A 57,671-nucleotide genomic window follows, 5' to 3' on the forward strand; every position below is an offset into this window, starting at 1 on the left:
GAAATCGGCGAGACGATCGTCGTCGAGAGCACGCCGAACGATTTTGGACGCATCGCAGCGCAGACGGCCAAGCAGGTCATTCTGCAGGGCATAAAAGAAGTCGAGCGCGAGCATATCTACGGCGAATATATGGATCGCGAGGGCGAGCTGGTCACCGCGACGGTGCAGCGCGTCTCGAAAGGCAACGTCATCCTCGAGATGGGCAAGGCCGAGGCGATTCTGCCGCCTAAAGAGCAGGTCGACAGCGACCGCTACTACCACGGCCAGCGCCTGAAGGTCTACCTGATGGAGATCCGCCGCGAAGATCGCGGGCCACGCCTGATCGCGTCACGCACGCACAAGCAGCTGATCATGCGCTTGTTCGAGATGGAGGTGCCCGAGATCTACAACGGTACGGTCGAGATCAAGTCGATCGCCCGCGAGCCGGGGCTGCGCACCAAGGTCGGCGTCACCGCGCGCCAGGAGGGCATCGACCCGGTTGGCTCGTGCGTGGGCATGCGCGGCGTGCGTATTCAGAATATCGTGAACGAGCTGAATGGCGAGAAGATCGACGTGGTGCAGTGGTCGGCCGATCCAAAGGAGTTCATCGCCAACGCGCTCTCGCCGGCCCAGGTTGTCGAGGTGCAGCTGCGCGAAGATGAGCACGCCGCTACGGTGATCGTGCCCGACAAGCAGCTGTCGCTGGCGATCGGCAAAGAGGGCCAGAATGTGCGCCTGGCGGCTAAGCTGAGCGGCTGGCGCATCGACATCAAGAGCGCCAGCGCGCTGCTGGACGAAGAGCGCGCGGCAGCCGAGGCGCGCGATGCCGCCGACGCCGAGCTGCTGGCCACCGAGGCCGCGCTGGCGACTGCGAAGGTCGAGTCGCGCAAGGTGCGCTCGGATGGCACGGTGGTGTACCTGAATAACCGCTATGGCCCGCTTGGCGACGACCTGATCGGCGAGACGGTGCAGCTGCGCGCCACGCTGCAGAAGCTGAATATCTACAACAACGATCGGCTGATCGCCTCGTATATGCTCTCGGAGAACGAGGAGCCATCCGGCGACGCCGAGGACGAAGAGTAAGGCGGGCTTCACTAACAGGAGTTACGCGGTGCGCGTTTTTGCCTTCGGCAGAGCGGTACTTTTTCATGGATGGTGCTCAGATTGTGGCGCAAAGCGCCACAATCTGAGCACAAAAGAAAGTACAGTACCATGCTGCCGCAGGCAGAACAAGCTCATATCGCAGGCGACTGCGTAAGTCCTGTCACTAAGACTCTGGGCGCGATACATCGCGCCTGTGGCAAAATGTATGGCACAGTCAAAGAAAAAATCAGCAGGGCCGCGCCCCAAACCTGTGCCAATGCGCATGTGCGTTGCTTGCCGGCGCTCGGAGACCAAGCGCGGCCTGCTGCGGCTGGTGCGCGATGCCAATGGCCGGGTCGCGCTCGACCCGACCGGCAAGCGCGCTGGACGTGGCGCATACCTGTGCCACCAGCCAGCCTGCTGGGAGCAGGCGCTCAAACGCCAGGGGCTCGCGCGGGCGCTGCGTGTCGAAGCATTACATCAGGAGGATCTCGAAACACTCGAACGCTTCGCGCAGAGCCTTGCGCACGACCAGACGCCCACAGCAGCCGCGCAGTAGAACGATGCGGCACGCGTGGCTCAACTGCGTACGCCTAGGGCGTACGTTATACCTAGCAGCAACCGCCGAAACAGGTTCCGGCCCATAGCTTCTCGAGGACGCTTGTGGTATGGTGAGTGATCCGGCGGTAAGGAGTGATACTTGATGAATCAACTACAGATTATACTGCCGGGCACGCATAGCCTTCCGCCACAAGCGGCAATCTATTCCATGAGCGGCATGGGCGGTGGTCGCCCTGGCGGCGGCGGTGGCGGCGGTGGTCGCCCTGGCGGCGGTGGTGGCGGCGGTGGTCGCCCTGGCGGCGGTGGTGGCGGCGGTGGTCGCCCTGGCGGCGGCGGTGGCGGCGGTGGTGGCGGCGGTGGTCGCCCTGGCGGCGGCGGTGGCGGCGGTGGTCGCCCTGGCGGCGGCGGTGGCGGCGGTGGTCGCCCTGGCGGCGGCGGTGGCGGCTTTGGCGGTGGCGGCGGTGGCGGCGGTGGCGGTGGCGGTGGTGGGAACCGCAGCCGCGGCGGGCGCGGGCGTAGCGGCGCATCGCGCAACGACAACGCACGCAGCGAGATCGACGGCCCACCCACCGCAACGCGTAGTGGCGGCCGGCCGGGCGGCGGTAGCAATGGCATACGCGGTGGCGCAGGCGGGCGTAGTGGCCCTCCAGGCCGCGGCGGCCTGCCCGCGCGCGGGCCGGCGGTTCAGCCGCGCCCACCAGTGCGCCCCAAAGGCCCGGTCGAGCTGCCTAGCCTTATGACGGTACGCGAGTTCTCTGAGGCGACTGGCGTCGGCGCGTCGGATATTCTGAAAGCGCTGCTGAAGCTCGGCGTGCTGGCGAATATCAACCAGCAGATCGACTATGACACCGCCGCGCTGATCGCGACCGACTTCAATATTGAAACCAGCGAGTATGTCCCACCCCAGCTGGCCGGCGTCGTCGAGAGCATCAAAGATGTGCTTTCGGCCGAGCGCAGCGGCGACTTGCGCGCACGGCCGCCGGTAGTGACGATCATGGGCCACGTCGACCACGGCAAGACCAAGCTGCTCGACGCGATACGCTCGTCGCGCGTGGCCGAGGGCGAGGCCGGCGGTATCACCCAGCACATCGGCGCCTACCAGGTCGAAGTGCACGGCCGCAAGATCACCTTCCTCGACACGCCAGGCCACGAGGCATTTACCGCCATGCGCGCGCGCGGCGCCCAGGTCACCGATATCGTGATCCTGGTGGTGGCCGCCGACGACGGCGTGATGCCGCAGACGCAGGAAGCAATTGCGCACGTGCAGGCCGCCGGCGTGCCGATGATCGTGGCGATCAACAAGATCGACTCGCTCAACGCCAACCCCGACCGGGTGCGCCAGCAGCTGGCCAACGCCAACGTGATTGTCGAACAATTCGGCGGCGACGTGCCCTCGGTTGAGGTATCGGCCAAGCAAAAGCTCAATATCGACGGTCTGCTGGAAATGATCCTGCTGGTGGCCGACCTGCAGGAGTTCAAGGCCAACCCGAACGCGCCGGCTGTCGGCACGATCATCGAGGCCGAGATGGACAAGAGCCGTGGGCCGATCGCCACAGCGCTGATCCAGAACGGCACGCTGCGCCCCGAAGACAATGTGCTCGTGGGCGGGGTAACCGGCACCATCCGCGCGATGTTCAACGACGCAGGCAAGAAGCTGCGCTTCGCCGAGCCATCGACGCCGGTGGTGATCCTGGGCCTGAACGAGGTGCCGCAGGCCGGCGATATCATCCAGGTGATGACCGACCTGACGATCGCGCGCGAGGTGGCGACACAGCGCCAGCGCCAGCAGCGGATCGAAGCGATGGCCACCACGCGCGGCGTGAGCCTCGACGACCTGTTCAGCAACATCCAGCAGGGCAAGATCAAAGAGCTGAACATTATTCTGAAAGCCGACGTCAGCGGCTCGATCGGCGCGATCGAGCACGCGCTGGGCCAGCTCAACACGAGCGAGGTGCAGATCAAAATCATCCATCGTGGCACCGGCACGATTACCGAGAGCGATGTGAACCTGGCTGTGGCCTCGCGCGCGATCATCATCGGCTTCAACGCGCGGCCCGACCCGGCCGCGCGGCGCAGCGCTGAGCAGCAGGGCATCGACATCCGCTTCTACAACATCATCTACCAGCTGACCGACGACCTCAAGAAGGCCATGATCGGTATGCTCGACCCGGAGTGGAAGGAAGTGACCGAAGGCTTCGCCGACGTGCGCAACAGCTTCCGCCTGCCGTCGCGCGAGATCGTCGCTGGGCTGTACGTGACCGACGGCAAGATCATGCGCAGCTACAGCGTGCGCGTGCTGCGCAGCGGCGTGGTGATCCACGATGGCAAGATCGGCAGCCTGAAGCGCTTCAAGGACGACGTGCGCGAGGTGCAATCGGGCTACGAGTGCGGCTTGGTGGTCGAGGGCTTCACCGATGTGCAGGTGGGCGACAACATGGAATTCTACCGCAAAGAGAAGGTCGAGCGTACCGCCTAGCCGGCTCTCAGGTTTGCGTTTTGAGCTTTGCGCTGAAACTAGTCAAAGCTCAAAACGCAAAATTTAATAGTTATGTCAAAACGGACTGAACAAGTTGCCGACGAGATCCAGCGCATCCTGAGCGAGGTGATCCAGTACGAGCTGAAAGATCCGCGTGTAGGCTTCGCCACTGTGGTTGGCGTGGACGTAAGCGCCGACCTGCAGCACGCCAAGGCGCGCGTCTCGGTGATGGACGAAACCCAGCGCGCCGATACCATGGAGGGCCTCGAGCGCGCGCGCGGCTTTATGCGCCGGCGCGTGGCCCAGGAGCTGCGGCACCTGCGCATGGTGCCCGAGCTACACTTCGTGCTCGATACTTCGCTTGACTATAGCATGCGCATCGACGAAGTATTACGTCAAGTTGAGCTTGAGCGCCGCAGCAACCCGCCAGGCGACGCTACAAGCGACGCCACAAAAGACTGAGCGTTTGAGCCGGGCAGAGCGCGGGCGATTGAACGGGCGCGGGCATGGGCCGCGACGCAGCTGAATGGACGATGTGTATTTCAAAAAGCGGATCGACTACTACTGCCGTAGCCAGTCGTTCGCATTCGATGTCGCCCACACGCTATTCTCATCGCACCAGATCGACGATGGCACCGATCTGTTTCTACGCACGATCGAGCTGGCGACACCGCGCACCATCCTCGACATGGGCTGCGGCTGCGGTGTGATCGGGATCGTGCTGGCGCGCCTGCTGCCGGCGGCACGCGTCTACGCGATCGACCGCGACCTGCTGGCGATCCGCTACACCCGGCACAACGCCGAGCTGAACCATATCGCCAACCTGGAGGCGATTGGCAGCGTAGGCCTCGAGCATGCGCCGCGCGAGCCCTACGACCTGATCGTCGCAAACATCCCCGCGAAGATTGGCGACGAAGCGATCGAGCGCGAGTTCGTGCGCGATCCGTACGACCGGCTGCGGCCTGGTGGCGATTACTGGTTCGTGGTGGTGAGTGGGCTGAACCACCTCATCCCCGGCATTGGTGTGCGCAGCCAGATCAGGCTCAGGCAGGTCAAGAAACGCGCGGGCCACGCGGTGTATCATGTGCGCAAACCAGCCACTGGAACGGATAGCTGACACGTTATGACAATCTATACTGACCCAACCCAGGCCGCCCCCGCGCTGCTGGCCCAGATCGAGCAAGCCTCACGCATCCTCATTCTGACGCATATCAACCCCGACGGCGACGCAATCGGCTCGTTGCTGGGCGTATGGCATATGCTCAACCAGCTCGGCAGAACCTCGTTGCCGCTGGCCTCGTCGCCGCTGCCGGGCTACGCCACGTGGCTGCCCGGCGCCGGGCACATCCAGGTGTACCGCCAGGGCATGGCGCTGCCGGAAGCCGACCTGATCATCATGGTCGACACCGCCGCGCTGAGCCGGATCGGGCGGATCTACGACGAGCACACCCAGGCGCTGGCGAACCTGCCGATCGCGATTGTCGACCACCACGTCACGAATGATGGCGCGGGGCTGGTGAACCTGATCGACCCGCACGCCGCCTCGACCTGCGAGCTGCTGTACCGGCTGTTCCAGGCCATGGGCATCCGCGTCGACGCCGACATGGCGACGTGCCTGCTGATGGGCATCACCACCGACACGCAAAGCTTCCAGACCAGCGCGACGACCGCAAGCTCGCTGCGCGTAGCCGCCGACCTGCTCGACCTTGGTGCGGAGCAGCGCCGGATTGTGCGCGAAGTGTACTACGCGCTGCCGGCCAGCAGCGCCGAGCTGATCGGGCTGGCGCTGGCCGATATGCACAACGAAGGCCCGATCGCCTGGACGCGCGTGACGCTGGCGATGATGCGCGAGACTGGCGCCGAAGACGAGGCGGTGGACGAGGTGGTGCGCATGATGCAGCGCGTGGTTGCGGTGCATGCGCTGGTGGTGTTCAAAGAGCGGCAGGACGGCACCACCAAGATCAGCCTGCGCTCGATCCCGAGCATCAACGTGGCGCAGCTGGCGACACGCTGGGGCGGCGGTGGGCACGCCCAGGCCGCCGGAGCGACGCTGGCGATGCCGCCCGAGCAGGCCGAGCGCGAAGTACTGCCGCACCTGCTCGCGCTCGTCGAGGCGCGCGATTAGCGCCGCCTTGCTCGGCACCTCAACGCTAATGCATGGGTTTTTGAACATCGACAAGCCAGCCGGCATAACATCGCACGACGTGGTGGCGCGAGTACGGCGCCTGGCGCGGCAGAAGCGTGTGGGCCACGCCGGCACGCTCGACCCGGCCGCCACCGGGGTGCTAGTGCTGGCGCTGGGAAATGCCACGCGGCTGATCGAGTATGTGCAGGACGCCACCAGCAAGCGCTACCTGGCTACGGTGCAGCTCGGCGCGGCAACCACCACCGACGACGCCGAAGGCGAGGTTGTCGCGCGCGCTCCCGTCCCAGCGCTCGACGGCCAGGCGATCGAGGCGCTGCTTGAGCGCTTCCGTGGCGAGATCTTGCAGGTGCCGCCGATGTACGCGGCGCTGCACCACCAGGGCCGGCGCCTACACGAGCTGGCACGCGCCGGGATCGTCGTCGACCGGGAGGCGCGCCCGGTCTCGATCCAGCGGCTGTCACTGCTCGATCATACGCCCGACACGCTGACGCTCGACGTGCTGTGTGGCAAAGGCACCTACATCCGCTCGCTGGCGCGCGACATTGGCGCGGCGCTCGGCTGCGGGGCACACCTGGCGGCCCTGCGGCGCACCGCCGTGGGCCAGTTTGGCATCGCGAGCGCGGCGCAGCTCGCCGACCTGGAAGCGCATCCGGATGCGCTTACGCAGGCGCTGCGGCCGCCCGAAGACGCGGTGAGCGACTGGCCGGCGGCGACGGTGGAGGGCGAGGCAGCACGGCGTGTGCGCAACGGCATGCCGATCGAGCTGGTAGGCATCGCTGGCGACCGCGCCCGGCTGCACACACCCGACGGCGTATTGCTGGCGCTGGCGCGCCGGGCGGGCGAGCGCTGGCAGCCCGAGAAGGTCTTCGACTGGAGCTGATTAGCCAGCTTTGCCTGTGGGCGTGGGCGCAGGCCCGCGCAGCGCACGCGAAGCTTCATATGCACCATGGATATTGTTCAGGGCCTGCTCAGATCGATCAACAGCCGCCCGACGATCTTGACGATCGGCGCGTTTGACGGCGTGCATGTCGGCCATCAGCACCTGATCGGCACGACAGTGCGCCGCGCCCGCGAGCTCGGCTGCCAGAGCGCCGTGATTACGTTCGACCCGCATCCCGACACCGTGATCCACCCTGAGCGCGACCGGCTATACCTCACGAGTCTCGACGAGCGCATGGAGCTGATCGAGGCGCTGGGCGCCGATCTGCTGATCGTGCTGCCATTTACCCGCGAGCTCATGGGCCTGCCGGCGCACGAGTTCATGCAGCAGATCTGTGACGCAGTAGCGCTGCGCGAGCTGTGGGTCGGCTGGGATTTCGCGCTCGGCCGCAAGCGCGAGGGCACGCTGCCGCGGCTGCGCGAGATCGGCCACGAGCTTGGCTACAGCGTGCACCCGGTCGACGCGCTGGCCCGCGCCGATGGCTCGCCGATCAGCTCGACGCGCATCCGCGATGCGCTGCGCAGCGGCGACGTGGCCACTGCCGCGCGGCTGCTGGGGCGGCCGTTCGGCGTGCGCGGGCCGGTGGCGCGCGGCGATCAGCGCGGGCGCACGATCGGCTTCCCCACCGCCAATATTCAGGTGGGCGAGCTGCACATGCTGCCGGCCGACGGCGTGTATGTGTGCCAGGCGCTGATCGATGGGCAGCGCTACGGCGCGGTGACGAATGTGGGCCTGCGCCCGACCTTCGACGGCACGCGCCGCACCGTCGAGGCGTATATCCTCGATTTCGTCGACGATATCTACGACGAGGTCGTGCGGATCGACCTGCTCCACCGGCTGCGCGGCGAGCAGAAGTTTGCCGGTATCGCTGCCCTGGTTGCGCAGATCAATGCCGATGTGGCGGCGGCGCGCCACTGGCTCAAGCACGACGAGCGCGCCAAGGCGCTGTGAGCGGTAACGTGCGCATTCTCTTCACATTCGCGGGCGGCAGCGGGCACCTCGAGCCGCTGGTGCCGATCGCGCGCGCAGCCCAGGCTGCCGGCCATACCGTCGCGTTTGCCGGGCGGCCGTGGATGCGCCCAAAGGTCGAAGCGCTGGGCTTTGTGGGTTTTGATGCCGGCTCGGATGTGGGCCTGACGCCGAAACGCCTGCCGCTGGCACCGGTGAATACCGCTCAGGACATGCGCGATGTCGGCCGGGGCTTTGGCCGCCGCCTGGCGCGCGAGCGCGCCGCAGACCTGCTGCCGCTCTGCGCGGAGTGGCGGCCCGACCTGCTGGTGTGCGAGGAGATCGACTTCGGCGCGATGGTGGTGGCCGAGCGCCTGGGCCTGCCGTATGCCACCGTGCTGGTGATCGCCGCCGGCTCGTTTGTTCGGCCCGAGTATGTTGCCGTGCCGCTCGACGAAGTACGCGCCGAGCACGGCCTGCCGCCCGACCCCGGCCTGGCCATGCTTGCGCGCTACCTGGTGCTTGCGCCGTTCCCGCCCAGCTACCGCGACCCGGCCTTCCCGCTGCCAGCCACCGCGCGCTCGTTTCGGCTACACTCGCCTGGCGCCGGGCACGCCGCCCCGCCCGCCATTGCGCGGCGCAGCACAGCCCCGACCGTATACGCGACGCTCGGCACGATCTACAACATGGAGTCGGGCGACCTGTTTCAGCGCGTGCTGGCCGGACTGCGCGATCTGCCGATCAACCTGGTCATGACGGTGGGGCGCGATATCGACCCGGCCGAGTTTGGGCCGCAGCCGGCACATGTTCAGATTGAGCGCTACATTCCCCAGGATACCCTGCTGCCCTTCTGCGACGCGGTGCTGGTACACGGCGGCTCGGGCAGCGTCGCCGGAGCGCTCGCGCATGGCCTGCCTATGGTGGTGCTGCCGCTCGGCGCCGACCAGCCGCTCAACGCGGCGCGCTGCGCCGAACTCGGGGTGGCGCGCGTGCTCGACGCGCTCACGGCTACGCCCGAGCAGGTGCGCCTGGCTATGGCGGCGGTGCTGGCCGAGCCGGGCTACCGGCGTGCCGCCGAGCGCCTGCGCGACGAGATCGCCGGGCTGCCAGGGCCGGAATATGCTGTTCAGCTGCTCGAACGCCTCGCCGGCGAGCGCCGGCCGCTCGGGTAATACCAGCCCCGTTTGATCGCTTTTGCGATGCTCTGTCTGGGCATCGCAAACGAAATTTCGGGGGCGGCAATGCCGCCCCCGAGCCCCCACAGAGCGCGTGATCAGCTAAGGCAAGATCAGGTGCAGATCGCCGAACTCGTGCCACAGGTAGCGCTCGCGCAGCGCGGCCCGGTAGGTGACGCGCAGGTGCCGCCGCCCGGCCAGCGCCTCGAGCATCGCCAGGTGGCTGGCGCGCGGCTCGTGCAGACCGGTCAGCAGCGCGTCGACGGCGCGCAGCCGGCGCGGCGGCGCGATCACCAGGCGCGTCCAGCCCTCGCCGGGGTGAGCCGCGCCGTGCGCGTCGCACACGCTCTCGATCGCGCGCACCGCAGTTGTCCCCACGGCGATCACCCGGCGGCCCGAAGCACGCGCGGCGTTCACCAGCTGGGCAGTTTCGAGCGGCACGCGGAAGAATTCTTCGTAGGGCGGCTCGTGATCCTCGAGGCTGGCCACGCCGGTGTGCAGCAGCAGCGGCGCGATCTGCACGCCACGCGCCACCAGGCGTGCCAGCAGCTCGGGCGTAAACGCGCGGCCGGCCGAGGGCATCTCGGCGCTGCCCGCCTCGGTGGCGTACACCGTCTGGTAGTAGCTACCTGGCCACTGCTCGCGCACGTAGCCATAGCGGATCGGAAAGCCGTAGCGCTCGAGGTAGCCGTGCAGCGGCTCGGGCAGCTGGAGCGAAGCGACCCACAGGCGCGGCGCCGGCGTGGCCGGCTGGCTACGGTCGGCGCTGTAGGGCGCGTGCAGCGTGGCACTGCCTCCGGCCGGCAGCCGCAGCACCTCGCCGGCGCGCGCCTCGCGAAATGGCGCGCTGGCGGCGGCGGTCGGCCGGCGCAGCTCGACGATCCACAGATCGGCGGGCAGGTGCGTCGAGAGGTGCAGCTCAAGCGGCGTACCATCGGCGCGGCTGGCCGCCAGCGCCGCGTTGAGCGTGCCGCTGGTATTGATCAGCAGCACGTCGCCGGGCTGGAGAAAGCACGGCAGATCGCGGAAGCGCGCGTGCGACACCTGGTCGTTGGCGCGGTACGACACCATCAGGCGCACTTCGTCGCGGGCGAGGCCGCGCGCCTCGGGCGGCTCGGCGGCTTGGAGCTCGGGCGGCAGCTCGAAATCCAGGGCGGCAGGCGGCTGCGGCGCGGGCGCTCGTAGGGCCGGCGGCTCAAGCGACATGGCGGCGGGCGAAACGTTATGCATGGCCCACCACTGTATCGATGCCGGCCGGCAGCGCGCGCGCCTGGTAGCGGCCGCTCGGCAGATCGCCGGCGATCAGCGCAAGCAGGCCGGGAACGCTGGCCTCGGGCGGCGGCCGGTCGCTGATATCCTCGCCGGGGAAGGCTTCCTGGTGCATCTGCGTGCGCATATCGCCAGGGTCGACCCAGTAGACCCGCCAGGCTGGCTGCTCGGCGGCCAGCACCGCCGAGAGCTGCTCGAGCGCGGCTTTGCTTGCGCCATAGCCACCCCAGCCAGGGTAGGCCTCGGCGGCGGCATCGCTGGAAATATTGATGATTCGTGCATCCAATCGGAGCGCCGCGCGTAGACTCTGCAGAACACCCAGGGGCGCGACGAGATTGACACGGAACACCTGCTCGAGCACGCCGAGCGGGTAATCGAGCAACGCGGGCTGCGGGCTCGGGCCGAGCATGCTCGCGTTATTCACCAGCAGGTCGAGGCCGCCCAGGCGCGCGGCGGCGGCGGCTAGCGCCTGGCGGTGCGCAGGGTCGGCGACATCGCCAGGAACGGCGAGCACGCTGGTGCGAGCGGCCAGATCGGCGCGCGCGGCTTCAAGGGCGGCGGCGCCACGCGCGCTGACGATCAGCGCCCAGCCGCGCGCGGCTAGCTCGCGCGCCAGCGCCAGGCCAAGCCCGCGCGACGCGCCAGTAATAAGTGCGGTTGGCATATGCGATTCCTCCGATTGCCCTGAGGGCAAAACGGCGCCGTATATGGCGCCGGTACAGTGTCAAGCCGAAACTCAGGGAGTTTCACCTTGCAGGCTCACTATACCAGCGCGTAGGCGGCGGCGCATAGCCCTGGCGGCCAGTTGTGGCCTGTACTGAAGGACAGGCTGAAACCGATTTCGTGATTGTGCTTTTTATCACGATGGATGAAACTGGCTTGTAACCCAGTTACCCTACACTTGATTTGCCGCATTGTTCCCAGTAGCAGCGATGCTACCGGCTTGCTAGAGGCAGGAGGTCTGTGTGTACGAGCGTTTCGTGAAGGAGATAATGAGTCGCGACCTGATCAGCTGCGCAGTCGAAACATCGCTGATCCAGGTGATGCAGCGGATGACTGAGTACGCGATTCATGCTCTGGTGGTGCTGGACGAGGATGGCTACGCGGTTGGTATCGTGACACAGCTCGACGTGCTTGTAGCGCAGCGCCGCACGGTGCTGCCAGGCATGGGGCCGATAACTGCCGGCGAGATAATGTCGCCGATTGTACTTGTCTGCAACCCCGACATGACGCTACTCGAGGCCGCGACGCTGATGACGCGGAATCATATCAGCCGGCTGATCGTGGCGAAGCCGAACTGCGAACGGATCTACCCACTGGGCCTGGTTTCCATGACCGACCTGATCCGGCACGCGATCAAAGAAACCAGCGCGCCGCCGTCGCTGCGCCTGCAGCGAGTCTAGCGCGCCGGCCGCCGCTTCACGACGATCGCTTTTCTCGCCTGCCGCGCCGGGTGATCCTGCCACCCGGCGCGGCAGGCGAGCGCGGTTGGGCCGCCGCGCGAATTGCCGAACTCCCCGGTTCTGTGGTAGCATGCCTCGCATTATTCCCCACAGCAAGCGAGGCAGCCATGCCCCCCTTTTCAATCGACCCGGCCACTGTGGTTGGCCCGGTAGCACTACTTGTCGCGAACTTGCAGCGCGCCGAGCAGTTTTATGGCCACGTGCTGGGGCTGCGCGCCCTGCACCGCAGCGGGCCAACGCTCACGCTCACCGCCGATGGCGCCACGCCGCTGGTGCTGCTGATGGAGCAGGCCGGCGCGACGCCACGCCCGCCGCGCACGACCGGCCTCTACCACTTCGCGCTGCTGGTGCCGAGCCGGCTGGAGCTGGCGCGGTCGCTGCGCCAGCTGGCGGCCGTGCGCTACCCGCTCACCGGCGCCTCGGACCACCTGGTGAGCGAGGCCCTATATCTCAACGACCCCGACGGCAATGGGATCGAGATCTATCGCGACCGGCCGCGCGCCGAATGGCCGTGGCGCAACGGCCATATTCAGATGGCGGTCGACCCGCTGGACATCGACGGGGTGCTGGGCGAGCTGGAGCGCGATAGCAGCGACTGGCAAGGCATCGCGGCCGAGACCACACTCGGGCATATGCACCTGCACGTCGCCGATCTAGCCTCCGCCGAAGAGTTCTACTGCGGTGTGCTGGGCTTCGAGGTGATGGTGCGCTACGGCCCAGGCGCGCTTTTTGTTTCTGCCGGCGGCTACCACCATCACCTCGGCCTGAACACCTGGGCCGGCGTGGGCGCGCCGCCGCCGCCGCCAGGCTCGGCCGGGCTGCGCTATTTTGTGGTGCGGCTGCCCAACGCCGCCGCGCTCGAGCAGGTGCTGGCGCGCGTGCGCATGGCCGCGCTGCCGGCCGAAACCACCGACGCGGGCACGATCCTGCGCGACCCTTCGGGGAATGGCGTGGTGCTGGCGGTTATGCCACCGCGCGGCTGATATTCCGCGGATTTGCAAATGAACCAGGAGCCTGTATGCCTCGCCAGCGCGTGATTCTGATCACAATTGGTATTATGTTAAGTCTATTTATGGCCTCGATGGAATCAACCGTCGTGGCCACGGCAATGCCCACGATCGTCAGCCAGCTCGGCGGCCTTAGCAGCTACAGCTGGGTTTTCTCGGTATACATGCTTACGTCAACTACCACTGTGCCGCTGTATGGCAAGCTTTCGGATATCTACGGGCGCCGGCCGATCTACGCCGTGGCGATGGGCCTGTTCCTGCTTGGCTCGCTGCTGTGCGGCCTCTCGCAGAGCATGAGCCAGCTGATTGCGGCCCGCGCGGTGCAGGGTTTGGGCGCGGGCGGGCTGCTGCCGCTGGCGTTCATCATCATCGGCGACCTGTTCACCTTCGAGCAGCGCGCGCGGCTGCAGGGCGTGTTTTCGGGCGTGTGGGGCGTTTCGTCGATCGTTGGGCCGCTGCTGGGCGGCTTTCTGGTCGACCAGATTTCATGGCATTGGGTGTTTTATGTCAATGTAATCCCCGGCATGCTGGCGTTTGCGCTGGTGTGGCGCGCCTGGCAGGATCGGCCGCGCGCGGTTGGCGCGGCGCGGCCGGCGATCGACTACGCCGGCGCGGGGATGCTGACGTTCGGCGTGGTTGCGCTGCTGCTGGGGCTGGCCGAGCTCGGCACGCCATTGGGTTGGGCCGGGCTGGGCCTGGCGGCGCTGCTGTTTGGTGGGCTGGCGCTGGCCGAGCGCCGCGCCGCCGACCCGGTGCTGCCGCTGGGCCTGTTCCGCGACCGGATGTTCGCCGTGGCGTGCGCGCACGGCGTGCTGGCCGGCTGGGCGATGTTCGGCAGCACCGCGTATGTGCCACTGTATGTGCAGGCGGTGCTAGGCACCAGCGCCACCGCCGCCGGCGCAACGCTGACGCCAATGCTGCTGGCGTGGGTCACTGCCAGCATTATTGGCAGCCGGCTGCTGCTGAAGATCGGCTACCGCACCCTGTCGCTGGCCGGCATGGTGCTGCTGGTGATCGGCGCGCTGGCGCTGACGCAGGTGGGCGTGGGCGGCTCGGCCCTGCTGATCGCTAGCCTCGCGCTGATGGGCGTAGGCATGGGCCTCTCGATCCCAGCGTTTCTGATTGCGGTGCAGAGCAGCGTGCCGAAGCAGGTGCTCGGCACTGCCACCTCGACGCTGCAGTTCAGCCGCAGCATCGGCGGCACGCTGGGCGTGAGCGTGATGGGTGCGCTGCTGAGCGCGCGGCTCGCGAGCGGGCTGCTGGCCGCTGGGCTCGACCCCGCCGCCGTGTCGCTGAACACGCTGCTCGACCCGCTGGCGCAGGCTTCCGGCTCAGCCGCGCTCGACGGCGCGCTGCGCACAGTGCTGGCTGGCGCGATGCAGGGTGTCTTCTGGCTGGCCTGCGGCGCGGCGGCGCTGGGGCTGCTGGCCACGGCGCTGGCGCCTGCCGGCCAGATCGGCCAGCTCGCCGCGCGGCCGGCACCTGCCGCGCCCGAGGGCGAGCACGAGCCGCAGGTGATCGGCATGCTCGAATAGGCGCAGGAATCCCACGGAGCGACGCATACCAGATTCGGCTACGTGCTTTCTGGCGGGGGTTCGGGGGCGGCAATGCCGCCCCTGACTTTTTTGGTATGCCCTGCCCTGTTTTGCCGGGCGGGGCATACCAAACGCAGTTGGCATCAGGGGCTGTAGCTCAGGCAGCCTGCTCAAGCGCCGCCGCGGCGCGATCGACCAGGCGGCCGACGCGCGTGGCCCAATCGGCGTCGAACAGCTTCACGCGCCGCACCGTCGACTTGGTGAGCACAAGCGCTTCGTACAGCCGCGCGCGTGCCATCTGCTCGGCGTTCAGCTCGCCATAGCCGGCTAGAAACTGCTCTTGCGCGGCGGCGGCGCCCGGCTGGCCGTAGCCGTCGTACCAGAACTGGATATCGGCGAGAAACTTGCCCAGGTCGATCGTCGGGTCGGAGAGATAGCAAGTATCGAAGTCGATCAGCGTCATGCCGGCATCGGTGATCCACAAATGGTCGGCCTTGAAGTCGCCGTAGGCGAACGAGGGCGTGACCGGCGGCAGCGCGTCGTGCAGCGCCTGGGCGCGCGCCAGCAGCGCCTTGACGGTGGCGCCGGCGGCGGGCAGCAGCGGGTGAATGTACTCGGCGGCGCTGGCGATGCTCTTCAGCTCTTTGGCGAACGGGTGCGGCTGCAGCTCGACCAGCGACTCGGGCGTGGCGTGCAGCGCCCGGATGGCCGCGCCGGCCGCGCGCAGGTGCGCATCGGTGGCCGGGCCTGGCTCGCGCAGCAGATCGGAGAGCGGCGTGCCGACCACGCGCGGGTAGAGCACCAGGTTTTCGTCCGGCAGGTACGCCAGCGGCCGCGCCGCGCCAATGCCAATATCGCGCGATGCCAGCCACCCCGACACAGTTGTGGCGGTTTTGAACGTGCGCGCGCCTTTGTCGCTGTTATACACTTTCGCGAACAGCGTGCGGGCGTGGTCGATCTGGCCGCCGGCATCGGCCGGGTCGTAGCGCAGCACGTGGCGCTGGCCGGGGCGGTAGCGGATCGGCGTGATCTGGTAAGCGCCGGCGCGCGACTGCACCACCGGGTCGGCGGCGAGCAGCTCGCGCACATACGCCGGGTCGGAGAGGCGCGCGAGCTGCGGGTACTCGGCGTCGAGCGGGGCGATCTGCACCCACATGCCCCAGGCCGGGTCGTCGGCCGCGAGCGCGCGAAACGGCGCCGCCAGGCCGCGCTCGGCGATCTCGGCCTGCATGGCCGGGATGCCCTCGGCGGCGCCGCGCGGGTCGGGCTTGCCGAGCGGCAGCCAGTTGACCTCGACCAGGCGCGTGCCGCTGTGCTCGCCGCGCAGCTCGGCGGCGTAGTAGGCCTGCATGTAGCGGCCGGGCTTGTACTTGGCGCGCTGCAACACGAGGTTGCCGACCGACACGCCCGGCGCCAGCAGGCGATCGAGGGCGGCGCGCAGGGCCTCGCGCGGCGGCGGCGCGTTGAGCAGCCACTGTACGCCCTCAAGGCCAGCCTGGCCAGCAAGCGCGGTGGCGTAATCGATCTCCATCGTAGAACCTCGCTTATCATTTCGAGCGAGCACGGCGCGGGCCGGCAGCCGATAGCTAGCTGATCAGCGGCAGCACATCGCCGAGCAGCTCGGCTAGGTCGCCGGCGTTCACGGCAATACCGGCGAGCAGCGCGCCAACATACGCGGCGTAGCGCGTGCCCGGAATCGAGCGGCGGCGGCGGGCCTTCTGCGCCTCGGCCTCGGCCTCGGCTGGGTCGGCCGGCGGGAACACGCCAATCTGCTGGAGCAGGTCGACGAGCATAAGCATACCGTTGTCGTGCTCGGCCGGCTTGACCTTGATCCAGAAGTGCAGCGCGTCGCGCAGGTAGCTCCAGGCCTGCCACAGCGCCACGCGCTCGCGCGAGATCGGCGCAAGCTTCTCGTAGAACGCCAGAAATATCTCGGCGATCGCGTCGAGCCGGGCCAGCCGGGCGCGCCGCGTAGCGGCGTCGCTCGCCTGCTCGTCGCTCAGCGCATTCAGGCCGATGTCTTTGATCGCCGCGATAAACAGGCCCACGTCGAGCGCCGGCTCGGCCATGCAGAAGTCGTCGAAGTCGATAAAGCCGATGTGCGGGCCGTTGATCAGCACCTGCTCGGGGTTGAAGGTGCCGTGCGTCGGCACCGGCGCGTCGGCCGGGTTGGCTGCCGCCAGCGCCTCAAGCCGCGCCAGCAGCGCGTCGATGGCGCCGCGCAGCTCGGGGGCCGCAGCGTACAGCTTGCCGCTCAGGTCGTGCAGCTCAGCCCAGCGCTCGCCGAGCGATATTGTCGCGCCGTACTGCACACCCGACTGGTGCAGCGCCGCCAGGCCGGCGGCGGCGCGGATCATGTAGCTGTGCAGCTCGGCATAGGCGGCCGGCGTATCGGCCTTCAGTGCGTCCTTCAGCAGATCTTCCAGCGACTGCTCGGCGGCCACCGGCCCCTGCACCATCACCTTCTGCTCGGGGATGTAGGCCAGCGGCTCGGCCAGTGTCACGGTGGCGCCGCTCGCCAGCGGGGTGGCCCACAGCGCGGCCATGCCCTCGTAGGCATTGCGGCCCTTGCTGTCTTTGCGGTAGGTTTTGGCGATCACCTCGGTAGGCCATGTCGGCGGAGCGGCCTCGGCGTAGCCCAGGCGGTAGCGCAGCGTGCAGCGGCTGCCGGGCTTGTAGCTGATGATCTCGGGCTGGCAGCTGGCGATGCGCAGTTCGGCGTAGGCGCGGGTGCTGGCGCGGATGCCGGCCTCGAGCATGGCCCGCGCGGCGTCGGCGTCGGTCAGCTGCGGCATGGCGATCAGGTCGGTCTCGGGTGGCTCGGGCTCGAGCTCGAGGCCAAGCGCGGGCAGCGCCAGGCGCCAGCCCTCGGCGCCAAGCGGCCGCGCCGGCGCGGCGGGCGTGGCGGCGCCGCGCAGGTGTGGCGGGGTGAACGTGCCGCGCAGCGCCAGCGTGCGGGTTTCGTCGCCAGAGCCGGCGATCGTCAGGGTATAGGTGCCGGCCCAGCGCCCAGCATCTTTCAGCAGCATGCGCTTGATCTTGCAGGCTTTGAGCGTCTGCGCGCCCGAGGCGAACTCGGGCACGGCCTCGGCCAGCGCGGCGCGCACGGTTTTAGCCTGGAGCGGCGCGAGCAGCCATTCGGGCAGCGTGTCGAGCTTGCGCAGCCCCACGCTGATCTCCGAGTCGGGCAGGCTGTCGAGTGTACGGCTGGAGGATGTCATGGTGTCGTTCCTTCAGTAAGCGCCGCGCGGGCCAGGGGCGCAAAGCAATGCCGGGCCGGCTGCTAAACAACGCCGAGATTGTGCAGGTGCCGCTCCAGCAGCTGTACCACCAGCCGCTGATCGTTCGGGCGCGGCTTGGTCCAGCATTGGAGGCTATCGTTCAGGTAGAAAATCGCCTCCCACAGCGCCACGCGCTGCCGCGATACGGGGGCGTTGGCCTCGTAGCCGGCCAGAAAGCTTTCGTTCAGCGCGTCGATGCGCGCGCGCCGGGCATCGGCCTCGGCCTGGTCGCGCAGCTTGATATGCTCGTCGTACAGCCCGTTGTCCATGGCCGAAGCGCGGAACAGCGCCAGGTCGAAGGCCGGCTCGGCCATGCAGAACGCGTCGAAGTCGATAAAGCCGATCTGCGTGCCGGCGACAAGGATCTGCTCGGGCCGGAACGCGCCATGCGTCGGCACCGGCGCGTCGGCGGGCGTGGCGGCCTCGAGCGTGCGCAGGCGCTCGACCACCTGCTCGATCGCGGCAATTGGCTCGGGGAATGGCACGCGCAGGCTTTCCAGCTGCTCGGCCGCCTCGGCGAAGCCATCCTGCCAGGTGGTGCGCGCCTGCACCGTCCCGCCCGAGCGGTGAAACGCGGCCAGCGCCACGCCAGTGGCGTAAAACGCCTGGCGCAGCGCGCCCTGCTCGGCCGGGTCGTCGCTCAGCAGCAGCGCGAGCAGCATCTTCTCGAGGTCGCGCTCTTCGGGCACTGGCCCCTGCACGGTGGCCTGCTGCTCGTCGAGGTAAGCCAGCGGCTCTGGCACGCGCACCGCCGCGCTGTCGCGCAGGCCGGCGTCCCACACCGCGTGCATGCCGGCAAACGCGTTGCGGCCGGTGTCGTCGCCATAGACTTTCACGATGATCGTGTCGCGCCAGCCCTGGCCGGCGGCCTCGGGGCCATAGCCGAGGCGGTAGCGGATGACGGTGCTCTTGCCTGGCTTGTTGTGCACCATCTGCGGCGTGCAGCTGTGCACTGCCACCTGCGCATAGCCGGCGGCCTGCGCGCGCAGGCTTCGCTCGATCAGCTCGCGCGACTGCTCGGGATCCATCAGCAGCTTGAGCGCGGCGAAGTCCTTGCTCTTCTTGGCGCGCCCGCGCTTCAGCACCAGCCCAAGCTCAGGCAGCCAGCACTGCCAGTCGTCGGCCTCGAACGGTGGCGGGGTGGCCGGCAGCTCTTCGGCAGCCGAGCCGGGCGGCAGCAGCGTGACGCGCACCGGGATGCTCTGCTCGCCGTCGGGGCCGGCTACGCTGAGCTTCCAGTTACGGCCCCACTCGCCGTCGGCGCCTTTCAGGTGCAGCATGTCGATCGCGCAGCCGCGCAGCGTCAGCGCGCCCGAGGCGAACTCGGCGACGTGGCGGTTGAGCGCCCGCACCACCTGGTCGGCGTCGAGCGCCACCGCCAGCCAAGGCGGGATGCTGGCGAGCTGGCGAATGGCCTGCTCGGCAGGGTTGGCGATAGGTTCGGTTGAGGTTGCCACAAGTACGCTCCTTTGTGCGCTGGCGCCTATGTGGGCAACAGCCCGCTGCTGCTGAGCTGCGATTCCAACATCAGCATTGCGTTGCCGATCTGATGTGGTTTGACTTTGCTCCAGCAGCGCAGCACCACCGTCAGGAGGTCGAGCGCCTCCCACAGCGCCACGCGCTGCCGCGAGATCGGCGCGAGCCGCTCGTACTCGGCCAGGAAGATCTCGCAGATCGTGTCGAGCTGTGCCAGCCGCGCGCGGCGATCGGCCTCGCTGGCGTACTCGAACTCTTTTTGCTTCTCGGAGGGAGAGGTGTTGATGCCCATTTCCTTGACGGTCGCGCGGAACAGCGCGATGTCGAGCGCCGGCTCGGCCAGGCAGTAGCCGTCGAAATCGATAAAGCCGATCGCGTCGCCGTCGATCTGCACCTGCTGCGGGCGGAAGCTGCGGTGTGAGGGCAGCGTCGCCTCGGCCGGGTGCGCGGCCGAGATCGCCGCGAGCTGATCGAGCAGCGGCTCGGCCGCCGCGCGGAAGTGCGGATCGGCGGCGCTGAGCTTGTCGACCTCGCCGCGGATCTCGGCCAGCTCGTCGTCCCACGTCACGGTTTCGCCGTGGCGCGCGCCGCTGTGGTGCAGCGCCACCAGCCCGGCGGCGATCTTGCGGGTGATCGCGTACAGCTCGTCGAGGGCTGCAGGCGAGCCATCGCGCAGCGCCGAGCGCAGCAGATCCTTGTACGACCGGTCGCCGCGCACGGGGCCCTGCACCAGGATCTTGTGCTCGGGCACGTAGGCCAGCGGCTCGGCGATCGCCACCACATCGCCCTTTGAGAGCGGCGAGGCCCACATCTTCGACATAGCCTCGTAGGCGTTCTGGCCTTTGTCGCGACTGTAGGTTTTCGCCACCACTAGGTCGGGCCATTGCTCGGAGCCCGGCGCGGCGCCGTAGCCGAGGAAGTACAGCACGGTGCAGCGGCTGCCGGGCTTGTAGCGCTTGACCTTCGGCTTGCAGCTGGCGATCGTCAGGCCGGCGTAGTGCGGCGAGCAGGCGCGGATGCTTTCCTGCAGGAACGGCTGGGCCAGCGCGGCGTCGGTGAGCAGCGGCAGCGCCTCAAGCGCCGCGTCCTCGAAGTACATCCACAGGTCAAGCCCCAGCTCGGGGATCGAGCAGCGCCACTCGGGCGTGCCAAATGCCCCGCCGCTCGGCCGCGCTTCGGCTGCGGGCGCGCCAGGCGGCGTGAGCGTGCCGGTGAGCATTACGTCGCGCTTGCCGCCCTGGCCGTTAATCGCCAGCTCGAACAGCGCCTCCCAGCGCTCGCCTTTCAGGCGCAGCCGGTCGAGCTCGCACGTGCGCACCGCCAGCTCGCCGCTGGCAAACTCGGCGACGTGCCGCTTGAGCGCGGCGATCACCTGGCCGGGGTCGGTGGCGGCCACAAGCCAGTCGGGCAGGTGCTCGAGGTAGCTCAGGCCGGGCGTCCGAGCGGCTGGCGGTGCGCTTGTCGCATTGGTGGTTGTCATCACGCCGTTCCTTTGTTCATGATCAAGCCGGGTGCAGGCCCGCAAGGTGCGTATGGCGCCGGGCTACGCCGCCAGCAGCCCGCTGACGCGCAGGTGGCGCTCGAGCAGCGACATGGTGGCGTTCAGGCGCTCGGGCTCGACCTTTGTCCAGCAGTACAGCACCAGCGTCAGCAGGTCGAGCGTTTCCCACAGCGCGATCCGCTGGCGCGACACCGGAGTGTGCTGCTCGTAGCGCGCGAGAAACGCCTCGCAGATCGCCTCCATCTGGCGCTGGCGCTCGGCGCCGGCCGGGCTGTTCGGGTCGACATTCGCGGCGTCCATGCCCAGCGCGCGGGTTTTCCGCGTGAAGCGCGAGAGGTCGAGCGCGGGCTCGGATTGGCCAAAGCCGTCGAAGTCGATAAAGCCGATCGTGCCCTGGTGCAGCAGCACCTGGGCCGGGCGGAAGGCGCGGTGCGCCGGGCGGATCGGGTCGGGCGGCGTGTCGGCATTCAGCGCTTCGAGGCGCTGCAGCAGCGGCTCGGCGGCCTCGGCCAGCTCGGGCACCATGCCGGCCAGCCGCCCGATCACCTCGCGCACTTCGGCCAGCTCGTCCTCCCAGGTGATCACTTCGCCGTACTCGACGCCGGATAAGTGCAGCGCCGCCAGGCCGTCGGCGGTTTTGTTCATGAACGCGTCGAGCTCGGCCAGCGCCTCGGGCGTATTGGCCGCTACCGCCGATTTCACCAGGTCTTCGAGCGTCTGATCCTCGAAGATCGGCCCCTGCACCAGCACCTTCAGCTCGGGCAGGTAGGCCAGCGGCTCGGCCAGCGTCACAATCGCGCCGTCGGCGAGGCCCGATCGCCACAGCGCGGCCATGCCGTCGTAGGCGTTCTGGCCTTTGCTGCCGCTGTAGGTTTTGGCCACCACGATCGGCGGCCAGCCGCGCGACTGGTGTTCGGGCGCGTACTCAAGCCCATACACCACGGTGGCGCGGCTGCCGGGCTTGTAGCGCAGGTGCTTGATCTCGACGGCGGCGATGCTGAGGTCGGCATAGCCGGGCGAGCAGGTGCGGATGCCGCGCTCGAGCAGCTCGCGCGCGCTGGCCGGGTCGGTCAGCGTCGGCAGCGCCGGCAGCGCCGGGTCTTCGGGCTGGGGCCGCCGCTCGAGCCGCAGCGCGGGCAGGGACACGTGCCACTCGGCGCTGCCGAACGGCGCATCGGGGGTGGCCACAGCCGGCTCGGCGAAGCCAGGCGGCACCAGCCGGGCCGCAAGCAGGCTCGCGCGGGGTTTGGCCTCGCCCGGCGCCGAAACCTTCGCCTCGATCTGGCCGGTCCAGCCCTCCTGGCCCTTTTTGAGCCGCAGGCGCTTGATGCTGACCGAGTGCAGCGTCAGACGGCCGCTGGCGAAGTCGGGCACGTCGGCGGCGAGCGCCGCGCGCACGGCCGCAGCGTCGCCCGCCGGCCCGAGCCACGCCGGCGCGTCCATGAAGCGCCGCAGCCCATCGAAGATCGCGCTCTGCCGCGATGCGTCTAGTAGTCGAGCTGTGGTAGACACGCCATTTCCTCCTCGATGATTTCGATCGCGTTTTCGAGACGGCTGCCCTTGAACTTCTGCCAGCTGCGCAGCGCGCGGCGCAGCAAGCTGACCATCTGGTACACCGCCACGCGCACGCGCAGGCGCTCGGCGTCGTCGATGCGGCTGCCCATCTCGCGCGTGTACGTGCGCAGGAAGCGCTCACGCAGGTCGTCGGCGAGCGGCGCGGATGTGCCGTCGGCCAGCTTCTGGGCCTTCAGGCCGGCCACGCGCAGGTAGGCCAGGAAGTGCCCCAGATCGAGCGCCGGCTCGGCCTGGCAGACCGAGTCGAAGTCGACAAGGCCGGCCTGCTTGCCCTCGAAGATCAGCTGGGTGTAGGTGAAGTCGCCGTGGCAGAAGCCCGCCTGCAGCGAGTCGGACTGCTCGGCGTAGGCGCTCAGCTGCTCGAGCCAGCCGATCAGGCGGCCGGCCAGCTCGGGCGAGTAGCGCGCCATATCGGCGAAGCCCTGGCGCAGCGTCGCTAGGTCGTCGTCGAGCGAGCGGCGGCGGCCGAGCTTGATCTCGGAGGTGTGCAGCGTCGCCGCCACCTGGGCGCACACGTCGATCATCTCTTCGAGCGAGAGCATGCCGGGCGTGGCGGGCTTGCCGCGCAGCCGGGCCTTGAGCAGGTCGGAGATCACCGGCTCGCCGGGGATGGCCTCGAGCAGCACCAGCTGCATGTCCGGCCGCCAGGCCAGCGTGCGCGGCACGTCGAAGCGGTAGCGCGCGCCGATGTTTTGCAGCCGCTCGCGCAGCGCCGCCGTCACCGGGCCGGCCAGCGCGCCGGTGTTATCGGTAAACACCTTGCCGTACACCGTCCGCCGCTCGGCGCGGCTGGTGCCGGGCTGCTTGCCATCGACCTGGTAGCGCAGCACCGCGCGGTAGCGCCGGGCGTAGTCGACCAGCTCGACCTTGCAGCGCTCGACTTCGAGCGCGCTGTCGTGCGCTTCGGGCAGCGCCTCGCGGAACAGCTCGGCCATATGCTGCGGGTCGGTCGCCGGCACCAGCGCGGGCAGCTCGCCATCAATTGGGAACACGTGCAGGATCATGTTCAGCGGCTCGATGATCGCCGCTGGCGTGGCGAAAGGCGTAATCTCAGGCCGGCCGCGCATCAGCTCAACCAGCGGGGCCAGCTTGTCGCGCATATACAGCGCGCAGCGCAGCTGGTTGGCGAAGACCATGCCCACCACCATGGGTTGAATGGTCTGCAGTGTGATTCGATCCTTCGCCACCACCTCGTAGCGCAGCGCCACGCCCTCGCGGGGCAGGTAGGTGGCCTGGTCAAGCTCGCATTTCTCGATCGTATAGTTTGGCCGCGCCTTGCCGAACAGTGTCGCCTGGATCTGCTCGCGCATTGCCGCCGGGTCGAAGGCGATCGCGGCGCTGGGGAACTCCTCGCGGAACGCCTGGCTGTTCAGCAGGTCGAGCCGCTCGCCGCGCAGCCCCGAGCGCCCGGCCTGGCCGGCCTGCACTGGCGGCTGAGCGAGCTTGGGCGCCGGCTGAAGCTCGGTGCGGCCGGTAGCGGCCTGGGCCTCGGGCGGGGTCGGCGGGATCGCCCGCAGCATCGTGGTCTCAAATGTCGCGGCTGGCTGCGCCGGTGTGGGCGGTGCGGGCGGCTGCTGGGCCGGCGGCTGGTTCGGCTGAACCGGCCGTGGCATGGGCAGCGGCGTCTTGTGCAGCGCGGTTGGCGCGGCACGCGGCGGCGTAGGCGATTGCGGCGCGGGCGGCTGCGGCGCTGGGGGCGCCGGCTGGGCTGCGGCGGGCGGCGGTGCGGCCGGCTGCTGCGGCGGCAGCGCGCGCATCACCTGGGCTTGCTGCGGCGAGCGTGCTGCCGGCGCCGGTGCGGCGGCTGGCGCTGGTGGCGGGGCCGCCTGAGCGGCCGGTGCTGGTGCTGGGGCGGCCGGGGCGGCCGGCGCCGGCTGGGCCGGGGCGGCCGGCACCGCCTGCATCATCAGCGTCTGGAACGCCTTCTGCGACACCGGGGTCGGCAGCGCTTTGCCGATCAGCGTTTGGAACGCCTTTGGCGTCACCACCTCAACCTCGTCCTCGTCCTCCTCGGGCTCGTCTTCGTCGAGCACCGAAGGCACTGGCGGCTTGGGCAGTGCGGCCGGCTTGGCCGGCCTGGCCGGCTCGGCCAGCGCCGGCGTGCTGCTCATCTGGCCGCCCTGCTCGGCCACCACATCGCCGAACTGCTTGCTATACAGGTCGGCGTACAGGCCGCCGCGCTTGAGCAGATCTTTGTGCGTGCCAACCTGCTCGACCGCGCCTTCCTTGATCGCGATGATCTTGTCGGCCTGGCGGATCAAGTTCAAGTCGTGCGAAATGATCACGGTGGCCTTGCCGCGCATCAGCGAGCGCAGCGCCAGCTGCACCAGCTCGGTCGACTCGGCGTCCAGGCCGGTGGTTGGCTCGTCGAGGATCAGGATCGGCGTGTTGCGGATAAACGCGCGCGCGATTGCAATGCGCTGGCGCTGGCCGCCCGAGAGGTTGCTGGCGCGCTCGCTCAGCACTGTGTCGTAGCCGTCGGGCAGCTTCTCGATGAACTCGTGGGCGCTCGCCTGCATCGCTGCGGCAATGATCTCCTCGCGCGTGGCGTTGGGGCGGCCGTACGAGATATTCTCGGCCACCGTGCCGGTGAACAGAATCGCCTCCTGCAGCACCATGCTCATCTGGCCGCGCAGCGACTCGAGCGTGAACGCGCGCAGATCCTGGCCATCGACGGTGATCGCGCCAATATGCGGGTCGTACAGGCGCGGCAGCAGCTGCACGATCGTGCTCTTGCCGGCGCCCGAGCCGCCTACCAGTGCCACCACCTCGCCCGGCGCGATCGAGAAGTTCACGTCGCGCAGCGCCAGCCGTGGCTGCGCAGCAGCGCCGCCCTTGAGATCCTCGGGCTCGGGCATGTAGGCGAAGCTGACGTGCTTGAACTCAATGAAGCCCTGGAAGCGCGGCGCCTGGAGCGCGTTTGGCGCGTCCTGCACGGCTGGCGCGCGATCCATCAGCTCGGCGATGCGCTCGACGCTGGCGTAGATCTTGCCGACCGTGTTCCACTCCTTGATGATCTTCTTGGTCGGCTTGAACATATCGTCGATCTTCTTCACCAGGAACACCAGTGTGCCGAGCGCGATGATGTTCTGCAAGTTCAGAAACACGCCAAGGCAGATGATCAGCGCCAGGATTGCCGACTCGATCACCTTGAAGGTGAAGCTAAAGCGCGCCTGGATTCCGGCAGCCTCGAGCGATGCCTCCATGGTTTTGGCGCTCTGCTTCGAGAACTGCTCGATCTGGCTGGAACCGCTGCCATATACCTGGATCACGCGGATCGACGTCAGCATCTCCTGGGCGCTGGCCGCCAGATCGCCCTCGCGCGCGCGGGCCTTTTTCGAGGCGGCCTTGACACGCTGCGAAAAATAGTTCGAGATTGAGGCCAGCAAAGGCACCAGCACCAGCGCCACCAGCGCCATCTGCGGCGAGAGATACAGCAGCAGGGCAAATGTGCCAACCAGCGTAAGAATGCCGCCGACAATATCCGAGAGCGACGAAGTCATGAATTCTTCGATCGCGCTTACATCGCCGGTAACGCGGGTCAGCAGGTCGCCAGTGCGCTGCTTGCCATAGAACGAGAGCGAAAGCTTTTGCAGGTGCGAGTAGAGCGCCACGCGCATATTGAAGCCCAGCAGGCGCCCGCCTTTGGCCAGGTAGATCTCCGAGAGCGAGTCGGTCAGGCTGTTGAGCATGGCAATGATCACCACCAGCGCGGCCATCACGCCGACGGTCATCACCAGCGGCGAGGCGAACGCCGGAATCTGCAGCCCCGTCCAGCGCTGCAGCAGCAGCAGCACATCGGGATTCTTCGCCGGGTTCGCGAGGTAGTCGAGCACGTACGCCAGCGGCAGGCCATCGGCCAGCGCCGTCAGGGTTTCGGCCAGCAAAAGCAGGAAGCCGAGCACGAACGGCTGGCCCTGGCCTTTGACGAAGCGCCTAAGCAGCCGGATGATATGCCCCAGCTCGCTTTGTTTCTGCGCCGGCTTTTCAGGTGCAGCTGCCTTTGCGGGAACTGCCTTCGCGTTGCTCATAGTTCTTTCTCTCTCCACAAGTGGGGGATACTCGTACTGTTGTACCACGGCCGGCCGCAGGCCGGAATGAGATTCTTCACACCCGCGTCGATCCGCCGGCCTCAGGCAGCTGGCGGCAGATCGTGCAAGATATTCCAGCCGGCCTCGACCTGCGCCAGCGGCATGGGCGATTTCGGCGCCCGCGAGAAGGCGCGTAGCGCTTTGCGCATCAGCGCCACGGCCTCGTACCAGCGCGCGCGGTAGTAGAAGCCTTCGCCAAAGCCGCTGGCGGCCACGTACGCGTCGAGAAATGCGTCTTCGAGCGCGCGGAGCCACTGGCTGCGCGCCACGGCTGCCGGCGACCCGCGCGACTTCAGCGTCTGGTGCAGGCCCATCTGGCGGAAGGTAGCCAGGTAGGTGCCGATGTCGGTGGCCGGGTCGGCCATGCCGCAGTGATCCCAGTCGAGAATTGCCACGCCCGCCTCGGTGAGCATGCACTGGCTGTGCTTGCAGTCGCCGTGCACCAGCGTGATCTGCTCGCCCCACGGCGCCAGGTGGCCCAGCCAGGCCGGCAGGGCGTTGGCCAGGGCCAGCAGCTTGGCGCCGCCGGCCTCGTCTACCGCTGCGGCCTGCGAGGCGCGCTTGACAAAGCGCTTCAGCTCTTTGTCGATCGGGCGCTCGCGGTCGGTGGCGACGCCCGAGGTGTGCACCGCCGCCAGCGCGTCGGCCGAGCGAATCACGCCATCCCAGCCGCGCTGGTCACCGGCCGTGGCGCTGCCCTGCAGCCCTTCGAGGAACAGCTCAAGCGGCTCGCCCTCGACCGGCCCCTGCAGCACGATCATCAGCTCAGGCAGAAACGCCGCCACCGGCGCCAGCACCACCCGGCCCGAGCGCACCGCCTCGCTCTCGGCGAGCATGCGCATCTCGTTGAATACCGAGGCGGCCTTGCCAAGCTGGTGGTAGGCCTTGCCGTACAGCGTGCGGCGCGCGTACGCGCCACCAGCGCGCTCCCAGATGTCGAAGCGCATGGTGCAGCGCTTGCCCGGGCGGTAGCGCAGCGGCCTGGCACGCACGCTCACCAGCTCGCGCGCGCCGTCGCGGTACTCGGGCAGCGCGTCGAGCAGCGCCGCGCGCATGCGCGGCGGGTCGAGCGCCACCGGCAGGCCGGGCAGCGCCGGGTCCTGCTCGAAGCTGTACACCTGCATGCCCAGCGGCTCGATCAGCCGCGCGCTGGCGGGCAGATCGCCCTCGGCCTCACCCCAGCGGAACGTGCCGATCACCATGCGCCGGCCAAGCTGGTAGAGCAGCGTGCAGTACTCGCCGACCTCGTACTTCATGTCGAGGATGCGGCACTCAACTTCGTGGCCGGGATGCTCGGGGAAAAACAGCGGGGTCAGGTAGTGGCCCATCGTCTGGGTGTTCTGGGCGATCTGCACGAGCCGATGGGTGTCGGCGCCGGGTGATGTGGCCGGTTCGACCTGAACTGACTGCATGGCGATATCCTCTGCTGCTATGCGTCAGCCGCGCGCGGCTTTCGGTGCGGTTCAACGAGTCGATCATCAAACGTTGCGAAGTCGGCGTTTTGGATGGACCTCGGGTGTTTCAGGCTTCAACCGCCATTGCGCGCTCGAACAGCCCGGCGATCTGGCGCGCGGCGGCCTGCAGGTCGAATTCTTCCACTACGGTGCGGCGCGCGGCGCGCGCCATCGCCTGGCGGCGCGGGGCGTCGCCGAGCAGCTCGGCCAGCGCGTCGGCCAGCGCGCCCACGTTGCGCGGCGCCACCAGCAGGCCATTCTGGCCGTGGCGCACCAGCTCGGGGATGCCGGCTACGCGCGTGCTCACCACCGGCACGCCGCAGGCCATAGCCTCGACAAGCACATTCGGCACGCCGTCGCGGTCGCCGTCGTCGGTCACAAACGAGGCCAGCGCGAACACGTCGGCGCGCTGCAGGTGCGGGATCAGCTGCTGCTGGCTGCACGCGCCCGGCAGCGCCACAGTGCCTGCGAGGCCCAGCTCGGCTACCAGCGCGCGTAGCTCGGCCTCGAGCGGGCCGTCGCCGTAGAGCGTGCAGCCGAACGCCAGCCCGCGCCGCCGCAGCTCGGCGCAGGCGCGGATCAGGTCGGGGAAGCCCTTCTTTTCGACCATCCGGCCGACGGCGATGATCTGCGGCAGCCCGGCGCCTGGCGGCTCGCGCCCGGCCTCATCGGCCTCCAGCGGCCGGAAGCCCGCGAGGTTCACGCCGTGATGGATCAAGCGCACCTTCGCCTGCAGCTGCGGCGGCACCACCTCGCGCACATAGTCGAGGTTGGTTGCCGAGCACGTCAGCATCACCGTAGCGCGCTCGATCCGCTCGACCAGCACGTGCGCCGGGATCTGCACCAGGTCGCGGGCGTGCGCGGTGAAGCTGAACGACACGCCGGTGAGCATCTGCACCAGCAGCGCGACCAGCGTCGGGTCGTGGGCGAAGTGGGCGTGCAGGTGGCCGATCGGCTGGCCTGCGCGCGCGGCCTGGCGCAGCAGGGCCGCAAGGTGCACCGCGTAGTCGAAGCAGGCCCGCCGGCTGGCGCTGGTGTAGCCCTGATCGAGGTCGGCGCGGCCGGCCACATAGCGGCGGGCGCGGGCGTAGCGCGCCGGCGCGGCCCGCAGCATAGCCATATGCTCGCGCCGCAGCGCGCGCGCCCCGCGCTGGCGGGCATGCTCGAGGTACGCCACCGGCGCGTGCACCGCCGCCACCTGCGCCTGCACGATCGGCTCGCGCGGGTCGGTGATCGGAAACAGGTGCAGCGGCACGCCCAGCTGCTCAAGCGCCAAGATCTCATTCACGATGAACGTTTGCGACAGCCGTGGGTAGCTGCGGAGGATATAGCCGATTCGCTGCATAGGCTCGTGTTGAGTGCCGAGCTTTGCGCTGCCTGCAGACGCGCGTGCAAAGCTCAGCATTCATACCTCATAACTATAGGAGTTACGCACGTGCGTGATTCGGCTTCCTCACGGTACGCGATTGAGCCTGCGGCAGCATGGTGCGTGTTGATCTTCTGTGTGCGCTTTTTCCGCGCTCCGCGCGGAAAAAGCGCACACGATACGGAGGATAGTACTGCTGCCTAAGCCCTAAACTACTTGCGCTCGTCGTTCATGATCATCGTGGCAAACTTGCTCGAAAGCTTTTGGCGGGTCGCGTTGGGTAGCGCGCCGAGCCCCTGCTCAAGCATCAGCTGCACCTGCTTGCGCTGCTCGTCGCCCTCGGGCCGTGGCCGCAGCCCGCGCATGCTGCACAGCTGCTTCATGATCTTGAGGCAGGTGTAGGCGTAGAAGTACACAAAGCGCTCGTTCGGCTCCCAGTCGGTCACGCGCGCATACGCGCGCAGAAACGCGCTTTGCAGCGTCGAGAACTGGTAGGGCGAGTTTTTGACGCGGTAGGCCAGCAGGTGCAGGTTGGCGCAGAAGTGCGCCAGGTCGAAGTTCGGGTCGCCGAGCCGCATCTCGTCGAAGTCGATCACCTTCAGGCCCTTGTCGACCAGAATATGGCCGTAGTGGAAGTCCTTGTGGATCGGCGACTGGGTCTCGAAGGCCATCTCGCTGGCGTGATCCTGCAGGTGCTTGGCGATGCGCATGGCGTCATCGGCGAACTCAGGGTACTTGTGGCCCACCAGCACCGCCCACGCCTGCACGTTCACCAGCTCGGTGGCCAGGCGGAAGTGCTTCTCGATCTTGAGCGGGAAGCTATGCAGCATGCCCAGCCACTCGCCGGCCATATCGACGTAGCGCAGCGCGTTGTCGGCGCCGAAGACGTCGCCAAGCATCTCGCCATCGGCCGGCACGTACACCAGCATCGACATATCGGGGATGCAGCCGAGCGCGCGCGGCACGCCCAGCGCCGGCGAAGAGCGGAAGCAGTCGTCGTGCAGCGACTGCATCGTCTGGCAGGTGCGCTCGGCCTGCACCAGCTCGGGGTACAGCTTGCCGTACACTACGCAGGTGTCGCCGTACTGCGTGCCGGTGATCTCGTAGTGGATCAGGCCGCGATTGCCCTGCTTGTAGGCCAGCAGCTTGGCGTATTTCACCGCTGGCGACTGGCCAGGTCGGGCCAGCACCGCCAGCAGCGGCTCGAAGTGCTTGGTCATCTTCTCGGTATCGAGCGCGACTTCGAGCACCGGCAGGCGCGTATTGATAAACGCGGTCGGGTGCTTGTGGATGCTGGTCGAGGTCATCACCCGAACCACCCCGGTCTCGCGGAGGCTATCGCCGCTGGGCTGGTTCGCGTTTTTCTGGTCGTCTGACATCGCTTTTCGCTTCTGTGCTAGTGCGCGGGATAGAGATTGCGCTGGCGGGGTGTGCTGCCAATCATAGCACGCGCGCACGTCCGCGCGTATGATGGCGCTTGGTATATTTGTGATCGATTTTCTGAGCAGCTGTCTGAAAAGTGGCGCTTGCTGCTATGTTCCGCTGTAGCTCGCCGCCGAGCGGCCGGCGCCGGGCGCAAAGGTAACTTCGGCGTCGAGCCGGAAGCCGACACGTTGCACCGTTGTGATCGGCGGCGGCTCGCGCCCAACGGACTCAGCGGCGTTGCGCAGGTTGCGCCTGAGCTTGGCGATACAGGCGTTCAGCGCGTCTTCGCAGGTGGCGTGGTTGTAGGGCTGGCCCCACACCGCCAGAAACGTGCCCTCGCGCGTGCACACCGTGCCGGGGTTATGCGCCAGGTGGAGCAGCAGCCCGTACTCGAGTGGGCTCAGCTGCATTGGCACGCCATACACCTGCACAGTGCGCGCGTCTTCGTCGATAAACAGAGCAGGCGGCAGCACGTTCGGCTGCATCACCAGCGTTTCTTCGGGGTCGGAAAATTGCAGCGCCACATCCTGTGAGCCGAGCCAGATCTCGTCGCCGGTGCTGAGCTGGGCGCCTTGCTCGAGCCGCTTGCCATTCACAAAAGTGCCATTGGCGCTGCCGGCGTCGAACAGCACGTAGCGATCGTGCTGCAGCTCGATCCGGGCGTGCAGCCGCGAGATCACTGGCAGCGCGATCACCACCGCGCACGAATCCGAGCGGCCAAGCGTCGTCACATCCTGGCGCAGTTTGATCCGCTCTTCGCCGCCTTCGGCGCGGCGATACGTCAGAATGCCCGGGGTTGCACGAGCCATCTGGCTACTCAATACCTTTACACTTTGGGCGTATGCGGCATTGTATCACGCCTGGGAACGATTGACAACGGTTGGCCGAGTGGTAAAATAACTGGTGATCCGAATCTGGTCCAACTTCTGATCATGCGCGCATCGTCGCCCGCCAGATACAACCAAAGCGCCACCGCCGTTCGTTCTATTGTACAGGTGGCATAAGCCGGCCGCGCGATCCCCGGCGTTGTCTGCCCGGGCTACGCCGGTTTTTTTATCGCGAGTGGGCGCTCGCCGCCCGCCGACGTCATCTCTATCGACGATCGTGCCTGAAGAAGGGTAGAGAGGCGCCCCGATGTCTGATTTGATCGATACGCGGCTGAATCAATACCACTTGATCGAGATCGTCCGTCGCGGCGGGATGTCGACGGTCTATAAAGCCTACCAGGATTCGCTCGATCGCTTTGTGGCGGTGAAGGTGCTTTCCTCGAACCGCGACCCGCAGTTTGCCGCGCGCTTCAAGCGCGAGGCGCGGGCCATCGCCGCGCTGCAGCACCACAATATTCTGCCGGTGTACGATTTCGGCGAGCAGGGCGCCCTGCTGTTCCTGGTGCTGCAGTACGTCGAGAACGGCAATTCGCTGGCCGACATGCTCGGCCGGCCGATGCAGCCGGTCACGGCGCTGCGGCTTACCAGCCACGTGCTCGACGCGCTCGACTACGCGCACAAGCGCGGCATTATCCATCGCGATATCAAGCCCGGCAATGTGCTGATGCCCTCGCCGAGCTGGCCGATGCTGGCCGATTTCGGCATCGCCAAGCTGATGAACGACAACCAGCGCCTGACGCTGGCTAACCAGATCATCGGCACCGCCGCCTACATGGCCCCCGAGCAGGCTACCGGCCGGCCGATCGACGCCCGCACCGACCTGTACGCCGCCGGCGTGGTGCTGTACGAGCTGGTGACTGGCCGCGTGCCGTTCGACTCCGACACGCCCATGGCCGTGCTCACCAAGCACGTGTACGATCCGCCACCGCCGGCGCGCACGCTCAACCCCGATCTCTCGCCGCTGCTCGAGGCGCTGCTCGATCGCGCGCTGGCTAAAGAGCCGGCCGCGCGCTTCCAGACGGCCGCCGAGATGTCGGCGGCGCTACTCGACACCGCCGCCCAGCTCGAGGTGCAGCAGCAATCGCGCGTGCAGATGACCGGCCTGTACGAGCTGGGCCTCGACGCATTCCAGAGCCGCCGCTACAACGAGGCAGTCAGCCAGCTGCGCAAGCTCGTCGATCTCGACCCCGAGAACGAGGACGCCAACGAGCTGCTGCAGGCCGCGCTCGACGCGCAGGAGCGCGCCCGCCACGAGGCTCAGCAGCGCGCTAATCAGGTCGGCCAGCCGGCTATCCCGCCCCCGCCGCCGCTGCGCGCCGCCAACCCGACCGTCCGGCTGCCGCAGCTCGACGAAGCCCCGCCGCGCCCGATTGTCGCAGGCCCGGCCGTATCGCAGACGGCGCCTACGACGCACATGCCTGCGCCGCCGCTGCCCGAGGCGCCGGCCGAGCCCGAGCAAGATATCGAGAAACTGATCGCGCAGCAGTACCAGCAGTATGTGCAGCAGTATACCCAGCCGCCAGCCGTTGCCGCGCCTGCGCGCGAGCGGAGCGTGACGATCGCCTGGGTGATCGCCGGCGTGGTGGTGCTGGCGCTGCTGGTGGCGCTGTTTGTGCTACTGCGCTGATGCGCCTCGTCGCCACCGCGCAGATGCGCGCGCTCGAGCAGGCCGCCGTCGATGCCGGCGCCAGCTGGGCCACGCTGATGGAGCAGGCCGGCTGGGGCGTGGCTCAGGCGGCCGTGCGGCTGCTGCGCCACCCTAACGGCAAACGCGTGCTGGTGCTGGTCGGCCCCGGCAACAACGGCGGCGATGGCCTGGTGGCTGCCCGGCACCTGCACGACGCCGGCGCGCACGTGGCCCTGTATCTCTGGCGCCGCCAAGCATCGCCCGACGATACCAACTGGGCGCGCTGCCGCGCCCGCGGCATCGCCGAGCACGCCGCTGCCGCCGACCCTGGCCAGGCCGAGCTGCGGCGCCAGCTGGCCACGGCCGATCTGGCAGTCGACGCGCTGCTAGGTATAGGCACCACCCGGCCGGTCGCGAGCGAGCTGGCCGACATAGTCGCGGCGCTTAACGCGCGCGACGCCGGGCCGCCGCGCGGCGACACCGGCGCGGGATGCCGGGTTCTGGCGATCGACATGCCCACCGGCGTGCAGTCCGACAGCGGGGCTGTGCTCGGCAGCGCGGTTCGTGCCGACGTGACGGTGGCGACCGGCCTGGCCAAGCGCGGGCTGCTGCAGCACCCCGGCCGCGCCTACGCCGGCGCGATCGAGGTCGCCGAGATAGGAATCCCACCAGAGAGCTTGGAGGAGCACATGAGTAAAACGATCGACGCGGCCGGCGCGCGCGCGCTGCTGCCAGCCCGCCCCACCGACGCGCATAAAGGCACGTTTGGCAAGGTGATGGTGATCGCCGGATCGGCGCTGTACCCCGGCGCCGCCAGCCTTGCCACCGCCGCCGCCGCGCGCGTCGGCGCCGGGGTGGTGACGCTGGCCACCGGCCGCAGCGCGCTGGCGGGGCCGGGGCGGCTGCCCGAGGTGACGCTGCGGCCGCTGCCCGAGGCCGACTGGAACGCGCTGGGCGAGGCCGCCGCCGACGAGGCGCTCGCGCACCTCGGCGGCTTCCAGGCGCTGCTGGTCGGGCCGGGCCTGGGCCGCGAGGCGCCAACCCGCGAGTTTCTCGTGCGCCTGCTGGGTGTCGACGCGCCGCGCCAGCGCGGCCAGATCGGCTTCCGCGTTGGCGCCGTGGCCGGCAAGCCCGCCGATGCCCAGCGGCGCGAGCTACCGCCAACCGTGATCGACGCCGACGCGCTGACGCTGCTGGGCCAGATTGATCAGTGGTGGGAGCACCTGCCGCGCGAGCGCTGCGTGCTGACGCCGCACCCCGGCGAGATGCAGCGCCTGCTCGGCGCCGAGCCGCTGAACGACGACCACGTGCAGGCCGCCGAAGACGCCGCGCGAACATGGGGCCAGGTGGTGGTGCTCAAGGGCGCTACCACCGTGGTGGCAAGCCCGGCCGGCCGCAGCGTGGTGAACGACGGCGCGAACCCCGCGCTGGCCACCGCCGGCACCGGCGATGTGCTGGCCGGCGCGATCGCCGGGCTGCTGGCCCAGGGCATGGCGCCGTTCGACGCGGCCGTGCTGGGCGTGTACCTGCATAGCGCCGCCGGCCGGCTGCTGCGCGACGACTTGGGCGATATGGGCACGCTCGCCGGCGACCTGCTGCCCCGCCTGCCGCTGGCGATCAAGGCACTGAGGGGTTAGAACTTGCCAGAATAGTGATGTTTGGGTCAGCCAACCTGCAACCCGCCAACCTGCAACAGGAAACACCATGCCGATCTACGAATACATCTGCCCCGAGTGCAACGGGCGCTTTCAAAAGCTGGTGCGCGGCTTCACCGACCCGGCCGGCCTGGCATGCCCGCGCTGCGGCAACACCGCAGTGCGCCGCGCGGTGTCGCGCGTGGCGGTGGTGAAATCGGAGGAGGCGCGCTTTGAAAACCTGGCCGACCCCTCCAAGCTCGCCGGGCTCGACGAAAACGACCCGCGCTCGATCGCGCGCTGGGCGAAGAAGCTGGGCAAAGAGCTTGGCGACGAGGCCGGCGACGACTGGGACGAGCTGGTCGATCAGATGATGGAAGAAGAGCTGAGCGGCGACGAGCAGGACGAAGGCGCGGGCGGGCAGCCCGGCCGCAAGCGCCAGAGCAAACCCGACGACCTGGGCTGGGGCTAGCGCCCGGCCAAGGTCAACCTGAGGCTTCGCGAGATGGGCAGGGCGCGTCGCGCCCTGCCCATTTGTACAAATGCGCGCTGAAACGCTATAATAGACCGTATTAAAAATGGCGGGGCTTGGGGCTTCGCCCCTCCGGCTCCCCTGCTTCCGATGAAGTCTCATGGCTGCCGCACCGTAGTCGCTTGCCCTCTGTGTTCGGTTCCATCGCGGCGCGCCGCGCTAGCAAAACCGAGCACGCTAAAGGATATTGATCGATGTTCCGACGTTTATTTGGCCGAGGCCAGGACGCACCACGCACCGAGGAAGAGGCTCAGCAGGAAGAGCAGAAGATCGACCAGGCCACCGAAAAGGCGCGCCGCGGCTTTTTCGGCCAGATCTCCGGCTTGTTCGCGGTCGACGACCCGATCACCGAAGAGTTCTGGGACGACCTGGAGGCGCTGCTGATCCAGGCCGATGTGGGCGTCGAAACCACACAGTACCTCGTGAACCGCACCCGCGACCGCTGCAATCGCAATGGCGTCAAGCGCGTGCGCGAGGCCAAAGATATGCTCAAAGCCGAGATGGTGCGCGTGTTCCAGGATCAGGTGCGCGCACCAGCCCAGGCCCGGCCGTATGTGCTGCTGGTGGTTGGCGTCAATGGCGCCGGCAAAACCACGCTGATCGCCAAGCTTTCCCAGCGGCTGAAGGCCCAGTTCGGCAAGAATGTGCTGCTGGCTGCCGCCGACACTTTCCGCGCCGCCGCCACCGAGCAGCTCGAAACATGGGCCGAGCGCGCCGGCGTGCCGGTTGTGACGCGCGGGCAGGGCGCCGACCCCGGTGCGGTGGTGTACGACGCGGTCGAGGCCGCGCTGGCCCAAAACGTCGATGTGCTGATCGTCGACACCGCCGGCCGCCTCCACGCCAAGGCCAACCTGATGCGCGAGCTTGAGAAGCTGCGCAATATCATCCGCCGCCGCATCCCCGACGCGCCCCACGAGGTGCTGCTGGTGATCGACGCGACCACCGGCCAGAACGGCGTGCTTCAGGCTAAGTCGTTTATGCAGGCGGTCGAGGTGACCGACGTGGCCGTGACCAAGCTCGACGGCACTGCCAAGGGCGGGATCGCCTTCGCGATTGCCCAGGATATCGAGCGGCCCATCCGCTATATCGGCACCGGCGAGAAGATCGGCGACCTGGCCATGTTCGACGCGCAGGCGTTTGTCGACTCACTCTTTTTGTAATTGCATGCTATTTGCCCATGTCGCGTGCGGCAATCCCGAGGAGGTTCTCTTTGGCCATTGAATTTGCCACCTGCCCGGTGTGCAAGCAGAAGCTGGCATTCCAGGAGTATGTGCTTGTGGATACCGAAGTGGTGTGCGCGAACTGCGAGACCAACCTGCGCGTGGTGAAGCGCAAGCCGCTGCGCCTCGAGCAGATCGCGATCGAGCATACCTTTAACAGCGACAGCCGGCCTGAGTCGTATGGGTAGGCGCGGGCTGCCGGCCGCGCCGGCGCGCTTCGTGCTGCTAGCCGCCCTGGCGCTAAGCCTGAGCGGCTGCATGTTTATGTCTGGCGGGCAGGTCTCGTCGGACGTGCTGCCCGACGGTGGGAATATCAGCGCCGCGTTTGTGGGCGCCGACGGCCGCCAGGAGCAAACGCTCGACACCGGGGCGGCGGGCGCGACGCTCAGCGCGATCGTGATCGTGCAGGCCGAGCGCGGCGAGCTTCAGGTCGAGCTGATCAACGACGACGGCAGCACCGCGCTGGTGGTGAAGGGCCGCCCGTCCGAGTCGGTGTCGCGATCGGGGAGCGTGCGCACCGATGCGCAGGGCCGGCTGCGCTACCGCGTCACCGCCGTCGGCGCGCGCAATGGCGGCTACCAGGTGCTGTACCAGCGTGCCGGCTGAGCGGCTCGTGGCGCGCGGCTGCCGGCTGCAATCGGCAATGAGGGGAGCATGGCGCATACGAACGAGAGCATCCGCGCGATCGTCGCCGATCAGCGGATCGAGTTTATCAATTTGCAGTTCACCGACATCGTCGGGATGGTGAAGAATGTGACCATCCCGACGCGCCAGCTCGACGACTGCCTCGACCATGGGGTCTGGTTCGACGGCTCGTCGATCGAGGGCTTCGCGCGCATCGCCGAGAGCGATATGTTCCTCGTGCCGGATCTCGACAGCTTCGCGCCGATCCCGTGGGATCAGGCCGCCGGCTTCCCGACCGCGCGCATGATCTGCGATGTGTATACGCCCGATGGCAAGCCGTTCGCCGGCGACCCGCGCTATATTCTGAAGCAGGCGGTTGACGCGGCCGCGCGCCGTGGCATGGTCTACAATGTCGGCCCCGAGCTCGAGTTCTTTCTGTTCAAAACCGATACCAACGGCCGGCCGCTGCCCGACCCGCACGATGTCGCGGGCTACTTCGACGTGTCGACCGACATGGCCACGCATATTCGCCGCCAGATGGTGCGCGCGCTGGCCGAGTTCGGCATCGAGGTCGAGGCCGCGCATCACGAGGTGGCGATCGGCCAGCACGAGATCGATTTTCAATACGGCCCGGCGCTGCGCACTGCCGATCATACCGTGACATTCCGCACCACGCTTAAGGCCATTGCCCAGCAGCAGGGGCTGCACGCCACGTTTATGCCCAAGCCGATCGCCGGCATCAACGGCAGCGGCATGCACGTACACCAGAGCCTGAGCGACAGTGCGACCGGCCGCAACCTGTTCTACGACGCGAACGAGCCGTACGGCCTTTCGGCCACGGCGCGCCACTTCATCGCCGGTCTGCTGGCCCACGCCAAAGGCATGATCGCGATACTGGCGCCGCTGGTGAACTCGTATAAGCGGCTGGTGCCGGGCTACGAGGCGCCGGTGTACCTGAGCTGGGGCCGCACCAACCGCTCGGCGCTGGTGCGCGTGCCGCGGATCAGCCCGCAGCGCCCGCACGCCACACGCATCGAGCTGCGCTGCCCCGACCCCTCGTGCAACCCGTACCTCGCATTCGCCGTGATGCTGAAAGCCGGGCTTGACGGCATCGAGCGCAAGCTGCCGCTGCCCGAGGCCGCCGAAGAAGATCTATACCACGTCGACCCGCGCGCCCGCGCGCTTGAGACGCTGCCGGGCTCGCTGGGCGAGGCGCTGGCCGAGCTCGAGCGCGACCAGGTGATCGGCGAGGCGCTTGGCCCGCACGTGCTCGAGCGCTTTGTCGAGGCGAAAACCCAGGAATGGGACTCGTACCGCCTCGCCGTGAGCCAGTGGGAGCTCGACCGCTACCTGGCTGTGTATTGAGCTGTGACATACGCAGTCGGGCTATTCGGCTCCCTCGATGCGGCACGTTTGCCTGCGGTTCTCCGCGCGCATCTGCTGCCGAAGGCTGAGCGCGCCACCTGCGCACATTGTGTGCGCTGAGTGGCACCGCGAACTCAAGACTCAGAGCTGCAAACCGTATGGCCGAATCCTCGCCAACCCTCAGTCCATCCCGCCGCACCCGCCCCGAAACGAGCGCCTGGCTCATGCTGGTGAGCTTTTTCCTGGTGTTCTGCCTGGTGGTGGCCGGCGCCTGCGCCAGCGCGTGGTGGTACTACACCACCGCTATGGTCAAGGCCGAGGGCGCCTTTGTGCGCGTGCATGCTCTCGCCGGCGTCAGCTACCAGCGCCGCGACAGCGCGAACCGCACCGCGCCGTCGAAGCCGTGCGCCATCCCGCCGATCACCGAGTCGTGCCAGCCGCTGAGCGAGAACGACCGCGTGCTGGCCGTGCCGCAGGCCGGCTATGGCCCAGTGGCCTCGGTGCTGCTGCCGGACCGCACGCATATTCAGCTGTGGGCCTACCCCACCGGCGCCGACCTGACCATGCGCAAGTTTCAGGTATCGCGCTGGTCGCACCAGCGCCAGGAGGTCGAGTTCGCGCAGTCGGCCGGGTATGTGCGCTACGACATCCCCAGTGGCGAGGGCCAGGCGTACGCCGATATGCGCTACACCGTGGTGATCTCGAACGACATCCGCCTGACGCTGGCGCCTGGCGGCAGCTATAGCATCGAGGTGCCGCAGAAGGACGCCCGCCTGCCGCGGCTGAGCAGCACTGGCGCGCCGCTGCTGGCCGAGATCGCGGTGCGCGACGGCAGCGCCGAGATCGGCGGTAGCGCGAGCGGCCAGGCGCTGGTGCCGGGCCAGAAAGCCCAGATCGACGACACCGGCGCGGTGAGCGGGCCGCTGCCGGCCGAGTGGAACCTGATCCGCGACGGCAACTTCGAGCGCTATATGACCGGCGCGCCTGCCGATGGGATCAGCACCTGGGCCACCCACGGCTTCGACTTCGACCTGACCGTCAGCGACGCCGAGCGCGCCGCCGCGCAGATGACGATCTACCGCACCTGCCACCCCACCACGCCGTCGGCGTTTCTCTGCCCGCGCCAGCAGACGGTGTTTCTGGCGCAGTTCGAGCGCCAGGGCAACCAGAGCAAATCGTACGGCTATGGCATCGAGCAGACGCTCGACCTGGATATTTCCGAATATCGCTCGCTGCGCTTCGCGATGTGGGCGCGGGTGATCAGCCAGAGCGTGCCCGACGCTGGGGTGACGAACAATGAGTGCCCGGTGACGGTGCGCTTCCGGTTCAAACGCGATGGCCCGGCCGACGCGCCCGAGGAGCGCTATATCTGCTTCTACCGCTCGTCGTTCAACAAGCCGATCGCGCCGGCCGGCCAGTATGTCTACCAGGCCGTCAGCAACCAGGCGCTGTGGTTCCGGCTGGAGTTCGACCTGCGCGACCCGACCTTCGACTTGCTCAAGTCGGCGCGCTATATCGACTCGATCGCGATCTATGGCAACGGCCACGACTACATCTCGCAGGTGACCGATATTTCGCTGATTGCGCGCCAGCAGCGGTGAGCGAGGCTATGCTGTACACGGGTATCGACCTGATCGAGATCGCGCGGATCGAGCGGGCGGTGGCGCGCTGGGGCGATCGCTTCCTGCGGCACGTCTACACGCCCGCCGAGCTGGCGGCCTACCGCGCGCGGCTGCCGTCGCTGGCGGCGCGCTGGGCCGCCAAAGAGGCCACCGCAAAGCTGCTGGGCATTGGGCTGCGCGGCCTGGGCGGCAGCGGCACCAAGCCTACCGACTCGGCGGCATGGCTCGAGATCGAGGTGCTGGCCGACGCGCTGGGCCGACCGGCGCTGCGGCTGTACGGCCGCGCGGCGGCGCGCGCCGATGCGCTGGCCCTCCACACGATCGCGATCAGCCTCTCGCATACCCGCGAGCACGCGATCGCCAGCGCGGTGGCGCTGGCCTCGGGCGGGCCTGCGCAGATCAGCCTGCCAGAAAGCCCACGATCGCCGCAGTGACCTCGGGCTCGGCCTCTTCGTGCGGCAGGTGGCCGGCGCCGGGTACGACGCGCGAAGTGGCGTTGGGCAGCGACGCGGCCAATCGCCCGGCGTCGGCCGCGGGGAACACCGGGTCGGCGGCGCCCCAGATGATCAGCGTGGGCTGGCGGATGGCGCCCAGGTGCTGCGGCACCGGCAGCGCGCCATCTTTGGGCGACCTCGCCTGCCACACCTGGGCCAGCGTGGTGCCGCGCACGTAGCTAGGCGCGGCATAGCCAGCCACCGCCTCGTCGGTGAGCCAGGCGTGGGCCTTCGACACATACGCCAGCCCGGCGCGCACCAGCCGCGGCGCCGTCGAGTAGAACGCCAGCGCGTAGCCAAGCAGCGGCACATTCACCAGCCGGGCGATCGGCGGGCGGGCGCTGGCGAATGCCTCGGGCGAGATCAGGACGAGCCGGCGCACCCGCGCGGGCGCGACGATCGCGGCCTGCATGGCCACGCGCCCGCCAAACGAGTGCCCGGCGAAGTCGGCCTCGGCCACGCCCAGCGCGTCGAGCGCGCCAAGCAGCAGATCGGCCTGCAGCCGCGTGGTGTACACCGGCGCGGCAGGCCGATCCGACGCGCCGTAGCCGATCTGGTCGGTGCTGATAACGCGGCGGCCAGCCGCCAGCAGCGCCCGGCGCTGGGCGCGCCAGGTGAACGACCACGCGCCAAAGCCGTGCACCAGCACCACCGGCACCGCATCGCGCGGCCCGTCGTCGGCGTAGTGGATGGCGTAGCCGCCAACCTGCACGAACCGGTCGTCGCCGGCCAGCTCGCGCGGGCTCAGGCGCTCGCGCAGCGGCGTGAGCAAGTACGCGCCGAGCAGCAGCGCGCCAAGCAGCAGCAGCGGCAGAAACAGGCACATAGGCGTGGTCTTCCCAAAACCGTGGCGCCGATAGCGGCGCGCGAGCACTACGAATGCGCGGATCCCGCCTCTTCGGGCAGCACATGCCCGGCGTCGTGGATCGCCCGGTCGGTGTCGGTGAAGTACAGCAGCACGATGCCGATCAGGAACAGCGCGATCAGCGAAAGGATCGCCTGGCGATACGAGTTGGTGGCACCCACCACCGCGCCGAAGATCAGCGGGCCGATCCACGACGTGCCGCGCTCGGAGATCTCGTAGATGCCGAAGAACGAAGCCTCGCGGCCGGGCGGGATCATGCGCGAGAACAGCGAGCGCGAGAGCGCCTGCGAGCCGCCCAGCACCAGCGCGATCACCGCGCTCATGATCCACGCTTGGGTCGTGGTTGCCAGGAAGCCGTAGGCATAGATCACCACGCCCGACCAGATCACCAGCGAGATCAGGATCGCGTTCTTGGTGCCGGCCCTCGCCGCGACGCGCTCGAACAGCAGCGCGCCGAGAAACGCCACGAACTGCACCATCAGCACGACGCCCAGCAGGAACGACTGCGCGTCGTCGTTCGAGAGGCCCTTGGCCACGAACAGCTCCTGCGCCAGAAACACCGACGCCAGGCCAATCACCGTCTGGATGCCGTCGTTGTAGAACAGGTAGCCGGCCAGGTAGCGTACCGTGAACGGCAGCCGGAACAGCTCGCGGAACGTCGCGCCGAGCTGGCTGAAGCCGATCGTCAGGAAGCTCTGGCCGGCAGGCAGGCGCCGGGCCGGCGCGCGCGACCGCAGCCGGGTAAACGTCAGGATCGAGAACAGCGCCCACCACAGCCCGGCCGAGGCCAGCGAGATCCGCACCGCCATGCCGGTGCTGAGCCCCAGACTTGGTGCGCCGATCACCAGCCCGAGGTTCGCGGCAAGCAGCAGGCCACCGCCGAGGTAGCCCAGCGCGAAGCCGCGGCTCGAGACCTTATCGGTCTGATCTTCGGTGCAGATGTCGGGCAGAAAGGCATTGTAGAGCACGATCGACGCGCCGAAGCTCAGGTTCGCCAGCACGAACAGCAGCGCGCCGAGCAGGTACAGGTCGCCGGTGATCAAGAAAAACAGCGTAGTGGCGGCGGCGCCGATATAGCAGAACACCGCCATGAGCCGCTTCTTGAGGTGCGAGTAATCGGCGATAGCGCCGAGCGTGGGCAGCAGGAACACCTGCAGGAATACCGACAGCGACGTGGCGTATGGGAACAGCGATTTCGCCGTCACCACCAGCGGCCCGAGGCTGATCACGGCGCCGTTTTCGCCCACGGCGCTCTGCGCCAGTGCCGTGAGGTACGGGCCAAACAGCGCCGCCACCACGGTGGTGCTGAACGCCGAGTTCGCCCAATCGTACATCGTCCAGCCAAAAATCTCGCGCGAGTCGTTCACCGGGGCGGCCTGTGCGGGCGGGCTGGCGGAGGTCATCGGCAGGTTCCTTTCAAGCATGCACGGTGGGTCGTACTTCAGGCGTGTTTCAAACCAGCTTCACAATGGAGAAGGGTGCCGCTCTGCCGAAGGCGAGGGATGCTAGCGCCCGCGCCACTCGGGCTTGCGCTTCTCGAGAAACGCGCCAGTGCCTTCCTTGGCGTCGTCGGTCTGCACCACCGTGCCGAACAGCGCAGCCTCGTACATACAGGCGTCGGCCAGGGCCATGTCGTGGCCGCGGTTCACGGCCTGCTTGATCGCCGCCACCGCCAGCGGCGCCTTGCCGGCGATCTGGCGCGCCAGCGCGCGCGCGGCCTCGGGCAGCTCGGCGGCCGGCACCACGCGCTCGACCAGCCCGATGCGCAGGGCCTCCTCGGCGCCGATCAGGTCGCCGGTGAGGTTCAGCAGCTTGGCCATGCCCGGCCCGGCCAGGCGCGTGAGCCGCTGGGTGCCGCCCCAGCCGGCGATAATGCCCAGGTTGATCTCGGGCTGGCCGAACTTGGCGCTGTCGGCGGCCAGGCGGATATCGCAGCTCATGGCCAGCTCGCAGCCGCCGCCAAGCGCAAAGCCGTTCACGGCGGCGATGACGATCTTGCGCATCTGGGCGATGTACAGCCCGATCTGGTGGCCGCGCTCGGCCAGCTGGCGCGCCGCATCCGCGCTGGGAAGCGCGCGCAGCTCGTTGATGTCGGCGCCGGCCACAAATGCCTTCTCGCCCGCGCCGGTGACGATCGCTACGCGCAGATGGTCGTCGGCCTCGACCTCGCGCAGCGCCGCGCCAAGCTCGGCGATCGTCGCCTGGCTCAGCGCGTTGAGCACCTTCGGCCGGTTGATGGTGATCGTCGCGACTGCGCCGTCGCGCTCGAACAGGATATTTTCGTAGCTCATTGGTCTTTCTTGCGCCTCCGTACTATAGCAATCCTATCGGCTTCATAAAGGGTCTGTGTGCGTTTTTCCGTGCTCCGCGCGGAAAATGGACACGTCCAAAAGGAAAGTACCGCTCTGCCGAAGGCTGAGCACGCCAACTGCGTAAGTCCTATTAGGATTGCTACAGGGTACCCTTAATAATCGTAGAAGCCCTTGCCCGACTTCCGGCCCAGCCGGCCGCCCAGCACCAGGCGCTTGAGCAGCGGCGGCGGCGCGAAGCGCGGCTCTTTGAATTCGTCGAACATGATGTTCGCGATATAGTAGATCGTATCGAGGCCGACGAAGTCGAGCAGCGTGAGCGGGCCCATGGGGTGGCCGCAGCCCAGCTTCATGCCCTCGTCGATATCCTCGCGCGTGGCGACGCCCGCCTCGAGCACGCGCACCGCGTCGAGCAGGTAGGGCACCAGCAGGCGGTTGACGATAAATCCCGGCGTGTCTTTGGCCTCGACCACCGTCTTGCCGAGCGCCGCGCCGAAGGCCTTCAGCTCGGCCACGGTCGCGTCGGACGAGGCCACCGAGCGCACGACCTCGACCAGCTTCATCACCGGCACCGGGCTGAAGAAATGCAGCCCGGCGAAGCGGTCGGCGCGCTTGGTGGCGGCGGCCATCTCGATGATCGTCAGCGACGAGGTGTTTGAGGCGAAGATCGTCTCGGGCGGGCACAGCCCGTCGAGCGCGCCGAACAGCTCGCGCTTGGCGCCGAGGTTCTCGACGATCGCCTCGATCACCAGCTGGCATTCGGCGAACGGATCGAGCGCGGTGGTGGGCTGCAAGCGCGCCAGCGCCGCGTCGCGCGCCTCGGGCGCGAGCTTGCCCTTGCCTACATCTTTTTCGAGTATTGCGGCAATGCGCGCCACGCCCTTGTCGAGCAGATCTTGCGAGACCTCGCGCACCACCGTATCGAACCCGGCCTGGGCGCACACCTGGGCGATGCCGCCGCCCATAAGGCCGCACCCAACCACTCCAACTTTGCGGATCTCCATTGTTGCTCCTTTGCCAGTATGGAGCGCGCAGATTGCCAGGCAGTACGCGAGCACGCCGCTAGAAGAGCCACGAGCGCACACGGATCGCCGCAAAGCGCAGCATGAACGCAAGCGCTCTCGGCTGCCTTGGAGGAGCAAGCGGAATATTCTACCGGCGCACCGACACGGCTTGCGCACAGGCTGCCCGGCGAAACGTACGCGTACAAAGCCATGCTGTGCCAATCCCGATCGCTTGAGAGGTTGCGCCATTATAGCATCGCTGGCACGATCCGGCCAACTGCCCAGCCTTGGGCTGGCAGGCCGTGCAGCGCAGATATATCTCAGATATATCTGTGGTTGACAAACAGATATATCGAGCATAGAATGGCAGGCGAGCAACCCCAGTGAGATACTATCATCGTACGGAGCAGCCATGGCCGAGCAGCCCGGCCTATCGGAGCTTGAGCCGATCCTCGACGAGGCGGCGCAGTTCAGCCCGCTGAGCCAGCAGGCCTACGAGCGCATTCGCGAGTCGATCGTGACGCTGCGGCTCGCGCCGGGCGCGCTGATCAACGAGGCCACGCTGATCGACGAGCTTGGCCTCGGGCGCACCCCCATCCGCGAGGCGCTGCAGCGGCTGGCCTCCGAGGGCCTGATCGTGATGCGGCCGCGCCGGGGCGCGAGCGTCGCCAGCCTGAATATTACCGACCTGCAACAGATCTTCGAGCTGCGCCGCACGCTTGAGGGCTATGCCGCCGGGCTGGCCGCCGAGCGCGCCACGCCCACCGACCTTGAGCGCATGCACACAGTGCTGGCCGCGCTCGAGCAGATCGGCCCGGACGCCGATGCCGAGGCGCACATGGCGATCGACCGCGCCTTTCACCGGGCGCTGGCGCGCGCCGCGCACAACCCATTCCTCGAAGCGACGCTGGCGCGCATGTATACGCTGAGCCTGCGCCTGTGGTACCTGGCCCTGGCCCGGATCGGGCCAATGCGCGAATCGATCGAAGACCTGCGCGCGGTGGTCGATGCCGTCGCGCGCCGCGACAGCGCCCAGGCCGAGGCGGCCCTGCGCGCGCATATCACCGCGTTCCAGCAGCGCATCCGCGATATCTTGTAGGGCTGGCGCCCATACCGATGGCGACCTCATCCCCCCTGCCCCATCTCCTTTTAGGAGATGGGGAGAATGGTAATGGCGCTGTGGCGCCCGCACCACGACGCCAGATCCAATTCCCCTGCCAGGTGCCGGGGAGCGGGTGGGGCCGCCCCATAGATACGCAAACACATACAAAACACGCCAATGAAAGATAGAAAGTGAGGGATCATGAGCGACTTCCCACAGCACGCGCGCGCCGTGATCATCGGCGCGGGCATCGTCGGCAACAGCATGGCCTACCACCTGGCGCGGCTGGGCTGGAAAGACCTGGTGCTGCTCGACAAGGGGCCGCTGCCGAACCCCGGCGGCTCGACCGGCCACGCCTCGAATTTCATCTTCCTGACCGACCACTCCAAGGAGATGACCCAGTTCACGCTCGACAGCGTCAAGCAGTACCGCGAGCTTGGCGTGTTCATCCAGAGCGGCGGGATCGAGGTGGCGCGCACCACCGAGCGCATCGAGGAGCTGAAGCGCCGCATTGCCTCGGCGAAGTCGTGGGGCATCGAGTCCGAGCTTGTTTCCCCGGCCGAGATCCAGCGGCTGGTGCCGTACATCAACCCCGAGATCGTGCTGGGCGGCTGCTATACCGCCGGCGTCGGCACCGTCGATTCGCTGCGCGGCGGCACGCTGATGCGCGAGCAGGCGCAGCAGATGGGCGCGCTGAGCGTGTTCCCGAACACCGAGATCCTTGGCATCGACGTGCGCAATGGCCGCGTGAGCGCGGTGCGTACATCGCGCGGCGAGATCGCGGCCGAGGTGGTGGTGGTGTGCTGCGGCGTGTGGAGCCCGCGCATCGCGCGCATGGCCGGCGCCAGCATCCCGCTGACCCCGGCGGTGCACCAGATGATCAGCGTCGGGCCGGTGCCGCTGTTCGCCAAAACCGTGGGCGAGATCGAGTACCCGATCATCCGCGACATGGACGTGAACGGCTACGAGCGCCAGCACGGCGGCGACATGGAGGTCGGCTCGTACGACCACCGGCCGATCCTGTGGGAGCCCGACGACATCCCGTCGATCGAGCAGTCGAAGTTCTCGCCAACCGAGCTGCCATTCACCAAGGAAGATTTCGACCCCTCGCTGGAGCGCGCGCTTGAGCTGATGCCCGAGATCCTGGGCGACCCGCGCGTCGGCGTGCGCCACGAGATCAACGGCCTGCTCTCGCTTACGCCCGACGGCTTCCCGATCCTCGGCGAGACGCCCGAGGTCAAGGGGCTCTGGTCGGTCGCGGCGATCTGGATCAAAGAGGCGCCCGGCATCGCCCGCGCGGTGGCCGAGTGGATGACTGAGGGCAAGCCCGAGATCGACCCCACGGGCTCGGATATTGCGCGCTTCTACCCGCACCAGACGACCAAGGCGCACATCCGCGCGCGCACCGCCGAGGCGTTCAACAAAACCTACGGCATTGTTCACCCGCGCGAACAGTGGGGCTCGAACCGCAATGTGCGGCTCAGCCCATTCTACGAGCGCGAGAAGGCGCTTGGCGCGGTGTTCTTCGAGGCGGTCGGCTGGGAACGCCCGCAGTGGTATGAGTCGAACGCGCGCCTGCTGGCCGATTACGGCGACCGCGTGATGCCGCGCCGCAACGAGTGGGACGCGCGCTGGTGGTCGCCAATCATCAACGCCGAGCACCTGGCCATGCGCGAGCGCGTCGGCATGGTCGATCTCTCGGCCTTCGCGATCTTCGACGTGACCGGGCCGGGCGCGCTCGACGCGATGCAGCGCCTGGCCGTGGCGCAGGTGGACGTGCCGGTCGGCCGGGTGGTCTACACGTCGTTTCTGAACGAGGCCGGCGGCATCAAGGCCGACCTGACGATCATGCGGCTGGGCGATCAGCACTTCCGCGTGGTGACCGGCGGCTTCGACGGCATGCGCGACAAGAAGTGGATCGCCGATCACCTGCCGGCCGACGGCTCGGCGCAGCTGGCCGACCTGACTTCGGCCTGGACGACGATCGGCGTGTGGGGGCCGCGCGCGCGCGACCTGGCGCAGGCCTGCACCGCCGACGATCTGTCGCACGCCGGCTTCGGCTACGGCACCTGCAAGTGGGTTGAGTTCGGCCCGGTGCACGCGCTGGCCTCGCGCATCTCGTACGTGGGCGAGCTGGGCTGGGAGATCTACGTGCCATTCGAGCAGGGCGCGCGCCTGTGGGATATGCTCTGGGCTGCCGGGCAGCCGCTGGGCGTGGTGCCGGTGGGCATTGGCGTGTATGGCACCACCGCGCGGATCGAGAAGGGCTACCGCGCCTATGGCAACGAGCTTGAGCTCGAGTATAACCTGGTCGAGGCCGGCCTGGCGCGGCCGCAGGTCAAGGCGGCCGACTTCGTCGGCAAGGCCGCGTACCTGCGCCAGCGCGCCGAGGCGCCTGCGGCGATCCTGTGCACGCTCACCGTCGACGACAACACCTCGAAGTCGGGCTTCCAGCGCTTCATGATGGGGCGCGAGCCGATCCTGACGCGCGACGGCAAGCCGCTGATCGACGCGCGCGGCCGCCGATCGTATGTGACCAGCGCCGGCTCGGGGCCGTCGGTCGGCAGCACGATCCTGCTGAGCTACCTGCCGCCCGAGTACGCCAAGCCCGGCACAAAGCTGGTGGTCGAGTACTTCGCCGAGCACTACCCGGTGACGGTGGCGGTGGCGGGGAATACGCCGCTGTTCGACCCGAATAATAGCCGGATGAAGGCATAAGGTACTTTTTGATGTGTCCATGTTCCGCGCTGCGCGCGGAAATTGGACACGTCCACAAGCAAAGTGCCGCTCTGCCGCAGGCAAAACAAAGGCCATAGGAAGATACAATGAACATCCTTGTCTGTATCAAGCGGGTGCCCGCTACCGCCGGCAAGATCGAGCTAACGCCCGACGCGCAGGAGATCGACACGCGCTACCTCGGCTTCACAATCAGCCCGCACGAGGAGTGCGCGGTTGAAGAGGCGGTGCGGCTGACCGAGCGCTACGGCGGCAGCGCGACGGTGCTGGCGCTCGGCCCGGCCGCCGCCGAAGAGCAGCTGCGCGACGCGCTGGCCATGGGCTGCGACCGCGCCATCCTGCTCGAGACCGACGGGCGCGAGTGGGACCCCGCCGCCACGGCCGACGCGATCGTGGCCGCGGTGCGCGCGAGCGGCGCAAGCTTCGACCTGCTGCTGTTCGGCAACGAGGCTGCCGACAGCGGCGGCTACCAGGTGGGCATTCGCGTGGCGTATGCGCTGGGCCTGCCGTGTGTCGCCGGCGTGAAGGAGCTGGCCATCGAGGGCGAGCGGGCGCTGGCGCGGCGCGAGGCCGCCAGCGGCTGGGAAGAGTTCGAGCTCGACCTGCCTGCCGTGCTGACGGTGAAAGAGGGGCTGAACCTGCCGCGTTACGTGCCGCTGCTGGGACGCATGAAGGCAAAGAAGCGGCCGATCGAGCGCAGCCAGCCGGCCTGGCCCGGCAGCCAGCTTGAAAAGGTGCGGCTCGTGGTGCCGCCCGCACGCAGCAGCCAGGTGGAGATCCTGGGGCGCGGGCCGGAGGCGGCCCCGGCGGCGGCCGAGCTGCTGCGGGCGCTGAAGCTTATCTGACAGGACTTACGCGGTCGCCTGCGCTATCGGTTTGTTCTGCCTGCGGCAGCATGGTGCTGAGATGTTGGCGCTTTGCGCCAACATCTCAGCACCATCCATGAAAAAGTACCGCTCTGCCGAAGGCAAAAACGCGCACCGCGTAAGTTCTGTTACCTGAAAGGAACCGCCTATGATCCTGGGATTGATCGAGCACGACCGCGGCGCGCTCAGCCCGCTGTCGCTGCAGATGCTGACGCTGGGGCGGCGCCTGGCCGAGCAGCTGGGCACCGAGCTGCATGCTGTTCTGCTTGGCGCGGTGGCGCGCCCGCTGGCCGCGCAGCTGGCGGCCTACGGCGTGGCCACGGCACACCTTGCCGACGACGCACGGCTCGACGACTGGGCGCCCGAGGCGTGGGCGCAGAGCGTGGTTGAGCTGATCAGCGCGCACGGCCCGCAGGCGCTGCTGGCCGCCGGCAGCGAGCGCGGCAACGAGCTGATGGCGCACGTGGCCGCGCGCGCCGGCCTGGCGCTGGCAGCCAACTGCCTGGAAGTCGAGCCCGGCGAGGCGTATACGATCAGGCGCATGCGCTGGGGCGGCAGCCTTCTCGAAGAGGCGCGTCTCCACGGCGCGGTCAAGCTGCTGACGATCGCTCCGCACGCGGTGGCCGCCGAGCCCGCAGCCGCACCTGCCGCAGCGGCTATCCGCGAGTTCGCGCCAGCGCTGACCGAGCGCGAGTTTCGCGTGAGGGTCGCTCGGCGGGTTGCCCCCGCGCGGCCGGGCGTGTCGCTGGCCGACGCCCGCGTGGTGGTTGGTGGCGGGCGCGGGGTTGGCAGCGCCGAGGGCTTCGCCGCGCTCGAGCAGCTGGCCGGGCTGCTGGGCGGCGCCGTTGGCTGCTCGCGCGCCGTTACCAGCGTGGGCTGGCGCCCGCACGCCGACCAGGTGGGGCAGACCGGCACGCGCATCGCGCCCGACCTGTATATCGCCTGTGGTGTGAGCGGCGCGATCCAGCACATGGTCGGCTGCAAGGCCGCCAAGCGCATTCTGGCGGTCAACACCGACCCCGAAGCGCCCATGGTCGTGCAGGCGCACTACGCGATCATCGGCGACCTGCACAAGGTGCTGCCGGCGCTGTGCGAGGCGATTCGCGCCCAGCGCGAGCGCGCGTGAGCGGCCCCTCGGGCGCCGGGTAGGCGCGGCGAGCAGCTGGGTTTCGGCTATAATGGCAGCCATGGCCGACCCACTGCCGCTCTTGAGCACCAAGCTGACGCCCCCGCCGGCGCGCGCGCGCCTGGTGGCACGGCCGCGCCTGGCCGCGCGCCTGGCCGAGGGCCTGTCGCGCCCGCTGACGCTGATCGCCGCGCCGGCCGGCTTCGGCAAGACCACGCTGCTGGCGAGCTGGCTGGCCGAACCGCCAGTTCAGCCCGCCGCGCCCGGGCCGCTGCGCGTGGCCTGGCTCTCGCTCGACGCCGACGACAACGACCCGGCGCGGTTCTTCAGCTACCTGGCGGCGGCGCTTGGGCGCGCGCATCCCGCGCTCGGCGCTACCGCGCTGGCGCTGCTGCAGATGCCCCAGCCGCCGCCGCTCGAAAGCATCCTCACCACGCTGATCAACGACATGGGCGTGCTCGACGCGGCGCTGGCGCTCGCGCTCGACGACTACCACGCGATCAGCAACCACGCCATTCACGCCGCGCTGGCGTTTCTGATCGAGCGGCTGCCCGCGCCGGCGCACCTGTTTCTGCTGACTCGCGCCGACCCGCCGCTGCCGCTGGCGCGCATGCGCGCGCGCGACCAGCTGGCCGAGCTGCGCGCCAACGACCTGCGCTTCACGCCCGACGAGGCCGCGCGCTTCATGAGCGACTCGCTCGGCCTCGAGCTGGCGCCCGCCGATGTGGCCGCGCTCGAGGCGCGCACCGAGGGCTGGGCCGCCGCGCTTCAGCTGGCCGGGCTGGCGCTGCGCGGCCGCGCCGATGCCCACGCGCTGGTGGATGGGCTCGCCGGCCAGCGCTTCCTGGTCGATTACCTGGTCGACGAGGTGCTGGGCCGCCAGCCGCCCGAGATCCAGCGCTTTCTGCTCTGCACCGCCGTGCTCGAGCGCATGTGCGCGCCGCTGTGCGACGCGCTGCTTGCCGAAGGCGCCGAGCCGCCGGATCCGCCGCGCGCGGGCGCATGGGCCGCGCTCGGCGGCGCTCTCTCGCCCAGCCAGGCGGTGATCGAGGCGCTCGATCGCGCGAACCTGTTCGTGGTGCCGCTTGACGACCAGCGCCAGTGGTACCGCTACCACCACCTGTTCGCCGTTTTCCTGCGCGGCCGCCTGGGGCCGCGCGCCCAGCCGCTGCACGCGCGCGCGGCCGCCTGGTACGAGCGCAGCGGCCTGATCGACGAGGCCATCCACCACGCGCTGGCCGCCGGCGACGCCGAGCGCGCAGCCGGCCTGATCGAAACACACGCCGTCGCACTGGTGATGCGCGGCCGCAACCTGACGCTCAACGCCTGGCTGGGGCGGCTCCCGCCGGGCATGCCCAACGCGCGCCCCGGCCTGCTGCTGACGCAGGCGGCGATCGCGACCAACATAGGCGACTACCTGGCGGTTGAGCCGCTGCTCGACAGCGCGGCGGCGCTGATCGCACCAGGCGACCCATACCAGTCGATGATCGACGCGCTGCGTGCGATCGTGCTGAGCCTCACCGCCGACCCGCGCGCATTCCCGCTGGCGCAGCAGGTGCTGGCGACATTGCCGGCCGACGCGGTGGCAACCCGCGTGTCGCTGACGCTGAGCCTGGGTATCGCCGCCACCTATACCGGCAACCTGGCCGAGGCCGAGCGGCTGCACCAGCAGGCGATCGACGCGTCGCAGCGCGACGAGGCGCTGCGCAGCAGCGAGACGGCCGGGCTGGCTGGGCTGGCGGTGGTGCGGCGCTTTCAGGGCCGGCTACGCCACAGCGAGCAGCTGAGCGCCCAGGCGCGCGCGCTGAGCGCGCCCAACGGCCAGCCGCTGCCAACCGCCGGCACCATCCTGGCCTGGATGGAGCACGGCATGGAGCTGCGCGAGCGCCACCAGCTGGCCGAGGCCGAGCGCGCCCTGACGCAGGCGATCGCCGTCAGCCGCCAGTGGGGCGACACCGACTTCACCGAGGTGTACGCGCCGCTATGCCTCGGGCTCGTGCTGCTGTCGGCCGGGCGAGCCGCCGCCGCGCGCGAGTGCATGCAGGCGGTGGCTAGCGCGGTGGCGCGCCACCGCGTGGCGCCGGTGCGTCAGGAAGAGATCGCCGCCTACGCGGCGCTGAGCGAGCTGCGCGCCGGCCGCATGGCTGCGGCTATACGCTGGGCGGCGCCGCGCCTGGCCGCGCCCGACCCGCCGCTGACGATGTACACGCCGGCGCTGCTGGTGCTGGCGCGCGTGCTGCTGGCCCAGGGCCGCGCCGATGAAGCCCAGCGACGGATCGTGCGCGTGCTGGCCCAGGCCGAGTCGGCCGGCTACGGCCTGGTCGCGATCGAGGCGCTGGTGCTCAGGGCGCTGGCCGCCCGCGCTCAGGGCCAGCCGGCCGAGGCGCGCGCCGCGCTGCTGCGCGCGCTCGAGCTGGCCGCGCCCGAGGGCTACATCCGCCCCTTCGCCGACGAAGGCGCGCCAGTCGGCGAGCTGCTGCGCCAGCTGCTGGCCGAGGGCGCAGGCCCCGCCGGCCTGGCCGAGCAGATTTTGGCCGCGCTGCCGGCCCTGCCCGACTCGGGCGGCGAATACAGCCAGCCGCTGGCCGAGCCCCTGAGCCAGCGCGAGCTGGAGATCCTGCGGCTGATCGACGCCGGCCGCTCGAACCGCGAGATCGCCGGCCAGCTGGTGATCGAGGTCAGCACCGTCAAGCGCCACGTGAACAACCTGTTCGCCAAGCTGGCTGTCGGCAGCCGCACCCAGGCGCTCGCCCGCGCACGCACGCTCGGCCTGCTGTAGCGGCCCGCGCTACACCCACACATGCACCTTTGGGCCCATGCATCGTTCGCGCTCCCGCACTATACTTTCCCCAATTGTTACGCATCTCGTGGGGCGAGATTGCAGCCTGCAGCAGCATGGTACGTGGTGATCTTCTGTGTCCATTTTCCGCGCTCCGCGCGGAAAATGGACACGATACGGAGATAGAGTACTGCTCTGCCGAAGGCTGAGGGCGCCAGCTGCGTAAGCCCTAAAGAAATCTGGGGGTGGCTCCGCCGCCCCCAAACCTCCACCAAGTTTCGCGTGTACACTGAAACATACCTGAGGCAGAAAGGAAACTCCATGAACCTGAGCATTCAGAATAGCCGCGTTCGCCTGATCGACGAGGGCGCCGGCGCGCCGGTGCTGCTGCTGCACGGCGTGCCCGACAACGCCGACATGTGGGCCGGCGTGATCGCCCGGCTGGCGCCGCGCTTCCGCTGTATCGCGCCCGACCTGCCCGGGCTCGGCAGCTCCGAGGCACCCGCCGGCTTCGACTGCACCCTCGACAGCATGGCCGCCTGGGTCGATAGCCTGGTGACCGGCCTGGGGATCGACCAGCCGCTCCACGTGGTAGTGCACGATTTCGGCGGGCCATACGGCCTGGCCTGGGCGGTGCGCCACCCCGCGCAGGTGCGCAGCCTGACGATATCCAGCACCAACTTTTTCAGCGACTACCGCTGGCACTCGGCCGCGCGCATGTGGCGCACGCCGGTGCTCGGCGAGATCGGCCTGGCGCTCGTCACCAAATCGGTGTGGCGCTCGCAGATGCGCAAGTTCGCGCCCGGCCTCAGCGACGCGTATATCGACCAGGGCTTCACCATGTCGATCGCCAACCCGGCGGTGCGCCGCATGATCATGCGGCTGTACCGCACCACCAACCCCGAAAACTTCAGGGGCTGGGAAGACGAGCTGCTGCAGCTCACCGCGCGCGTGCCGACGCTAGTGCTGTGGGGCGACAAAGACCCGTTCGCGCCCAAGAGCACCGCCGAGCGCTACGGCGGCCGCGTCGAGCACTTCGCCGAGTACGGCCACTGGCTGCCGGTCGAGGCGCCCGAGGTCTACGCCGACCGGCTGCAGGTGCTGTTTCGGCAGTAGCGTGATGTACCAGATCTGGATCGAGGAGCCGCTGGGCGATGAGTGGGCCGAGTGGTTCGCGCCGCTGGCGATCGGCAGCGCGCCCGGCGGCGGCGCCACCCTCACCGGCCTGTTGCCCGACCAGGCGGCGCTGCACGGCGTGCTGGCGCGCATCCGCGACCTGAACCTAACGCTTGTCGCGCTGGCGCGGCTGTTGCCTGGCGCTGGCCCGCGCCTCCGGTAGGATCCGCCGCGCTCTGCCGAAGGCAAAACGCCGGCCGCGCATGCCGTGTGCTCTACAGTTGCAAAACCATAACCAGCGCTGTAACCGGCCTGAGGGAATTTCGTGCTACCATAGGGCCATTCTTCCGAATGACACTGTGGAGGCATCGTGCGATGACGCAAGAATATCGTGTAGAGAAAGACTCGCTCGGCGAGATGCAGGTGCCCGCCGACGCGCTGTATGGCGCGCAGACGCAGCGCGCCGTGCTGAACTTCCCGATCAGCGGCCAGCGCCCCTACCCGGCGTTTGTTTGGTCGCAGGCGCTGATCAAGCGCGCGGCCGCCGAGGTGAACCGCGACCTCGGCCTGCTCGACGCCAAGCTGGCCGAGGCGATCGTGCAGGCCGCGCAGGAAGTGCTCGACGGCAAGCACGGGGCGCAGTTCGTCGTCGACCCGTTTCAGGCCGGCGCGGGCACCAGCCACAACATGAATGTGAACGAGGTGATCGCCAACCGCGCCAACCAGATCCTCGGCTTCGCGCTGAACGATCCGAAGAAGCCGGTGAGCCCGAACGACCATGTGAACATGGCCCAGAGCACCAACGACACCATCCCCACCGCCATCCGCCTGGGCTGCCTCTGGCGCATCGACGCGCTGCTGGCCGCGATCGACGGCCTGGCCGCTGCGCTCGACGCCAAGGCCGCCGAGTTCGACGATATCGTCAAGTCGGGCCGCACCCACCTGCAAGACGCGGTGCCGGTGCGGCTGGGCCAGGAGTTCGGCGCCTACGCCCAGGCGGTGCGCAACGACCGCGAGCGCGTGGCCGTTGCGGCCGACCGGCTGCGGCGGCTGGGGATCGGCGGCACCGCCACTGGCACTGGCCTGAACGCACACCCCGAGTACCACGCGCGCATGGTCGCGCGGCTCTCGGAGCTGCTTGGCCAGCCGCTGCGCCCCTCGGGCAACCTGTTCGAGGCGATGCAGAGCCAGGCCGACGCGGCCGATTTCTCGGGCAGCATGCGCACGCTGTGCGTCACGCTCACGCGCGTCGCCAACGACTTCCGGCTGCTGTCGTCGGGCCCCTCCACCGGCCTCGACGAGATCCGACTGCCGGCGGTGCAGCCCGGCTCGAGCATCATGCCCGGCAAGGTCAACCCGGTGCTGGCCGAGATGCTGAACATGGCCTCGTTCCACGTGCAGGGCTGCGACTACACCGTGGCGCTGGCGGCGCAGGCCGGCCAGCTCGAGCTGAACGTGATGATGCCGATCATCGCGCACAACCTGTTCGAGATGATGCACGTGCTGATCGGCGCGATCAACGCGTTTACCGAGAAGTGCGTGGCCGGGCTCACCGCCAACCGCGAGAAGGCCACCGGCTGGCTGGCGCGCAACGCAATCATCGCCACTGCGCTGAACCCGCTGATCGGCTACATGCCGGCCGCCGCGCTGGTGAAAGAGGCCATGAAGCGCAACGCGACCATCCGCGAAGTTGCCGCAGAGCAGATCGCGCGCGGCGAGCTGAAGCACAAAGACACCGGCGCCACCGTCACGCTCGATGAGATCGACGCGCTGCTGGGCGATGTGCATAAGCTGACCGAGGGCGGCCTCGGCGGGCCGGCCGGCGGCGGCTAGGCGTTTCGGGGCGCGCCCTTGCATCCCCGCGTATCGGCGCGCCCCCACCCACCTTCCCCACGGCAACGTGCCCCCAACATCTTCAAGCTGCCCCAACCGCCCCGCGCAGCGGCGCGCTTTCATGGTGCCCTCGCCATCGCGCACCCCGACCACCGCCCCCAATGTGGTACAATACGCCGGGTTTGTTCCGCAGAAGAAAGGCAACATCCGTGAGCGACACGCAGTATGATGTTGTGGTGATCGGCGCCGGGCCGGGCGGCTATGTCGCCGCGATTCGCAGCGCCCAGCTGGGGCTTAAAACCGCAGTGGTCGAGCGCGAGTACTGGGGCGGCGTGTGCTTGAATATTGGCTGCATCCCCACCAAGGCGATACTCCACAGCGCCGATTTGCTCGAAGAGGCGCGCGACAGCAAGCAGTTCGGCATTATCATCCCGCAGGCCGAGGTCGATTGGGCCGGGGTGATCAAATATAAAGAAAAGGTCGTCAAGCAGATGACCGGCGGCGTCGGCTTTCTGATGAAAAAGAACAAGATCGACCAGATCAACGGCACCGCGCGCTTGGCCGACCGCAATACGGTCGTCGTCGCCGGCGCCGATGGCAAAGAAACCCGCGTCAGCGCGAAGAATATCATCATCGCCACCGGCTCGCAGCCGCGCGCGCTGCCGCCGGTCGGCGGCGTGTTCGACGAAGACTTGATCATCTCCTCGACCGGCGCGCTGGCCCTGCCGGCCGTGCCCAAGTCGATCATCATCGTCGGCGCCGGCGCGATCGGCGTCGAGTTCGCGTCGGCCTTCCGCGCCTTCGGCGCGCAGGTGACGATCATCGAGGCGCTGCCGCGGCTCGTGCCCGTCGAGGACGAGGAGATCAGCGCCGAGCTGGCGCGTGCCTTCAATAAGCGCGGCATCAAGGCGTTCACCGGCGCCAAGCTGACCAAGATCGACAAAGGCGAGGGCCAGGTGACGGCCACGTTCACCGACGCCGACGGCAAAGAGCAGAGCCTCACCGCCGAGCGCCTGCTGCTGGGCATCGGCCGCGCGCCAAACACCAAGGGCCTGGGCCTTGAAGAGCTGGGCGTCGAGCTCGACCCGCGCGGCTTCGTCAAGGTCGACGCCAGCATGAAGACCAATGTGCCCGGCATCTACGCGATCGGCGACGTGGCGGTGACGACGCCCTGGCTGG

General features: G+C 68.4%; 47 protein-coding genes (2 of these 47 running past the window's edge). 31 read left to right on the forward strand and 16 right to left on the reverse strand.

Annotated features, from left to right (window positions below):
• From nusA to U0177_RS08865, 10 genes are all read left to right on the forward strand, one after another.
• A protein-coding gene (nusA, locus tag U0177_RS08820; RefSeq protein WP_409570244.1) for a transcription termination factor NusA crosses the window boundary here: on the forward strand, positions 1 to 1,062 show its 3' portion. It extends 270 nt beyond the left edge of the window; only the last 1,062 of its 1,332 coding nucleotides appear in the window; its start codon lies beyond the left edge, outside the window; its stop codon occupies positions 1,060 to 1,062.
• Positions 1,063 to 1,339: 277 nt separating this feature from the next.
• The gene (gene rnpM / locus U0177_RS08825) at positions 1,340 to 1,621 is read left to right on the forward strand and encodes an RNase P modulator RnpM (RefSeq protein ID WP_409570245.1); all 282 of its coding nucleotides are present in this window, start codon (positions 1,340 to 1,342) and stop codon (positions 1,619 to 1,621) included.
• Positions 1,622 to 1,847: 226 nt separating this feature from the next.
• Positions 1,848 to 2,363, forward strand: coding sequence for a hypothetical protein (locus U0177_RS08830; protein WP_409570246.1), 516 nt, complete (start codon positions 1,848 to 1,850; stop codon positions 2,361 to 2,363).
• On the forward strand, positions 2,360 to 4,099 hold the full coding sequence (gene infB, locus U0177_RS08835; protein ID WP_409570247.1) for a translation initiation factor IF-2: 1,740 nt from the start codon (positions 2,360 to 2,362) through the stop codon (positions 4,097 to 4,099). Before U0177_RS08830 ends, infB begins: the two co-directional genes overlap by 4 nt.
• Positions 4,100 to 4,171: 72 nt before the next feature.
• Positions 4,172 to 4,561 (forward strand): 30S ribosome-binding factor RbfA, encoded by a 390-nt coding sequence (gene rbfA / locus U0177_RS08840; protein WP_409570248.1) that lies wholly within the window; start codon positions 4,172 to 4,174, stop codon positions 4,559 to 4,561.
• Positions 4,562 to 4,625: 64 nt separating this feature from the next.
• Positions 4,626 to 5,216 carry a class I SAM-dependent methyltransferase gene (locus U0177_RS08845; protein ID WP_409570249.1) on the forward strand — a complete coding sequence of 197 codons (591 nt, stop codon included), beginning with the start codon at positions 4,626 to 4,628 and terminating at the stop codon, positions 5,214 to 5,216.
• 6 nt (positions 5,217 to 5,222) lie between these two features.
• On the forward strand, positions 5,223 to 6,224 hold the full coding sequence (locus U0177_RS08850; RefSeq protein WP_409570250.1) for a DHH family phosphoesterase: 1,002 nt from the start codon (positions 5,223 to 5,225) through the stop codon (positions 6,222 to 6,224).
• A gap of 28 nt (positions 6,225 to 6,252) precedes the next feature.
• On the forward strand, positions 6,253 to 7,125 hold the full coding sequence (truB, locus tag U0177_RS08855) for a tRNA pseudouridine(55) synthase TruB (protein WP_409570251.1): 873 nt from the start codon (positions 6,253 to 6,255) through the stop codon (positions 7,123 to 7,125).
• Positions 7,126 to 7,191: 66 nt separating this feature from the next.
• Positions 7,192 to 8,136, forward strand: a complete 945-nt coding sequence (locus tag U0177_RS08860; RefSeq protein ID WP_409570252.1) for a bifunctional riboflavin kinase/FAD synthetase — start codon at positions 7,192 to 7,194, stop codon at positions 8,134 to 8,136.
• Positions 8,133 to 9,305 (forward strand): glycosyltransferase, encoded by a 1,173-nt coding sequence (locus U0177_RS08865; protein ID WP_409570253.1) that lies wholly within the window; start codon positions 8,133 to 8,135, stop codon positions 9,303 to 9,305. The genes U0177_RS08860 and U0177_RS08865 overlap by 4 nt, the downstream gene beginning before the upstream one ends.
• A gap of 105 nt (positions 9,306 to 9,410) precedes the next feature.
• Here U0177_RS08865 and U0177_RS08870 read toward each other — a convergent pair whose 3' ends face one another.
• A complete protein-coding gene (locus U0177_RS08870; protein ID WP_409570407.1) occupies positions 9,411 to 10,514 on the reverse strand; it encodes an S-adenosylmethionine:tRNA ribosyltransferase-isomerase in 1,104 nt (367 codons plus the stop codon).
• A 16-nt stretch (positions 10,515 to 10,530) separates the two neighbouring features.
• Entirely contained in the window at positions 10,531 to 11,241 is a 711-nt protein-coding gene (locus tag U0177_RS08875; RefSeq protein ID WP_409570254.1) for an SDR family oxidoreductase, read from the reverse strand.
• A gap of 328 nt (positions 11,242 to 11,569) precedes the next feature.
• Between U0177_RS08875 and U0177_RS08880 the strand changes: the two genes are divergently transcribed.
• From U0177_RS08880 to U0177_RS08890, 3 genes are all read left to right on the forward strand, one after another.
• Positions 11,570 to 11,980, forward strand: a complete 411-nt coding sequence (locus U0177_RS08880) for a cyclic nucleotide-binding/CBS domain-containing protein (RefSeq protein ID WP_409570255.1) — start codon at positions 11,570 to 11,572, stop codon at positions 11,978 to 11,980.
• Positions 11,981 to 12,147: 167 nt separating this feature from the next.
• Positions 12,148 to 13,023 (forward strand): VOC family protein, encoded by an 876-nt coding sequence (locus tag U0177_RS08885; protein ID WP_409570256.1) that lies wholly within the window; start codon positions 12,148 to 12,150, stop codon positions 13,021 to 13,023.
• Between the two features lie 35 nt (positions 13,024 to 13,058).
• Positions 13,059 to 14,582 carry an MDR family MFS transporter gene (locus U0177_RS08890; RefSeq protein ID WP_409570257.1) on the forward strand — a complete coding sequence of 508 codons (1,524 nt, stop codon included), beginning with the start codon at positions 13,059 to 13,061 and terminating at the stop codon, positions 14,580 to 14,582.
• Between the two features lie 157 nt (positions 14,583 to 14,739).
• Here U0177_RS08890 and U0177_RS08895 read toward each other — a convergent pair whose 3' ends face one another.
• The 10 genes from U0177_RS08895 to U0177_RS08940 all read right to left on the reverse strand — a co-directional run bounded on the left by U0177_RS08895 (position 14,740) and on the right by U0177_RS08940 (position 31,560).
• Positions 14,740 to 16,113: a phosphotransferase family protein gene (locus tag U0177_RS08895; protein WP_409570258.1), complete on the reverse strand. Its 1,374-nt coding sequence runs from the start codon at positions 16,111 to 16,113 to the stop codon at positions 14,740 to 14,742.
• A 55-nt stretch (positions 16,114 to 16,168) separates the two neighbouring features.
• Positions 16,169 to 17,803 (reverse strand): phosphotransferase, encoded by a 1,635-nt coding sequence (locus U0177_RS08900; protein ID WP_409570259.1) that lies wholly within the window; start codon positions 17,801 to 17,803, stop codon positions 16,169 to 16,171.
• 62 nt (positions 17,804 to 17,865) lie between these two features.
• Positions 17,866 to 19,320, reverse strand: coding sequence for a phosphotransferase (locus tag U0177_RS08905; protein ID WP_409570260.1), 1,455 nt, complete (start codon positions 19,318 to 19,320; stop codon positions 17,866 to 17,868).
• 26 nt (positions 19,321 to 19,346) lie between these two features.
• On the reverse strand, positions 19,347 to 20,819 hold the full coding sequence (locus U0177_RS08910; protein ID WP_409570261.1) for a phosphotransferase: 1,473 nt from the start codon (positions 20,817 to 20,819) through the stop codon (positions 19,347 to 19,349).
• 63 nt (positions 20,820 to 20,882) lie between these two features.
• Positions 20,883 to 22,352, reverse strand: coding sequence for a hypothetical protein (locus U0177_RS08915; RefSeq protein ID WP_409570262.1), 1,470 nt, complete (start codon positions 22,350 to 22,352; stop codon positions 20,883 to 20,885).
• Positions 22,328 to 26,446: an ABC transporter transmembrane domain-containing protein gene (locus U0177_RS08920; RefSeq protein WP_409570263.1), complete on the reverse strand. Its 4,119-nt coding sequence runs from the start codon at positions 26,444 to 26,446 to the stop codon at positions 22,328 to 22,330. The genes U0177_RS08915 and U0177_RS08920 overlap by 25 nt, the downstream gene beginning before the upstream one ends.
• Positions 26,447 to 26,547: 101 nt before the next feature.
• Entirely contained in the window at positions 26,548 to 27,918 is a 1,371-nt protein-coding gene (locus U0177_RS08925; RefSeq protein WP_409570264.1) for a phosphotransferase family protein, read from the reverse strand.
• Between the two features lie 109 nt (positions 27,919 to 28,027).
• A complete protein-coding gene (locus U0177_RS08930) occupies positions 28,028 to 29,305 on the reverse strand; it encodes a glycosyltransferase (protein WP_409570265.1) in 1,278 nt (425 codons plus the stop codon).
• Between the two features lie 233 nt (positions 29,306 to 29,538).
• Positions 29,539 to 30,705, reverse strand: a complete 1,167-nt coding sequence (locus U0177_RS08935; RefSeq protein WP_409570266.1) for a phosphotransferase family protein — start codon at positions 30,703 to 30,705, stop codon at positions 29,539 to 29,541.
• 153 nt (positions 30,706 to 30,858) lie between these two features.
• Positions 30,859 to 31,560, reverse strand: coding sequence for an FHA domain-containing protein (locus tag U0177_RS08940; protein ID WP_409570267.1), 702 nt, complete (start codon positions 31,558 to 31,560; stop codon positions 30,859 to 30,861).
• Between the two features lie 325 nt (positions 31,561 to 31,885).
• Here U0177_RS08940 and U0177_RS08945 point away from each other — a divergent pair, with 325 nt between their 5' ends.
• From U0177_RS08945 to acpS, 9 genes are all read left to right on the forward strand, one after another.
• On the forward strand, positions 31,886 to 33,265 hold the full coding sequence (locus U0177_RS08945; RefSeq protein ID WP_409570268.1) for a protein kinase domain-containing protein: 1,380 nt from the start codon (positions 31,886 to 31,888) through the stop codon (positions 33,263 to 33,265).
• Positions 33,265 to 34,902, forward strand: a complete 1,638-nt coding sequence (locus U0177_RS08950; RefSeq protein ID WP_409570269.1) for an NAD(P)H-hydrate dehydratase — start codon at positions 33,265 to 33,267, stop codon at positions 34,900 to 34,902. The genes U0177_RS08945 and U0177_RS08950 overlap by 1 nt, the downstream gene beginning before the upstream one ends.
• A 67-nt stretch (positions 34,903 to 34,969) precedes the next feature.
• Entirely contained in the window at positions 34,970 to 35,371 is a 402-nt protein-coding gene (locus U0177_RS08955; RefSeq protein WP_409570270.1) for an FmdB family zinc ribbon protein, read from the forward strand.
• A gap of 254 nt (positions 35,372 to 35,625) precedes the next feature.
• Positions 35,626 to 36,591, forward strand: coding sequence for a signal recognition particle-docking protein FtsY (ftsY, locus tag U0177_RS08960; protein ID WP_409570271.1), 966 nt, complete (start codon positions 35,626 to 35,628; stop codon positions 36,589 to 36,591).
• Positions 36,592 to 36,641: 50 nt separating this feature from the next.
• Positions 36,642 to 36,839, forward strand: a complete 198-nt coding sequence (locus U0177_RS08965; protein WP_409570272.1) for a hypothetical protein — start codon at positions 36,642 to 36,644, stop codon at positions 36,837 to 36,839.
• Entirely contained in the window at positions 36,832 to 37,257 is a 426-nt protein-coding gene (locus U0177_RS08970) for a hypothetical protein (protein WP_409570273.1), read from the forward strand. Before U0177_RS08965 ends, U0177_RS08970 begins: the two co-directional genes overlap by 8 nt.
• Positions 37,258 to 37,305: 48 nt before the next feature.
• A complete protein-coding gene (locus tag U0177_RS08975) occupies positions 37,306 to 38,640 on the forward strand; it encodes a glutamine synthetase family protein (protein WP_409570274.1) in 1,335 nt (444 codons plus the stop codon).
• 158 nt (positions 38,641 to 38,798) lie between these two features.
• On the forward strand, positions 38,799 to 40,241 hold the full coding sequence (locus U0177_RS08980; RefSeq protein ID WP_409570275.1) for a hypothetical protein: 1,443 nt from the start codon (positions 38,799 to 38,801) through the stop codon (positions 40,239 to 40,241).
• 8 nt (positions 40,242 to 40,249) lie between these two features.
• Positions 40,250 to 40,696 (forward strand): holo-ACP synthase, encoded by a 447-nt coding sequence (gene acpS, locus U0177_RS08985; protein ID WP_409570276.1) that lies wholly within the window; start codon positions 40,250 to 40,252, stop codon positions 40,694 to 40,696.
• On the opposite strand, the gene U0177_RS08990 is transcribed toward acpS, so the two are convergent.
• From U0177_RS08990 to U0177_RS09005, 4 genes are all read right to left on the reverse strand, one after another.
• A complete protein-coding gene (locus U0177_RS08990; RefSeq protein ID WP_409570277.1) occupies positions 40,662 to 41,582 on the reverse strand; it encodes an alpha/beta hydrolase in 921 nt (306 codons plus the stop codon). The two genes, acpS and U0177_RS08990, sit on opposite strands and share 35 nt — an antisense overlap.
• A 47-nt stretch (positions 41,583 to 41,629) precedes the next feature.
• Positions 41,630 to 43,024 (reverse strand): MFS transporter, encoded by a 1,395-nt coding sequence (locus U0177_RS08995; protein WP_409570278.1) that lies wholly within the window; start codon positions 43,022 to 43,024, stop codon positions 41,630 to 41,632.
• A gap of 102 nt (positions 43,025 to 43,126) precedes the next feature.
• Positions 43,127 to 43,912: an enoyl-CoA hydratase/isomerase family protein gene (locus tag U0177_RS09000; RefSeq protein ID WP_409570279.1), complete on the reverse strand. Its 786-nt coding sequence runs from the start codon at positions 43,910 to 43,912 to the stop codon at positions 43,127 to 43,129.
• A gap of 173 nt (positions 43,913 to 44,085) precedes the next feature.
• Positions 44,086 to 44,934, reverse strand: a complete 849-nt coding sequence (locus U0177_RS09005) for a 3-hydroxyacyl-CoA dehydrogenase family protein (protein WP_409570280.1) — start codon at positions 44,932 to 44,934, stop codon at positions 44,086 to 44,088.
• Positions 44,935 to 45,346: 412 nt separating this feature from the next.
• On the opposite strand from U0177_RS09005, the gene U0177_RS09010 reads away from it, so the two are divergent.
• From U0177_RS09010 to lpdA, 9 genes are all read left to right on the forward strand, one after another.
• Positions 45,347 to 46,033 (forward strand): GntR family transcriptional regulator, encoded by a 687-nt coding sequence (locus U0177_RS09010; protein ID WP_409570281.1) that lies wholly within the window; start codon positions 45,347 to 45,349, stop codon positions 46,031 to 46,033.
• Positions 46,034 to 46,237: 204 nt separating this feature from the next.
• Complete coding sequence (locus U0177_RS09015; protein WP_409570282.1) at positions 46,238 to 48,754, forward strand: FAD-dependent oxidoreductase; 2,517 nt, start codon at positions 46,238 to 46,240, stop codon at positions 48,752 to 48,754.
• A 107-nt stretch (positions 48,755 to 48,861) separates the two neighbouring features.
• Entirely contained in the window at positions 48,862 to 49,617 is a 756-nt protein-coding gene (locus U0177_RS09020; protein ID WP_409570283.1) for an electron transfer flavoprotein subunit beta/FixA family protein, read from the forward strand.
• Between the two features lie 169 nt (positions 49,618 to 49,786).
• Positions 49,787 to 50,764 carry an electron transfer flavoprotein subunit alpha/FixB family protein gene (locus U0177_RS09025; protein WP_409570284.1) on the forward strand — a complete coding sequence of 326 codons (978 nt, stop codon included), beginning with the start codon at positions 49,787 to 49,789 and terminating at the stop codon, positions 50,762 to 50,764.
• A gap of 61 nt (positions 50,765 to 50,825) precedes the next feature.
• Positions 50,826 to 53,543: a LuxR C-terminal-related transcriptional regulator gene (locus U0177_RS09030; protein ID WP_409570285.1), complete on the forward strand. Its 2,718-nt coding sequence runs from the start codon at positions 50,826 to 50,828 to the stop codon at positions 53,541 to 53,543.
• 321 nt (positions 53,544 to 53,864) lie between these two features.
• The gene (locus tag U0177_RS09035; protein ID WP_409570286.1) at positions 53,865 to 54,659 is read left to right on the forward strand and encodes an alpha/beta fold hydrolase; all 795 of its coding nucleotides are present in this window, start codon (positions 53,865 to 53,867) and stop codon (positions 54,657 to 54,659) included.
• 4 nt (positions 54,660 to 54,663) lie between these two features.
• Entirely contained in the window at positions 54,664 to 54,882 is a 219-nt protein-coding gene (locus tag U0177_RS09040; protein WP_409570287.1) for a hypothetical protein, read from the forward strand.
• Between the two features lie 152 nt (positions 54,883 to 55,034).
• Positions 55,035 to 56,492, forward strand: a complete 1,458-nt coding sequence (locus U0177_RS09045; protein WP_409570288.1) for an aspartate ammonia-lyase — start codon at positions 55,035 to 55,037, stop codon at positions 56,490 to 56,492.
• Positions 56,493 to 56,701: 209 nt separating this feature from the next.
• Positions 56,702 to 57,671: the 5' portion of a dihydrolipoyl dehydrogenase gene (lpdA, locus tag U0177_RS09050; protein ID WP_409570289.1), read on the forward strand. 446 nt of this gene lie beyond the right edge of the window; 970 of the gene's 1,416 nt are visible here — the first part of the coding sequence; the start codon lies at positions 56,702 to 56,704; its stop codon lies off the right edge, out of view.

The sequence above is a fragment of the Kouleothrix sp. genome (genome assembly GCF_046328425.1).
In the GTDB taxonomy this organism is placed as follows: domain Bacteria; phylum Chloroflexota; class Chloroflexia; order Chloroflexales; family Roseiflexaceae; genus Kouleothrix.

Excerpts from the sequence above, each read along its gene's own strand:
- rnpM (WP_409570245.1), top strand. The coding sequence starts at position 1,340 with ATGCGCATGTGCGTTGCTTGCCGGCGCTCGGAGACCAAGCGCGGCCTG.
- infB (WP_409570247.1), top strand. The coding sequence starts at position 2,360 with ATGACGGTACGCGAGTTCTCTGAGGCGACTGGCGTCGGCGCGTCGGAT.
- rbfA (WP_409570248.1), top strand. The coding sequence starts at position 4,172 with ATGTCAAAACGGACTGAACAAGTTGCCGACGAGATCCAGCGCATCCTG.
- U0177_RS08845 (WP_409570249.1), top strand. The coding sequence starts at position 4,626 with ATGGACGATGTGTATTTCAAAAAGCGGATCGACTACTACTGCCGTAGC.
- U0177_RS08850 (WP_409570250.1), top strand. The coding sequence starts at position 5,223 with ATGACAATCTATACTGACCCAACCCAGGCCGCCCCCGCGCTGCTGGCC.
- truB (WP_409570251.1), top strand. The coding sequence starts at position 6,253 with ATGCATGGGTTTTTGAACATCGACAAGCCAGCCGGCATAACATCGCAC.
- U0177_RS08860 (WP_409570252.1), top strand. The coding sequence starts at position 7,192 with ATGGATATTGTTCAGGGCCTGCTCAGATCGATCAACAGCCGCCCGACG.
- U0177_RS08870 (WP_409570407.1), bottom strand. The coding sequence starts at position 10,514 with ATGTCGCTTGAGCCGCCGGCCCTACGAGCGCCCGCGCCGCAGCCGCCT.
- U0177_RS08875 (WP_409570254.1), bottom strand. The coding sequence starts at position 11,241 with ATGCCAACCGCACTTATTACTGGCGCGTCGCGCGGGCTTGGCCTGGCG.
- U0177_RS08880 (WP_409570255.1), top strand. The coding sequence starts at position 11,570 with ATGAGTCGCGACCTGATCAGCTGCGCAGTCGAAACATCGCTGATCCAG.
- U0177_RS08885 (WP_409570256.1), top strand. The coding sequence starts at position 12,148 with ATGCCCCCCTTTTCAATCGACCCGGCCACTGTGGTTGGCCCGGTAGCA.
- U0177_RS08890 (WP_409570257.1), top strand. The coding sequence starts at position 13,059 with ATGCCTCGCCAGCGCGTGATTCTGATCACAATTGGTATTATGTTAAGT.
- U0177_RS08895 (WP_409570258.1), bottom strand. The coding sequence starts at position 16,113 with ATGGAGATCGATTACGCCACCGCGCTTGCTGGCCAGGCTGGCCTTGAG.
- U0177_RS08900 (WP_409570259.1), bottom strand. The coding sequence starts at position 17,803 with ATGACATCCTCCAGCCGTACACTCGACAGCCTGCCCGACTCGGAGATC.
- U0177_RS08910 (WP_409570261.1), bottom strand. The coding sequence starts at position 20,819 with ATGACAACCACCAATGCGACAAGCGCACCGCCAGCCGCTCGGACGCCC.
- U0177_RS08920 (WP_409570263.1), bottom strand. The coding sequence starts at position 26,446 with ATGAGCAACGCGAAGGCAGTTCCCGCAAAGGCAGCTGCACCTGAAAAG.
- U0177_RS08925 (WP_409570264.1), bottom strand. The coding sequence starts at position 27,918 with ATGCAGTCAGTTCAGGTCGAACCGGCCACATCACCCGGCGCCGACACC.
- U0177_RS08930 (WP_409570265.1), bottom strand. The coding sequence starts at position 29,305 with ATGCAGCGAATCGGCTATATCCTCCGCAGCTACCCACGGCTGTCGCAA.
- U0177_RS08935 (WP_409570266.1), bottom strand. The coding sequence starts at position 30,705 with ATGTCAGACGACCAGAAAAACGCGAACCAGCCCAGCGGCGATAGCCTC.
- U0177_RS08940 (WP_409570267.1), bottom strand. The coding sequence starts at position 31,560 with ATGGCTCGTGCAACCCCGGGCATTCTGACGTATCGCCGCGCCGAAGGC.
- U0177_RS08945 (WP_409570268.1), top strand. The coding sequence starts at position 31,886 with ATGTCTGATTTGATCGATACGCGGCTGAATCAATACCACTTGATCGAG.
- U0177_RS08950 (WP_409570269.1), top strand. The coding sequence starts at position 33,265 with ATGCGCCTCGTCGCCACCGCGCAGATGCGCGCGCTCGAGCAGGCCGCC.
- U0177_RS08955 (WP_409570270.1), top strand. The coding sequence starts at position 34,970 with ATGCCGATCTACGAATACATCTGCCCCGAGTGCAACGGGCGCTTTCAA.
- ftsY (WP_409570271.1), top strand. The coding sequence starts at position 35,626 with ATGTTCCGACGTTTATTTGGCCGAGGCCAGGACGCACCACGCACCGAG.
- U0177_RS08970 (WP_409570273.1), top strand. The coding sequence starts at position 36,832 with ATGGGTAGGCGCGGGCTGCCGGCCGCGCCGGCGCGCTTCGTGCTGCTA.
- U0177_RS08975 (WP_409570274.1), top strand. The coding sequence starts at position 37,306 with ATGGCGCATACGAACGAGAGCATCCGCGCGATCGTCGCCGATCAGCGG.
- U0177_RS08980 (WP_409570275.1), top strand. The coding sequence starts at position 38,799 with ATGGCCGAATCCTCGCCAACCCTCAGTCCATCCCGCCGCACCCGCCCC.
- acpS (WP_409570276.1), top strand. The coding sequence starts at position 40,250 with ATGCTGTACACGGGTATCGACCTGATCGAGATCGCGCGGATCGAGCGG.
- U0177_RS08990 (WP_409570277.1), bottom strand. The coding sequence starts at position 41,582 with ATGTGCCTGTTTCTGCCGCTGCTGCTGCTTGGCGCGCTGCTGCTCGGC.
- U0177_RS08995 (WP_409570278.1), bottom strand. The coding sequence starts at position 43,024 with ATGACCTCCGCCAGCCCGCCCGCACAGGCCGCCCCGGTGAACGACTCG.
- U0177_RS09000 (WP_409570279.1), bottom strand. The coding sequence starts at position 43,912 with ATGAGCTACGAAAATATCCTGTTCGAGCGCGACGGCGCAGTCGCGACG.
- U0177_RS09005 (WP_409570280.1), bottom strand. The coding sequence starts at position 44,934 with ATGGAGATCCGCAAAGTTGGAGTGGTTGGGTGCGGCCTTATGGGCGGC.
- U0177_RS09010 (WP_409570281.1), top strand. The coding sequence starts at position 45,347 with ATGGCCGAGCAGCCCGGCCTATCGGAGCTTGAGCCGATCCTCGACGAG.
- U0177_RS09015 (WP_409570282.1), top strand. The coding sequence starts at position 46,238 with ATGAGCGACTTCCCACAGCACGCGCGCGCCGTGATCATCGGCGCGGGC.
- U0177_RS09020 (WP_409570283.1), top strand. The coding sequence starts at position 48,862 with ATGAACATCCTTGTCTGTATCAAGCGGGTGCCCGCTACCGCCGGCAAG.
- U0177_RS09025 (WP_409570284.1), top strand. The coding sequence starts at position 49,787 with ATGATCCTGGGATTGATCGAGCACGACCGCGGCGCGCTCAGCCCGCTG.
- U0177_RS09030 (WP_409570285.1), top strand. The coding sequence starts at position 50,826 with ATGGCCGACCCACTGCCGCTCTTGAGCACCAAGCTGACGCCCCCGCCG.
- U0177_RS09035 (WP_409570286.1), top strand. The coding sequence starts at position 53,865 with ATGAACCTGAGCATTCAGAATAGCCGCGTTCGCCTGATCGACGAGGGC.
- U0177_RS09040 (WP_409570287.1), top strand. The coding sequence starts at position 54,664 with ATGTACCAGATCTGGATCGAGGAGCCGCTGGGCGATGAGTGGGCCGAG.
- U0177_RS09045 (WP_409570288.1), top strand. The coding sequence starts at position 55,035 with ATGACGCAAGAATATCGTGTAGAGAAAGACTCGCTCGGCGAGATGCAG.